This is a genomic window from Pseudomonas sp. NPDC099000 (genome assembly GCF_044759925.1).
In the GTDB taxonomy this organism is placed as follows: domain Bacteria; phylum Pseudomonadota; class Gammaproteobacteria; order Pseudomonadales; family Pseudomonadaceae; genus Aquipseudomonas.
Genome location: NZ_JBIWAF010000017.1, coordinates 1 through 57,671 on the forward strand (window position 1 = coordinate 1; position 57,671 = coordinate 57,671).

Below are 57,671 nucleotides of genomic sequence, written 5' to 3' on the forward strand. Positions count from 1 at the left end.
CCCGAACTCAGCAGTGAAACGATGCATCGCCGATGGTAGTGTGGGGTTTCCCCATGTGAGAGTAGGTCATCGTCAAGATTAAATTCCGAAACCCCTATCTGCGTATGCAGGTAGGGGTTTTGTTTTGTCCGCAGGAAAGTTCGTACAGCAACATCGGACGGCTCCCGGCTGTCACAGTCTCCCGACAATGCTAAGGTTCGGCCCTAGCTTTTGTATTTTTCCAAGGAAGCCTTTATGCCGGACGCGACGTCCCTCAGTGCTGGTTTTATGGTGGTTCACGGTAATCGCCTGGACGAATTACGCAGCCTGGTGGTCAGCTGGATGCGGCGCTACCCGCTGGCTCCCTTGGAAAATGAAATCGCCCTGGTACAGAGCAACGGCATCGCCCAGTGGCTGAAGCTGGCTCTGGCAGAGGACCCTGAAGAAGACGACATGGGCGGCTGCGGCATTGCAGCAGCCATCGACGTTCAACTCCCGGGCAGCTTTATGTGGCAGCTCTATCGCATGGTTTTGGGTCGTGATGAAATTCCGGTCAAATCCCTCCTCGATAAAGCTCCACTGACCTGGCGGCTGATGCGTCTGCTTCCGCAGTTGATCAATCAACCGCATTTCGAACCGCTGCAACGCTTCCTTACCAATGACTCCGATCTGCGCAAGCGCTACCAGTTGTCCGAGCGGCTGGCGGATCTGTTTGACCAATACCAGGTATACCGGGCCGACTGGCTCGAAGACTGGGCTGAAGGTCGTCATCAATTGCGAAACGGCAGAGGCGAAGCCAAGCCCCTGACCCCAGCCAACTGCTGGCAGGCAGAGTTGTGGCGGGCTCTGTTGCTGGATGTGGGTGAGCAAGGCATGGCGCAAAGCCGTGCCGGTGTCCATCAACGGTTCATCGAACGTATCAATAGCCTCGACGTGGCACCCAGTGGATTACCTTCTCGGGTGATCGTCTTCGGGATCTCCTCTCTCCCGGCACAAGCCCTCGAAGCACTTGCCGGACTGGCCCGGTTCAGCCAGGTTCTGCTCTGCGTACACAACCCGTGTCGTCACCATTGGGCAGACATCGTCGCCGATAAAGACCTGTTGCGGCATCAATACAAGCGTCAGGCTCGCAAGAGCGGCATGCCTGTTGTGCTCGATCCGCAAACCCTTCACCAACATGCTCACCCGCTATTGGCGGCATGGGGCAAGCAGGGACGGGACTACATCAATCTGCTCGACAGCTACGACGATCCCAACAGCTACCGCTCGGCATTCCGTGATGGGCGCATCGACTTGTTCAGCGACAGCCAGCCACAGAACGTGCTCAACCAGTTGCAGGACGACATCCTCGAGCTGCGCCCCCTGAACGAAACCCGCGCGCTCTGGCCGCCTGTCGATCTCAATCAGGACGAATCCATTCGTTTCCACATCGCCCATAGCGCCCAGCGCGAAGTGGAGATCCTCCACGATCAGTTGCTCGCACGCTTCAGTGCCGATCCCGACTTGAAGCCTCGCGACGTGATCGTGATGGTCCCGGACATCGACAGCTACGCTCCGCATATCCGTGCAGTATTCGGTCAACTTGATCGCTTCGATCCGCGCTTCATTCCCTTCACTCTGGCGGATCAAGGCCAGCGCGGTCGTGATCCGCTGCTGATTGCTGTCGAACATTTACTCAAGCTACCTGACAGCCGCTTCCCCGTGAGCGAGATCCTCGATTTGCTGGACGTTCCTGCACTGCGCGCTCGCTTCGGTGTAGAGGAGCGTGACCTGCCTACCCTGCATCGCTGGATAGAAGGCGCTGGTATTCGCTGGGGAATGAATGCCGAGCAGCGCGCGGGTCTGGGCTTGCCTCAAGAACTGGAGCAAAACAGTTGGCGTTTCGGCCTGCGTCGGATGCTGCTCGGTTATGCCGTCGGCAGCGCCGCCGCCTGCGAAGGCATTGAGCCTTACGACGAGATTGGCGGTCTGGATGCTGCGCTCATCGGTCCTTTGGTCTCGCTGCTGGACGCGTTGGAGATTGCCCACCAGGAGCTGACCCAACCCGCACCGCCCAAGCAATGGGGCGTCAGGATGCAGGCTTTGGTGCAGTTGTTCTTCCAGGCCAGCAATGAGCATGACGACTACTTGCTGGCCCAACTCGAAGAGCTGCGGGAAGCGTGGCTCGAGATCTGCGAGTCAGTGGGCTTGCATGATGAACTGCCTTTGACCGTGGTCCGTGAAGCCTGGCTGGCAGGCCTTGACCAGGGCCGCCTGTCCCAGCGCTTCCTGGCCGGGGCGGTCAATTTCTGCACCTTGATGCCGATGAGGGCGATCCCCTTCAAACTCGTTTGTCTGCTCGGGATGAATGACGGAGATTATCCGCGCGCACAACCGCCGCTGGACTTCGATCTCATGGGCAGCGACTACCGTCCGGGTGACCGTTCCCGGCGCGAGGATGATCGTTATCTCTTGTTGGAAGCCCTGTTGTCGGCACGTGACCAGCTCTATATCAGTTGGGTCGGCCGCAGCATTCGGGACAATAGTGAGCGCCCGGCCTCGGTACTGATTGGCCAACTGCGCGATCACCTCGCAGGCGGCTGGCGATTACAGGTCGACAGTGAAAAGCTGCTGGAAGCCTTGACTCAGGAACACCCACTGCAACCGTTCAGCGCCCGCTATTTTCATGAAGGTGATGACCTGTTCAGCTTCGCAAGCGAGTGGCAGGTGCTTCATCAAACCAGTGAACAGGGAACGGACATCAAGGCCCTTGATGCCTATGTTCAGGAAGAGCCGCTGAGCCTCGGTCAATTGCAGGACTTCCTGCGCAATCCCGTGCGACATTTTTTCAGTCAGCGACTCAAGGTGTTCTTCGAAGCGGCTGAAGCACCCCTGGCCGACGAAGAGCCATTTGTACTCGACGCTCTCCAACGCTATAGCCTCAGTGACAGTTTGCTCGAAGCGGCCCTCGGGCAACTGGATCACGCCGATCATGCGCTTGAGGCCCAGGCAAAACGTTTGCAAAACAGTGGGCTCTTGCCCATGGCCGGTTTCGGCGAATGCCTGCAGCGAGAGTTGATAGAGCCGCTGCCGGATCTGTTGCAACGTTATGAACAACTCCTTGCGTTGTGGCCGACACCGCTCACCAGTGCGTTGCCAGTCAACCTGGAGCTGGAAGGTCTGCGCCTTGAAGGCTGGCTCAGTGGCCTGCACCAACGTGCGGATGGCGGCCTGCTGTCGGTTACCACGATTCCCAACAGCATCGGTTCGATCAAGACCCGCAAGTGGCATCGTCTGACGCGACCTTGGGTCAATCACTTGGTCGCTTGCGCCAGCGGCATGTCCATGACCACCGCGTTGGTCGCCAGTGACGACAGTCTACTACTGGCCCCTTTGGAGCAGGACGCTGCACGTCATGCCCTGAGTAACCTGTTGCAAGCATGGCAAACCGGCATGCGCCAACCCCTCCCGATTGCCGTGAAAACCGCCTTCGCATGGCTCTCTCAAACTGACCCGGCCAAAGCCGATGCCGCCGCTCGCAAGGCCTATGAAGGCGACGGTCAAACCACCGACGGCGAACGCCGTGAAAGCCCGGCACTGGCCCGGCAGTTCGCCGACTACGACGCGCTGACCGCCGAGGAAACCTTTCCCGATTGGTGCAATGCTTTGTACAAACCGATGCTTGAAGCCCCCTGGCGTTCATTGACCAGTGAGGAGGCGCGCTCATGACCACGAAAACCCCGTTGGCCCTGGCGTTCCCCCTCAGCGGCAGCCAACTGATCGAAGCCAGCGCCGGTACCGGCAAGACCTTCACCATTTCTGCGCTGTACCTTCGTCTGGTCCTTGGCCACGGAGGTGAATCGAGTGGATTTGGGCGTGAACTGTTGCCGCCGCAAATCCTCGTTGTCACGTTCACCGATGCCGCAACCAAAGAGCTGCGTGAACGTATTCGCACCCGTCTCGCCGAAGCGGCGCGATACTTTCGTGATGAGACCCAAGCTCCCGATAGCCTCATCGCTGAACTGCGTGACGAGTACCTGCCCGAACAATGGTCCGGCTGTGCGAACCGTCTGGACATCGCTGCACAGTGGATGGATGAAGCCGCCGTCTCGACCATCCACAGTTGGTGCCAGCGCATGTTGCGCGAGCACGCGTTTGACAGTGGCAGCCTGTTTACCCAGACCCTGGAAACCGATCATAGCGATCTGCTGGGCGAGGTCCTGCGCGATTACTGGCGGCTGTTCTGTTATCCGATGCAAGGTGATGCGCTGAACTGGGTGCGGGGTAATTGGGGAGGGCCGGCGGCGTTATTGCCGCGAGTACGCAGTTTGTTCGCCAGTGAGCGTGACAGCGTTGAAGGCAAAGAGCCTGCCGAACTGATCGCCGAGTGCTTGCAGGAACGACGATTGGCCTTGCTCGAACTCAAGATGCCCTGGCGCCAATGGGCGGACGAGCTGCTTGCCATCTGTCACCAAGGTGTTGCGAGCAAAAGTGTCGACGGTCGAAAGATGCAGGCACGTTATTTCGAACCCTGGTTCGAAAAACTGAAAGCCTGGGCCGAAGATGAATCCCTTGAGCAACTGGATATCGGCACGGGCTTCACTCGGCTGACGCCTGAAGGCATGTCCGAAGCCTGGAAAGGCGACGCCCCCGGTCATCCAGCGCTGGACGCCATGCCCGGGCTCAAGGCCAGCCTCGACGGCTTGCCAACCCCCGACGCGGCCGTTCTGCAACATGCCGCGCAGTGGGTCGGGGCACGGTTCGAAGAAGAAAAACGTCGCCGTGCGGAGATGGGCTTCGACGACATGCTGCTGCGCCTCGATGCGGCGTTGCAATCCGAGGGTGGTGAACGCCTGGCGACCCTGATTCGCGAGCAGTTTCCGGTGGCGCTGATCGATGAGTTCCAGGACACCGACCCGGTGCAGTACCGGATTTTCGAAAGCATCTATCGCATCGAAGACAACAACCCTGAATGCGGCCTGTTTCTGATCGGCGACCCCAAGCAAGCGATCTACGCCTTTCGCGGCGCCGACATCTACACCTACCTGCGCGCCCGCCAGGCTACTGCTGGCCGTCTGCATACTCTGGGTACGAATTTCCGTTCCAGCCATGGCATGGTCAATGCGGTGAACCATGTGTTCGAGCGCGCGGAGTCTCGTGAGCTGGGGCGTGGTGCGTTTCTGTTTCGTGAAAAGAACGGTGAGAACCCGGTACCGTTTCTGCCCGTCGAATCCCAAGGGCGCAAAGAAGTTTTGCACATCGATGGCCAGCTCGTGCCGGCTCTGAACATCTGGCACCTGTCCGCCGATCAGCCGCTTGCCGGCGCGCAATACCGACAAAAGCTCGCCGCCGCATGCGCCAGTGAAATCACCGCGTTACTCAATGGTGGCCAGGAAGGTCGGGCAGGTTTCATAGAGCAGGACAAGGACTTCCGGGGCCTGTTGCCCGCGGACATCGCGATTCTGGTTCGCGACGGCAAAGAGGCCCAGGCCGTGCGCGGCGAACTGTCTGCACGCGGTGTGCGCAGCGTTTATCTGTCGGACAAGGATTCGGTGTTCGCCGCTCAAGAAGCCCACGACCTGCTGACCTGGCTCAAAGCCTGTGCCGAGCCGGACGTCGAGCGACCGCTGCGAGCCGCATTGGCCAGCATCACGCTGAACCTGTCCCTGGCGGAACTGGAGCGGCTGAATCAGGACGAACTGGCCTGGGAAGCGCGGGTCATGCAGTTCCGCGGTTATCGTGAGCTGTGGCGCAAGCAAGGCGTGCTGCCCATGTTGCGGCGCTTGTTGCATGACTTCCAGTTACCTCGCTCGTTGATCGCGCGCAGCGATGGTGAACGGGTACTGACTAACTTGCTGCACCTGTCCGAGCTGTTGCAACAGGCCGCTGCCGAACTCGATGGCGAGCAAGCGCTGATTCGTCATTTGTCCGAGCACCTGGCGTTGTCCGGTCAGGCCGGCGAAGAACAGATTCTGCGTCTGGAAAGCGACGAGCAACTGGTCAAGGTCGTGACCATTCACAAGTCCAAGGGGCTTGAGTATCCCTTGGTGTTTCTGCCGTTCATCTGCTCGGCAAAACCCGTGGATGGCAGCCGATTGCCGTTGCATTACCACGATGCAAACGGCAAGGCGCAGGTGACCTTGAAGCCGACTGCCGAGTTGATCGCTCTGGCTGATGATGAGCGTCTGGCCGAGGATCTGCGTTTGCTCTATGTCGCCCTGACCCGGGCGCAACATGCCTGTTGGCTTGGCGTGACCGATCTCAAGCGCGGCAATAACAACAGCTCGGTGCTGCACCTTTCTGCGTTGGGTTACTTGTTGGGCGGCGGGGCGCTATTGGCCGAATCCGCAGGCTTGAAACGCTGGCTCGAAGATCTACAACAGGACTGCCCGGCACTTCTGTACGGTGATATGCCGCATGCAACGGCCGAGCATTACCACCCCCCTCGCAATGACGCGACGTTGCTCGCGCCGCTGATACCCAAACGCAAAGCCAGTGAAAACTGGTGGATTGCTTCTTACAGTGCCTTGCGCATCGGCGACAGTCTGAGCGTGGGCAGTGACGAAGCCCCGGAGAACCCGCAGGCACAAAAGCTCTTTGACGATGAACGTCTCGATCCGCAGGCGCCACGAGAAGTGGCCGCTGGTGGTGCCGATATCCATCGATTCCCCCGCGGCCCAAACCCCGGCACCTTTCTCCATGGTTTGCTGGAATGGGCCGGTGATGAAGGTTTTTCTGCCGCACCACAAATAGTGGAAGACGCCATTGCCCGTCGCTGCAATCGCCGTGGCTGGGAAGGCTGGATCACTACGCTGAGCGATTGGTTGCAACACTTGCTCAAGTCTTCGTTGCACCTCGGCGGGGGACAGGATCCGGTCGTGTTCGAGCAGCTCACCCAATACCGTGTCGAGATGGAGTTCTGGTTCGCCAGCCATAAAGTCGATGTACTCAAGCTTGATGAACTGGTGCGCCAATACACCCACAACGGCGTTGCCCGGGTGGCCGCTGAACCGGTCTTGCTCAACGGCATGTTCAAGGGCTTCATCGACTTGACGTTCGAGCACGACGGCCGATATTACGTTGCCGACTACAAATCCAACTGGCTGGGGCCCGATGACGCGGCGTACACCGATCAGGCCATGGAGCAGTCGATTCTCGACAATCGATACGACCTGCAATACGTGTTGTACCTGTTGGCCCTGCATCGCCAGCTCAAGGCGCGGCTTGCCGACTACGATTACGACCGGCATGTCGGTGGCGCGCTGTACCTGTTCTTGCGCGGCACGCGGGCATCCACACAAGGCGTGTATTTCGCCCGTCCGCCCAGAGAGCTCATTGAGCGTCTGGATCGACTCTTCCAGGGCAAGTCAGAACCCAAGGCTGAACCCGCCTGGGAACAGGGAGTATTGCTATGAGTCGCACCTTCGCCGATTTGCTGCCCACGCCATTGGCAGCCGAAAGCCTGGCGGATCTGGCACCCCTGAGTCGCGCCGATGACTTGTTGCTTTTACTCTCGCGCTGGGTCGAACGCGGCTGGCTGCGGGCACTGGACAAGGCCTTTGTGGCCTTCCTCCACGAGCTTGCCCCCGACGACGATCCGTTGGTATTACTCGCCGCCGCATTGACCAGTCACCAGCTGGGTCACGGCCATGTCTGCCTGGACCTGTTCGAGACGCTCAAAGAGCCGGATTTTGCCCTGTCGCTGCCACCGGAAGGTGATCTGCAAAGTGGCGCTATGGTGTTGCCGTCGCAACTGCTTGAAGCGCTGGACGGTGCCCATTGGTGCAAGGTCCTGGCGTCCAGTCGTCTGGTGGCTCTGGCGGTCGATGGCCGTGAGGCTGCGCAATCCCGGCCCTTGGTGTTGTCGGGCAAGCGCCTGTACCTGCGTCGCTACTGGATTTACGAAAGGCGCATCGATAACGCCCTTCGCCTGCGCCTGGCTGAACACGAAACTACGCCGAATGACTTGCCCCAGCGACTCACTGGTTTATTCGGTCCAGCCAGACCCGGCGAAGTGATCGACTGGCAGAAACTCGCCTGTGCCCTGGCTACCCGCAGTGCGTTCAGTATCGTCACCGGCGGCCCGGGGACCGGTAAAACCACCACGGTCGTGCGGTTGCTGGCATTGCTCCAGGCGCCAGCCGTGGAGACAGGCAAACCGTTGCGCATACGTCTTGCTGCGCCCACCGGCAAAGCAGCGGCACGGCTGACAGAGTCCATCAGCCAGCAAGTCCGGACGCTGGAAGTCGATGAAAACGTAAGAAACAAGATCCCCTCTGATGTGACTACAGTGCACCGCTTGCTGGGCAGTCGCCCCGGTACCCGGCACTTTCGTCACCATGCCGGTAATCGCTTGCCGCTGGATGTGCTGGTAGTGGACGAAGCCTCGATGATTGACCTGGAGATGATGGCCAATCTGCTCGACGCGATGCCGGCCCATGCCCGGCTGGTGTTGCTCGGTGACAAGGACCAACTGGCATCGGTGGAGGCCGGCGCCGTGCTCGGTGATTTGTGCCGCGACGCCGAGGCCGGTTGGTACAGCCCGCAGACACGCCAGTGGCTGGAGACGGTCAGTGGTGAAAGTCTGGACGCCAGCGGTTTGCAGGAAGACGCTGACGCAACTCACCCCCTGGCCCAGCAAGTGGTCATGCTGCGACACTCACGCAGGTTCGGTGAGGGCAGCGGCATTGGCCAGTTGGCGCGTTGGGTCAACCAGCAAAAACCGGAGGAAGCCCGCACGTTGCTGGCTGCTCGAAGTCACGGCGACGTGTTTTCCCTGCCCCTCAAAGGTGAGCACGACCGGGCACTGGAGCGCTTGCTGCTCGAAGGCCATGGCGACGGACCGCAAGGTTATCGCCACTACTTGAGTCTGCTTCGCAGCCAGCGGCCACCACTCGATAGCCTGCTCGATGATTCACGCTGGACCGATTGGGCGCGTCAGGTGTTGCAAGCCTTCGACGCCTTCCAGTTGTTGTGCGCGGTACGCAAAGGGCCATGGGGCGTGGAGGGTTTGAATCAACGTGTGACTGCCGCCCTGCTCAAGGCTCGACTGATCGACAGCGACCAGCAGTGGTACGAAGGTCGCCCCGTATTGATGACGCGTAATGACTATGGCCTCGGTTTGATGAACGGCGACATCGGCATTGCCCTCAAACTGCCGGAACGTGATGGGCCTGAGGCTGGCAAGCACGTGCTACGTGTGGCGTTCCCGCGCAATGATGGCCAGGGTGGCGTGCGATTCGTTCTACCGAGTCGGCTCAACGATGTCGAAACGGTTTACGCCATGACCGTACACAAATCCCAGGGCTCGGAGTTTGCCCATACGGCGTTGATTCTGCCGGATGCCCTGAACCCAGTACTTACCAAGGAACTGATCTATACCGGGATCACCCGGGCCAAAAACTGGTTCACCCTGATCGAACCTCGTGCCGGAGTGTTTGAGGAGGCCGTACGGCGCAAGGTCAAGCGCTTGAGCGGGTTGATGCTGGAATTGGAAGATGGGATCGAGCCGAGCCATTGAAAGGGTGGCACTACGCCGGAAACTGTCCGAAGTGCCGTAGTGCACCGCCTCGCTGGGGGATAAACGCTATGCTATGGTTGCGGCATCATTTCGTAACATCGAAGAGAATCCCTGCATGAAGGTGGCTGTCTGGACGACAGGGCGCGTCGTTGGCCGCAAGCAAGTGCTGCTCGCGGGGTTTCTCTGTTGGATGACCGGTGTTGTGTTCGCTCAATCGGAAACCCCGGTGAGCATGGCCGACCAACGTGCCAGATCGGTCACTCAGGTTGTCCTCGGAATTCTCAGTTACGCGCGCTGGCCTGTTGAGCCTGCACAACTGCGCCTGTGTGTGGTCGGCCCCACCGAATACACCGACGACCTGGTCAAGGGCACGACCCAGGCCACCGGTCGGCCCGTCACCGTGCGCCGTTTGTTGGCCGACAACCCGTCGATTGTCGGTGAATGCGATGCGGTGTACATCGGCAAGTTGACCGACGCCGAGCGCCGCCAACTTTTTGATTCGCTGACAGGACGCCCGGTGTTGAGCATCAGCGAGAGCGATGATCAATGCACCGTCGGCAGTCTGTTTTGCCTCAGGGTCACTGATGATCAGGTGTCTTTCGAGGTCAACCTCGACTCCGTCGCCCGCAGCGGCGTGCGCATTCACCCCAGTGTGCTGCAACTGTCCCGCCGCAAGTCGGCGGCGCCATGAGTCTATTCAAACCGGGTAGTCGCCCAACCTTGCGCTCGGTCATCGGCCGCGGCCACTTGATCGTCGCCCTGGTGGCCGTGGCCATGGCCAGCCTCTCGCTGACACTGCTGGGTGTGTTGGCGTTGCGGGTGTATGCCGACCACAACTTGCACCTGATCGCGCGCTCGATCAATTACACCGTGGAAGCCGCGGTGGTGTTCAACGACAAGGCCGCGGCTACCGAGGCCCTGGCACTGATCGCTTCCACCGAGGAAGTCGCCGACGCCCAGGTGCTGGACCAAAAAGGCACGTTGCTCGCGCGTTGGCAGCGACCGGAAACCGGGCTGTTCTCCGAGCTCGAAATGCAGATTGCCAAGGCCTTCCTGGAAAAGCCCATCAATATGCCGATCGTCCATCAAGGCCGGGAAATCGGCAGCATCCAGCTCACGGGGCACGGCGGCAGCCTGATGCGCTTTCTGCTCAGCGGCTTGATGGGCATTATTCTGTGCACGGCCGTCAGCGCCTGGGTCGCACTCTACCTGGCGCGCCGACAACTTCGCGGGATCACGGGGCCACTGCGAAGCCTGGCCGCCGTAGCCCACGCCGTCCGCAGCGATCGAGCCTTCGACCGGCGCGTGCCACCCGCCGATATCGCCGAACTCGACAACCTGGGCAACGACTTCAATGCCTTGCTCGATGAACTCGAGTCCTGGCAGACCCACCTGCAAAGCGAAAACGAAACCCTGGCACACAAGGCTAGTCACGACAGCCTGACCGGGCTGCCGAACCGGGCGTTTTTCGAAGGTCGTCTGATTCGTGCACTGCGCAATGCCCACAAGCTCAATGAGCGTGTGGCCGTGCTGTTTCTCGACAGTGACCGGTTCAAGGAAATCAATGACAGCTTCGGCCATGCCGCCGGCGACGCCGTGCTGGTTGCAGTGGCCAGCAGGGTTCGGGCGCAGTTGCGCGAAGAGGATCTGGTGGCGCGTCTGGGCGGTGACGAATTTGCGGTGCTGCTGTCGCCGCTGCACAAAACCGAAGACGCCGAGCGGATTGCCGACAAGATCCTCGCCAGCATGGAAGTGCCAATCCCGTTACCGGGTCATACCCATGTCCTGACTTCACTCAGTATCGGTATTGCCGTGTACCCGGATCATGGCGCTACACCGGGTGCGTTGCTCAATGCCGCCGATGCGGCGATGTACCAGGCCAAGCGCCTTTCCCGAGGTGCACAGCACACGTCCGGGTCGGAGCACCCGGTCGCCCACGTTCAAACCAGGAGCTAATAGTTGTGTTCTCAATCACCCAGCGTTCCCTGCGATTTTTCGCGATCACCTTGTTCATGGCCGTGCTGGCATTGACCGGGTGCCAGACCGCACCACAAAAAGGTCTGACCCCGGCGCAAATCGCTGTACTCAAACAGCAAGGCTTCGAGCTGACCGATGAGGGCTGGGCGTTTGGTTTGTCCGGTAAAGTACTGTTTGGCAGTGACGATGACAGCCTGAATGCCGCCAGTACCGAGATCGTCCAGAAGATCGGCAAGGCATTGCTCGGTGTCGGCATCGAGCGAGTGCGGGTCGACGGTCACACCGATGCTTCGGGCAAAGAATCCTACAACGAACAACTCTCCCTGCGTCGCGCGAAAAGCGTCGGCAAGGTGCTGACCACGGTCGGCATGAAAGACGAAAACATCCAGCTGCGCGGTCTCGGCAGCAGTCAGCCGGTGACGTCGAACGACACCGCCACAGGCCGCACCGAAAACCGCCGGGTATCGATTGTGGTGAGCGCCGACTAGTCGGCGAACAGCATCTCCCGGCTTTCACCCATCAACAGGCCTTGATTCTGCTCGGTGACGGCGCGGATGTAATCCCACAACAGGGTAATCCGCTTGAGCTTCCTCAGGTCCTCGCGGCAGTACATCCAGAATTGCCGGGTGATGTTGATCTCTTCCGGCAACACCGGCAGCAAACGCGGGTCCTGAGCCGCGAGGAAGCACGGCAGAATCGCCAACGAGCGTCCTTGCTGTGCGGCCACGAATTGTGCGATCACACTGGTACTGCGCAGATTGGCGCTGGCGCCGGGCAACACATTCGCCAGATACAACAGCTCCGAGCTGAACGCCAGATCGTCGACATAACTGATGAATGAATGCTTGCCCAAGTCTGCCGGGCGGCGGATCGGTGGGTGCTTGTCCAGATAATCCTGCGTTGCGTAGAGCTGGAGTTTGTAGTCGCAGAGTTTGCAGCAGACGTACGGGCCGTGCTCCGGGCGCTCCAGGGCGATGACGATGTCCGCCTCGCGCTTGGACAGGCTGATGAAGTGCGGCAGCGGCAGGATGTCCACCGAGATCGCCGGGTAGGCGTCGACGAAATGGCTCAGCTGCGGGGTAATGAAAAAACTGCCGAAGCCTTCGGTGCATCCCATGCGGACATGCCCGGATAATGCCACCCCTGACCCCGAAACCTGTTCGCAGGCCATGTGCAGCGTGCTTTCAATCGATTCCGCGTAACCCAGCAAGCGCTGACCTTCGGCGGTCAGGACAAAACCGCTGGTCCGGGATTTCTCGAACAGCAGAGTACCCAATGCCGCTTCCAGCGAACTGATGCGCCGCGACACGGTGGTGTAGTCGACCGCCAGGCGCTTGGCCGCGGTGCTGGCCTTGCGGGTGCGGGCGACTTCGAGGAAAAACTTGAGGTCATCCCAGTTCAACGAGCCTAAGGACGTGATGTTTTTTTGCATGATGGACCGGCTTTTATGTGCGTTCTTATTAGAAGTTTGCACATCTATACTCCAAAAACAGTCCGACAACCAATTCGCGACACACGCCTCATCTCAAGGCGACTTATCCGCCTTGGCTCCCTGCATAACAATAAGTATTGGAGACCAACATGAACGCATCGCTCACGCCCAACGAAACCACTGTCCAGACCGTCAAGCTGTTGATCGACGGCGAGTGGGTCGAGTCCCAGACCACCGAGTGGCACGACATCGTCAACCCGGCGACCCAGCAAGTGCTGGCCAAGGTTCCGTTCGCCACCGCGCAGGAAGTGGACGCCGCGATCAGCGCCGCCCATCGCGCCTTCCAGACCTGGAAGCTGACGCCGATCGGCGCGCGGATGCGCATCATGCTCAAGCTCCAGGCGTTGATTCGCGAGCACTCCAAACGCATCGCCGTCGTGCTGAGCAACGAACAAGGCAAAACCATCGCCGACGCTGAAGGCGATATCTTCCGCGGCCTGGAAGTGGTCGAACACGCTTGCTCCATCGGCAGCCTGCAAATGGGTGAGTTTGCCGAGAACGTCGCCGGCGGCGTCGACACCTACACCTTGCGTCAGCCTATCGGCGTCTGCGCCGGCATCACCCCGTTCAACTTCCCGGCGATGATTCCGCTGTGGATGTTCCCGATGGCCATCGCCTGCGGCAACACCTTCGTGCTCAAGCCGTCCGAACAGGACCCGATGTCGACCATGCTGCTGGTGGAACTGGCGATCGAGGCCGGCGTTCCGGCGGGCGTGCTCAACGTGGTTCATGGCGGCAAGGACGTGGTGGACGCGCTCTGCACCCACAAGGACATCAAGGCTGTTTCCTTCGTCGGTTCGACCGCGGTCGGCACCCACGTCTACGATCTGGCCGGCAAACACGGCAAGCGCGTGCAATCGATGATGGGCGCGAAGAACCATGCGGTGGTGCTGCCGGATGCCAATCGCGTTCAAGCACTGAACGCGCTGGTCGGCGCCGGTTTCGGCGCAGCGGGTCAACGCTGCATGGCCACTTCGGTGGTGGTACTGGTGGGCGCGGCCAAGCAGTGGCTACCTGACCTGAAGGCGTTGGCGCAGAACCTCAAGGTGAATGCCGGCAGCGAACCGGGCACTGACGTTGGCCCGGTGATTTCCAAAAAAGCCAAACAGCGGATTCTCGATCTGATCGAAAGCGGCATCAAGGAAGGCGCCAAGCTTGAGCTCGATGGTCGCGACGTCACCGTTCCAGGCTTTGAGAAGGGCAACTTTGTAGGGCCGACCCTGTTCTCCGGAGTGACGCCCGAAATGCAAATCTACACCCAGGAAATCTTCGGCCCGGTGCTGGTGGTCCTGGAAGTCGACACCCTCGACGAGGCCATCGCGCTGGTCAACGCCAACCCGTTCGGTAACGGCACTGGCCTGTTCACTCAGAGCGGTGCAGCGGCGCGTAAATTCCAGACCGAAATCGACGTCGGCCAGGTCGGCATCAACATTCCGATTCCGGTGCCGGTCCCGTTTTTCAGCTTCACCGGTTCGCGCGGCTCCAAACTGGGCGACCTCGGTCCGTATGGCAAGCAAGTGGTGCAGTTCTACACTCAGACCAAGACGGTCACCAGTCGCTGGTTCGATGACGACAGCGTCAACGACGGTGTGAACACCACCATCAACTTGCGTTAAGGAGCGGGACATGAAAATCGCTTTTATCGGTCTCGGCAACATGGGCGCGCCGATGGCGCGCAACCTGATCAAGGCCGGCCACGCACTGAGCCTGGTGGACCTGAATAAAACCGTTCTGGCCGAGCTGGAACAACTGGGCGGCAGCATCAGCGCTTCGGCCCGAGAAGCGGCACAAGGTGCGGAACTGGTGATCACCATGTTGCCCGCCGCCGTGCATGTACGCAGCGTCTGGCTGGGTGAGGACGGCGTGCTCGCCGGCATCGGCAAGGGCGTGCCGGCCGTGGATTGCAGCACCATCGATCCGCAGACCGCGCGAGATGTGGCAGCCGCCGCGGCCAAGCAAGGCGTGGCCATGGCCGATGCGCCGGTCTCTGGCGGTACGGGCGGTGCAGCGGCCGGGACGCTGACCTTTATGGTCGGCGCCACCCCAGAACTGTTCGCCACCCTGCAACCGGTGCTGGCGCAGATGGGCCGCAACATCGTTCATTGCGGCGAAGTCGGCACCGGGCAGATCGCCAAGATCTGCAACAACCTGCTGCTGGCGATTTCCATGGTTGGCGTCAGTGAAGCCATGGCGCTGGGCGATGCACTCGGCATCGACACCACCGTGCTGGCCGGAATCATCAACAGTTCCACCGGGCGTTGCTGGAGTTCGGAGATGTACAACCCGTGGCCGGGCATCGTCGAAACGGCGCCGGCCTCGCGCGGGTATACCGGTGGTTTCGGTGCTGAGCTGATGCTCAAGGATCTGGGGCTGGCCACTGAGGCGGCACGTCAGGCACACCAACCGGTGGTGCTCGGCGCGGTGGCCCAGCAGTTGTATCAGGCGATGAGCCAGCGTGGGGAGGGTGGTAAAGACTTCTCGGCGATCATTAACAGCTATCGCAAACCGCAGTAAGGGTTTTTGTGGCGAGCGGCTGCCTGTGGGGAGGGTGATTGTCTGTGGCGAGGGGGCTTGCCCCCGTTGGAGTGCGTAGCGCTCCCCCCACATTCCTCAGTCACACCGCATTGGCAGGTTTTACGACGGCTTCGCCGCCGAACGGGGGCAAGCCCCCTCGCCACAGGGCCCGGTTTTTTGCATCAGGCAAACACGAAATACTTGCGCACGGTTTCAACCACTTCCCACGTGCCTTTCATCCCCGGCTCGATGACGAAAATATCACCGGCACGCAAATGGATCGGCTCTTTGCCTTCCGGGGTGATGATGCAATACCCCTCGCGGAAATCGCAGTATTCCCACTTCACGTATTCCACATACCACTTGCCCGGCGTGCAGATCCAGGTGCCCATGATCTTGCTGCCGTCTTCGCTGGTGTAGGCGTTGAGGTTGACGGTGTGCGGGTCGCCTTCGAGTTTTTCCCATTTGCAGGCATCGAGCACCGGCAGCGGGTGGGTGTCGCGAAGAACGGTAATGGGTGCGGTCATGTGGACTCCAGACAGTGGCAGAAGAACGGAAGACGCACCGTATAGCGCCCCGCACTCGGTCAGTTGTCTGTGCTCGACACTCAGTTACTCAGAAGCGCTGTGCCGGGTTTGCCCGGATGGGCTTGCGAACCATCAAGACGCATAAATTTACTGCGGCGCTGATATAGAGCAATGGTTATGAAGTTATAACTATTTTACTTGTCCGGTTTTTATTCTTTATACGTCCGTGCTATGAGCCGGAAGTTAATATTTTTGGGCCTCCCCCTATTTAGCCATCGATACAGTGCGTGCCCCACCATACGCAGCCTTTGTTAAGTAAATATGTCGATTGACGCGAGGCTTCGCACCAACCGAGTGCAGTTGTGCAGGCCCGTTCGGATGCCTGTCTCAAGTTGTTAAAAAACTTTAAAGAGTTCGTTGACTCTCCCCTTAAGGGCAGAGTTTAGATTTCCGCCGCGTGAGAAGTTGCTGTGGGAATAGTTACTTCTCACATACGGAATTTATGAATCAATCACGACATATAGGGAGATAGAGATGAACAATCCATTGGACTTGGAAAACGTCATTGCCAGCACCCGCGAGATCCTCGCGCAACTGTTGGTGATGAGCGCCGAGGATATCGATGAGAACAGCAGCATCGTCGAGGACCTCAGCGCCGATTCACTGGACATCGTCGACCTGAGCTTTCAACTGGGTCGTCAGTATGGCTGCACCTTGCCCAAAACCAGTGTGCTGGATCACGCCGTCGCTGTTTGCGGCGACGCCAGCGAGTTCCTGGCTAGCGGTCGCATCACCGAAAACGGCAAGGTCCTGCTCGAACAGAGCTTGAGCGCCTATTCCCCTGATCAACTCAAGGCCGGTATGCAACCGGTGCAGGTATTTGCCGCCACCACCGTGCGCAACTGGGCGCAACAGTGCCGCAACCTCTTCAACTACCTGCCGCAAAGCTGCCCCGATTGCGGCGCTCATCAAGCCGTGCTGAACGAACGCCAGCAAGTGGTCTGTGGCGCTTGCAGTGCGCGGCTGGTGCCGGCCGACGGTGACGAGGTTTCACGCCAACTGGTGGAGCAATTTGTGGCCACCCACGTCAAAGAGACGGTGTAGGAGTTCTCATGCGGACACGAGAAGTCTATGTGACCGGATTCGGTCTGGTGGCGCCCATGGCACTGGACGCCGCCACGTTGTTCGAGCGGATCTGCCAGAAGCAGTCCTGTGTTCGCGAACATCCACGGTTCAAGGCGCTGGGCTTCAACAACAGCGCGGCCGGGTTTATCGACGACGGCCAGTGGCAGCAGATCGCCGCAGGATTCGGCGGCAATGCCGCGCTGCATCCGCGGCAAAGCGTGCTGGCCGAATTTGTCGCCCGACAAGCCTTGCAGCACGCCGGCCTGACCCCGACAGCCTTTGCTCACACCCGCAGTGGATTGTTCCTGGGGGCCAACAAGTACTGCGCGGACAGCCATGATCTGCATCGCGCCAGTCGCTGCATGGATGAGGACGGGCGTGTCGATCTGGATCAACTGCTGGACAACCCGGCGCCGTCGCGCGCGGTTTTCGGGCGCCGGGTCGATCAGCAGACCTTGCACCTGGCCGAGACGCTCGGTATCCGCGATCACATTTCGACCCACTCCGATGCCTGCGCCGCCGGCACCATGGCGATCGGCAGCGCCTACCGGGCGATCGAGCGCGGCGAAATCGACCTGGCCATTTGCGGTGCCGTCGAACTGATGGCCAACGAGTTGCCGTATTACATGTTCAACAGCCTTGGCGCGCTGTGCCAGGCCGACCTGCCGGCGAGCGAGCAGAGTCGACCGTTTATGCCCGACCGCTGCGGCTTCGTGATCAGCGAAGGCGCGGCCATGGTCATTCTCGAATCCGCCGAGCATGCCCTACGTCGCAAAGCCACGCCGGTGGGGCGTGTGCTGGGTTACGCGAATGTGTGCGAGGCACAAAAAATGACCTCCAGCAGCCGGGATGGCAGCAAATACGAGGAATGCATGGAAGCCGCCATTGAAGACGCCGGGCTGCTCAGCAGCGCCGTGCAACACGTCAACACCCACGGCACGTCGACCCAGGCCAACGACAGTTGCGAAGCCCTGGCTTTGCAACGGGTGTTCGGCGAGTGCCAGGAACACGTGACGTTCACTGCCAACAAATCGGCCATCGGTCATTCCCTGGCGGGCAGCGGCGCGATTGAAGCGGTGCTGTCATTGATCAGCCTGCGGGACGGCGTGCTGTTGCCGACCTTGAATTACGATCACGACCGCGCCGAATACCCCTCACTGAAGTTTCTCAGCGAGCCGATGCGCCAGTCGATCAACGTGGTGATGTCCAACTCGTTCGGTTTCGGCGGCGTCAACAGCTCGCTGGTTCTGGGGAGGGCATGACATGAGCATTGCCGTTTACATCCATTCGGCGGCCGTATTGAACGCCGCCGGCAGCGAATGTGCCGACTTGCTCGGGACGCCACCCTCGTCACAACCCTTGGCATTCGACGCGACGCGACGGGCTTACCCGCTGACGACACCGCGCCTGGCCAGCGATCTGTTCGACCGCAAGATCCAGCGCAGCGTCGAACCACAAGGCCTGCGGCTATTGCATTGCGCGGCGCGCCTGGCCCCCGCGCTGGCGGCCCTGAATCTGCCGCCGGCACGGATCGCCCTGACGGCGGCCATTCCGGAGGTCGACGCGCCAAGTCCTTGCTGGGACGCGGTGCAAGCAATCGGCGAGCAACCGCAAAAGCCACTGACGCAACTGTTGGCCAACACACCACCGCTGCATGCCCTGACGCTGCTCAACAGCAGCGTGATGGCCTACGTGGCCGAAGCGTTGCAATGCCACGGGCCGATGGGTGGGTTCTGTTCCCAGGAAAACGCCGGGCTCGATGCCCTGATCGAAGCCTGCCAGCAGATTGTCGAGCAACGCGCCGACGCCGCGCTGGTGGTCAGCAGCAGCCCGAACCTGACGCCGGCCCTGTATCTGCGTGAACCCCATCAGGCCGGCGAGGCGATGTATGGCGAGGGTGCCGCGGCGCTGCTGCTCGGCTTGGCACCTGCGCCCGACACCCCGAACGCCTTGCGCATCGCCGGGTTCGCCCGGGGTTACAGCGCTGATCCGCAACGTGGCTCTGTGGTTGGCTGGCGGGTGATCGACCAGGCGCTGAGCCTGGAAAAACTGCGCCTCGGTGACGTCGGGCAGATCGTCGCCAATCCCGAGGATGCGCAGTTGATGAGCCTGATCGCCGACCACCCACGGGACGTTCGCAGCGCCCGGGCCATGACCGGCGACCTTGGCGCCAGTGCCTTGCTGACCGAGATCGCGCTGGCCTTGCACCACTCTCAAAATACCTCGGCGACACCGGGCTACACGCTGCTTGTCAGCCATAGCCGCGCCGGTCATTGGGGCGCCTTGCTCCTGGCCAGTGAAACCATGGAGAAGCACACATGAGTGCGACACGGATTGTGATCACCGGCATGGGCGCCGTGACCGGGTTCGGTTTCGAATGGCAAACCCTCTGGGAAAAAATGCTCGGCGCCGAACATTGTGTGCGCCCATGGCAACCCGACGGAGTGGAGGACGGCACGTTCCCGGTGCGCTACGCCGCAGCCGTGGACATGAGTCTGTTGCCCGAGGCCCTGCAGGACCATCCGGCCTGGACCGTTGCATTGGAAAAGCGCAGTCGCTTTGGCTGGGTGGCCGCCACCCAGGCGGTGAACGACAGCGGACTTGCGCCTGAGCAGCTGCGTGAAGCCGCCGTGCTCTGCGCTTCGGGTGCACCTCAACACATGCTGGCCGACATGCTGTTGACCCAGGCACCGGATGGCCGCGCTCCGGGCTGGCAACACCTGATGCCGCGTGCCGGGGAGGTCAATGACGACGGCTCGCTGCGCCAAGGCAATGACCGGCTAGCGCGGGTGATTGCCGACGGCTTTGGCTGCGAAGGCCCCGTGATCAATATCAGCAGCGCGTGCGCCGGAGCCTCCCAGGCCATCGGCAATGCCTTCCAGATGATTCGTCGCGGTGAAGTGAACGTGGCGATTGCCGGTGGCGCCGATTCGGTGCTGAACCTCGACACCATGGCCGCGCTGTACTTGCTCGGCGCGGCATCGAGCGAACAGCGCTGGGGCGTCGATCTGTGCCGGCCGTTTGACCGTGATCGCAGTGGCCTGATTGCCGGCGAGGGCGGTGGTTTCGTGGTGCTGGAAAGCCTTGAACATGCACTGGCGCGAGGGGCGACGCCGTATGCCGAAGTGCTTGGCTTCGGCAGCAGCCTGGACGCCTACAAAGTCACCGCCCCGCAACCCGAAGGCCGGGGCGCGGCGCTGGCGATGCAAGCCGCGCTGGACGACGCCGGCCTGCGTGCGCAACAGATCGATCTGATCAACGCCCACGGCACTTCGACGCCGCTCAATGACGTCGCCGAAACCCTGGCGATCAAAAGTGTGTTCGCCGAGCACAAGCACTACCGGTCCTTGGCCATCAGTGCCAACAAGTCCCAATTCGGGCACTTGATTGCCGCCGCCGGTGCGCCGGAATGCATGGTAACGGCCCTGGCATGCCTGAACGATCTGGTCACGCCGACCGTGAACCTGCATGAGGTCGATGAGCAGTGCGACCTGGACTATTGCGCCGGGCAGGCGGTCAGCCGCCGGGTGGATTTTGCCTTGAGCAACTCCTTCGGTTTTGGTGGCCTGAACACCTCGCTGGCCCTTGGCAAATATCGGGAGCACTCACAATGACGGGCGCTACTGTGCGTGTTGCGATCGCTGGCAGCGGTTGCGTATTACCCAGCGGCTGGGGCGTGCAACGCTTCTGGTCGGCGGCCAGTGAAGCCCGCAGCGGCATCGCCGTGCTGCAGTCGAAATTGTTCCACAGTGAGCGCGTGACGGCCTTCGGGCATGTCAGTGATGAAGACCATCAAACCAGTCGCCAGGACGTGGCCCAGAACCTCCAGCGCTACTGCCCGCCGGCCGTGATCTGGGGTGTCAGCGCGGTGCGTCAGGCCTTGGCCGAAGCCGGGCTTGAACCGGGCAATGACGGTCTGCGCTACGGCCTCTATTGCTGCCAGGGCGGTTATACCCATCCGTCGTTGGCGGCCTATGGTGAATTGCTTCACGAGTGCCGCGATGAGTCCGGTGCCGACATGCGGCGCCTCGCTCAGCGGGTGTTGCAAGAGCGTGCGCTCGACCCGTTCCTGGTGCTCAAAAGCCTGAGTAACGGGTTGCTCGGAATTGTCAGCCTGGCGCTGAAACTGGAGTGCGAGTGCAACGCTTACATGCAAGGCGTGGCCGGCAACCTGGCGGCGTTGCGCGAGGCGTGCGCAGCGTTGCAAAGCGGTCGTATCGATGCGGCGATTGTGGTCGGCGCCGGCAGTGAACTCGACCCGTTGGCGCTGGCCGCGCTGGCCGAGGCCGGCGTGATCAGCACCGACGGTTCCCAGACCCTGCGTGCATTCGATCGCCAGGGTACGGGCGGGATTGCCGGTGAAGGGGCGGCGGCGTTGATTCTGCGCCGGGCCGACGATCTGCCGGATGGCCCGCAGACCTGCCTGTCGGCACTCTTCGCCCATCCGCGGCTGGGGTCGTTGAACCTGCCGGACAAGCAGGTCGATTTGCTGGTCAGCAGCGCCAGCGGCGATCCGCAAAAAGACGCCGACCTGGCCCGCACGCTCGCCCGCGCCGGTGCCGCGCACATCACCAGTAGCGTGCCGGTGACCGGCATTCTCAGCGGCGCGCCGAGCCTGGTCGACCTGATCCTGGCCCGCAACGCACTGCAGGCCCAGCGTGTGCCGCCGATCATCGGGTTGCAGCAATCGGTGGATCCGCACCTGCCGTTTGTGCTCGGTGAGGGGCGGGACGCGGTGCTGCGTGACTGCCTGATTATCAACCGCGACGACAACGGTTTCAGCGCCTGTTACCAGCTCGATTATCAGGCGGCCGAGCAATGAATCGCCTCTACTTTTCTGATCAAGGGATATGACTGTTATGGATTACCGCGATTACGTTCGACCAAAATTTGTTGAACTGATGCAGGCCCTGGGCCTGGAATGCCAGTTCCACCGGGCGCTGGGCAGCAAACTGTTTTATCGCGACAAACAGGGCGCCGAGGTGACCGTCACCGACTTCCTCGGCGGTTACGGCGCTGCGTTGTTTGGCCACAATGACCCGCAGTTCGTCGATCAACTCTGCGGTCTGCTGCGCGCCGATGTGCCATTCAATGCGCAGATGTCCGTGCGCGGTGCGGCCGGTCTGTTGGGGCGCGAACTCAGCGAAGCGTTCAACCGTGAGCTGAACAACAGCGAGCGCTACATTTCGACCTTCTCAAACAGTGGCGCCGAGTCGGTGGAAATCGCCGTCAAGCACGCCGAATATCGCCGCCAGAAAACCTTGCAGAAGCAGTTCGACGAGCGGGATTTTGCCCTCGCCAACCTGACCGCAAGCGACAGGGCCTATGTCGAACTGGACGTCGACGACCTTGACCTGCCCGCCGGGTTGCTGCCGGAAAACCTGTCTTACGTGACCGTGCGCCAAGTGGTGGAAGCGGTGCGTCAACACAACCTTGCGCAGTTGCATGTCGAGCCTGTATTCGTCGCCCTGCGCGGCAGCTTCCACGGCAAACTGGTGAACACCGTCCAGCTGACCTACGGCAAACAGTACCGCCAGCCGTTCGCCCGTTTTGGTCTCAACGTCGAGTTCATCGATCCGCAGCAACCCCAGCAACTCCTGGATCTTCCGGCCCGTCATATGCGGCATTGGCTGAGCCTGGAGTGGAGCGGCGAGACCTTGCAGGTGCGCCGTGAAGCCTTCAGCGCGATCACGGCGGTGTTGCTGGAGCCGATCCAGGGCGAGGGCGGCATCAACGAGTTCGCCAGCGAGTTCTACCTGGCCCTGCGTCGCCTGTGCAACGAGCAGCAATGCCCGCTGATCATCGACGAAGTGCAATCGGGTTTCGGCCGCACTGGCACTTTGCTCGGCGCCAGCCATTTCAACTTGCAGGGCGATTACTACTGCCTGTCCAAAGCGCTGGGCGGTGGCCTGATGAAAATTGCCGCGACCGTCATCCGCGCCAGTCACTACGAAACCGATTTCAGCTACATCCACAGTTCGACCTTCGCCGAAGACGATGCCTCGTGCCATATCGCCCTGTCGGCCTTGCGCCGCTTGTTTGCGAACGACAGCGCGATGCTCAAGGACGTGAGCAAGAAAGGCGAATACCTCAAGTCGTCGTTGCTCGAACTCAAAGCCGCGTACCCGGATGTGATTGCCGATGTGCGTGGTCGCGGGTTGCTGCTGGGGTTCGAACTGCACGACCTGAGCGGCACCAGTTCGCTGGTCCAGGCATCGGCGCAGTACAACGATGCGCTGGGTTACATCATCGCCGGTTACCTGCTGCAATTCGAATCGCTACGGGTCGCGCCGTCGGGCAGCAACGCCAACGTGATTCGCCTCGAGCCACCGGTGTGCATCACTTTCGAAGAAATCGACGGCTTGATCGGCTCGTTGCAAAAGGTCTGCGACATGCTGCGTCGCCGCGATGCCTTCCCGCTGGCGGCCGGGGTGTGCGCCGACAGCATCCAAGAAGTACCGGCTCGCGAGGTGAGTTTCAGGGAACCTGAAAACCTCCCAAAGCCTGACGAGAGCGTTCGCGTGGTGGCGCGCGTGGCGTTCATCAATCACCTGATCGATTCGGACATGCTCAGTGATGTCGACCCGTCGCTGTCCACCCTCAGCGCCGAACAGAAACGCGAATTCATCAAGCGCATGGCGCCGGAGCGGCGTGCCGCGCCGATCGGCCCGGTGCTTATTCGTTCGAAACTCGGCACCGCCGTGGAGTTCACCTTGTACCCGTTGTGCATGGACTCCGATGCCATGGCCGCGTACATCGCCAGTGGCGACCTGGACACCATCCGCGACGAAGTCGGCAATCGCATCCGTGATGCCCGGGCCGATGGCTACAGCGTGGCCGGTCTCGGTATGTACACCTCGATCGTCACCAACAACTGTCAGGCATTGAAGATCCCCGACATGGCGCTGACTTCCGGCAACGCGCTGACCATCGGCATGGGCCTGGAAGCGATCGAGCAGGGCTGCAAACAGCAAGGCCTGGAACTGAGCGAACAGACGGCGGCGGTGGTCGGCGCGGCGGGCAACATTGCTTCGACTTACGCCTCGTTGTTGTCCACCAGTGTCGAGCACCTGATCCTGATCGGTAGCGGTCGCGACGGCTCCCTGCGCCGCCTGGAGAAGACCGCCCAGTTGATTTACGCCGAGGCCGCCCGCGCGATTCTCAAGGGTGTCGCCGAGCACGACCGCCTCGCCAACCGCTTGCAGAAACTCGACGGCATCGACGCGTTGTTGCAGGCCCACGGTGCTGGCGCCGACCTCGGTTTGCGCGTGCAACGCCTGGTCGAAGAACGCCTGGGCGCGAATGCGTTCATCACCGTCAGCAATGACCTTGATGTGCTGAAACAGGCGCGCATCGTGCTCTGTGCAGCGAACGCGCCTCAACCGTTTCTCGGTGCCGGACACTTCGCCGAAAACAGCGTGATCTGCGACATCGCGGTGCCGCTGAACGTCGATCAGAACCTCTCCAGCCAACGGTCCGACGTGCTCTACATGCACGGCGGAATTGTCCAGACCCCGCTGGGCGATGGCCTGATCCGCAACGTGCGCGCCTACCTCAAGGAAGGTCAGCTGTACGCCTGCATGGCGGAGTCGGTGTTGATGGGCTTGTCCGGGATGAAACAGCACTACTCCTACGGCGATATCAGCCGCGAGCAAGTGCAGCAGATTCGTGCCCTGGCCGCGACCCACGGCTTCAGCCTCGCGCAGTTCAAGACAGACAACTCACTTTAAGGAACGGTCATGCCGAACAAAGTAGCAGCGGTGACCGGTGGCAGTCGTGGCATCGGCCGGGCGATTGTCCTGGCCCTGGCCGGCGCGGGCTATCAGATCGCGTTCAGTTATGTGCGCGACGAAGTGGCCGCCATGTCGTTACGTGATGAGGTTAAGGCACTGGGCCTCGACTGTCTGGCGCTGCAATGCGATGTCAGCAGCGGTGACAGCATCAAGGGCTTTTTCGAACGGGTCGACCAGCATTTCCAGCGCGTCGATCTGCTGGTCAACAACGCTGGCATCACCCGTGACGGGTTGCTGGCGACGATGCCGAGTCGCGACATCATCGAGGTGATCCAGACCAACCTGATCGGCACCTTGCTCTGCTGTCAGCAGGTGGTTCCGTCCATGATGCGCCAGCGTAGCGGTTGCATCGTCAACATCAGTTCGGTGGCGGCGCAGAAACCGGGCAAGGGGCAAAGCAACTATGCCGCGGCCAAGGGCGGCGTCGAAGCGCTGACCCGTGCCCTGGCGGTGGAATTGGCGCCGCGCAACATCCGGGTGAATGCGGTGGCCCCCGGCATCGTCAACACCGAAATGAGTACGGCCCTGATTGGCAGTCAGGAACAGGAAATCCAGTCACGGTTGCTGATCAAGCGTTACGCCGAACCCCATGAAATTGCCGAGGCGGTGCTGTACATCGCCGATCGCGGCTTGTACCTGACGGGTGAGGTCCTGCCGGTCAACGGCGGGTTGAAAATGCCATGAGCCGGACCATTCTGATTACCGGTGCCGCCAAGGGCATCGGCCGGGCGGTCGCGGAGAATTTTGCCGCCGACGCCAGTCACCGCTTGATCCTGCTGGACCTGGATTTGCCGGAACTGCAACGCTGGGTCGACGAGCAACACGGGCAGATCAAGGCACGGGTCGAAACCCATGCGGCCAACATTGCCGACCTGCCGGGCATGGAAGCGTTCTTCAAAATGCTCGCCAGGCAAGTGGATTACGTCGACGTGCTGGTCAACAGCGCCGGCATCTGCAACGAGAATGAACCGGAAGATTTGCACAACTGGCACAAGGTGATTTCGGTCAACCTCAACGGCACGTTCTACGTCACCTCGTTGTGCCTGCCGTTGATGCCGGATCGCGGGCGGATCATCAACATGTCGTCGATCCTCGGCCGCGCCGGCAAGGTCCGCAACACCGCGTACTGCGCTTCCAAGCACGGCATCGTCGGCATGACCAAGGCCCTGGCGATGGACCTGGCGCCCCGGCTGATCACGGTGAATGCGATTCTCCCCGCGTGGATCGATACGCCGATGCTGCAAGGTGAACTGGCGGCGCAAGCGGCGATTGCCGGGCTGACCCAGGAACAGATCCTGCGCAACGCCAAGAAGAAACTGCCGATGCGCCGCTTCATTCAAAGCGAAGAAGTCGCGGCGATGGTGCGTTACCTGGCCAGCCCCGAAGCGGGCGGGGTAACCGCCCAGAGCCTGGTGATCGACGGCGGTGTCGGGTTGGGAATGTAGCCATGCAGGGATTACACATCAGCCGCACGGCGTGGGCGGTTTTGGCGTGCATGGCCGCGCAACCGGCGTTGGCTGAATTGACGGTCGAGGACTTCAAGCCGGATTACGCCGACGCCGAAGTCGGCGTGGCCACCGCGTTGCGCTTGCACGGTGACGACCAGGTCACCCAGAAGGCCGTGTATTTCAAGGCCAACCTGGAAGACAACTGGGACGGCGGTTACTACAAGGCCAAGGGCCGCGTGCGTTACGACGCCCGCTACGACGGCAACAATCCGTACAGCGAACGGGCTCGGGACAAATACCGTTTCGATGCCGACTGGCGGCATCTGTACTGGGGCCAGTCGGTGGGCGACGGCGAAGTGACTGTCGGCTGGCAGCAAGTGGTCTGGGGCCGTGCCGATGAGTTGCGGGTGCTCGATCAGATCAACCCGGTGGACTATCGCGATGGCCTGACTCCGCTACTGGAAGACAGCCGGATCGCAGTACCCATGGTGCGGTTTGCGCAACCGGTGGGCGAGTGGGAACTGGAGGCGCTGTGGGTCACCGATTTTGTGAAAAACCAGCCGCCGGTGGCAGGCAGCGAGTTCGACGCGCCGCTGTTTGCCGTGCCGGATCCGCAATACTTTCTGCTGGATTCCAAGCCCGGCTACGACGGTGACAAGGGCTTTTCCTATGGCTTGAGCGCCAACGGCCGGATCGGTTCGGTGGACACCAGTTTCGTCGCACTGAACGCCCGTCAACAGGACCCGGTGTACGCCGTCGAAGGCCTGGCCGATGACGGTCGAACTCGGCTGGAGCGCCAGTTTCCCCGTTACACCATGGGTGGCGCGGGGCTGGCGATCGATGCCGGTCACAGCATCGTGGTGCGCAGCGAAATTGCCTGGTTCGACAACTGGCGGGTGACCAATCCGACCCGTGCCTACGGCGCCGACAGCACGCCTATGGTCAAGTCGTTGCTGGGCGTCGATTACCTGCTGCGCGACTGGCTGATTTCCCTGCAATGGCAGCAGCAGCAATTGCTCGACTGGCAGGACGGCATGCTGCAAGACAAGCGCGAGCACCTGTTCACCCTGTCGGCCGAAGGCACTCATTGGCAGGACCGCCTCAAGAGCCGGCTGGTGGTCGCCGCCTCGCCACCGTTCAAAGACGATGCGCTGTTGCAAGGCATCTTCACCTACAAACCGGTGGACTGGATCAAGCTCGGGCTGGAAGTGGATGTGTTCTTCGGCAAGCCCGACAAACCCTTCGGCGAGTACGACAACCGCGACCAAGTGCGGCTGTCCGCCGGTTACCTGTTTTAACCCCATGACGCCTGCGTGCCCCTGGCGCTTTGGCTCGACCATATCCATCTGACGAAAAGGGAAGTTCCCATGTTGCCGCTATTCAAAAGTCTGACCGCTGCCGCACTGATCCTGAGCGGCGCTTGCGCCACCGCCGCCGACGGCCAGAATGCCGATGAAATCATCCGCCAGGTGCGGGATCGCAACGACGGCAAAAGCTTCATGTCCCAGGTGTCGCTGATCCTCCACGACAAGAAGGGCAATACCCGGGTTCGCGAGTTCACCTACTTGCAAAAGGATTACCCGGACAGCGATAAATTCAGCATGTATTTCTCCGCGCCCACCGACGTGCGCGACGTGGCCTTTCATATCGAAAACCCCCACGAAACCCTGGGCCAGGAAGACAGCCAGTGGATGTACTTGCCGGTCAGCCGTCAGACGCGGCGGATCTCCACTACCGACAAACGCGGTTCGTTCATGGGCAGCGAGTACTCCTACGCCGACCTCGACAAGATCCGGGTCAAGGATTACACCCAGACGCTGGTCGGCGAAGAGCAGGTCAAGGGCCGCGACTGCTACGTGATCGAGCGTGAGCCGGCCTCGCCTGAGGTGCTGGCCAAGACCGGCTACAACAAACTGAAAGTGTGGATCGACAAGCAGAATTTCCTGGTCATGCGTCAGGACTTTTTCGACGTCAAAGGCGTGCTGGTCAAGCAGATGCGCACGCAAAAAGTCGACACCATCGACTCGATCGACAGCATCGTGTTGAGCGAAACCGAACACTTCATCGACGGCACGCGTTCAGAGATGCGCTTCAACCACCTGCAATACAACGTGCAACTGGAAGACCGTTTGTTCACCCAGACCGCCATCAAGCGCGGGCTGAAAACCGGCGACGTGCCGGACTTTGCCGTGTCTGCCCGCTAAGCGCCGACCCCGACGACCCTGGAACGCATGCTCATGGAAAGATACCTGAACTTCGTCGAGCGCTATGCGCGGGCGATCGTTTTCCTGCTGGTGGCTGTCACGGCGTATTTCACCTATACGCTGGGTGCGCTGATCTCCGACACCAACCCTTATCTGCTCAAGGAAACCCATCCGGCGCGCAAGACCATCATTGATCTGCAAAGCGAGTTCACCGGTACGTTCGACTCGGTGATGGTGGCAATCAACAACCCGCAGACGGTGTTCAACAAACAGACCCTCAATGCACTGTTTTCGATGTCGCAATCGGTGCGCAAGATGATCCTGGCCAACGACGCCGACAAGGAGCAGTTGACGCAAATCGTCGCCAGGTATCCGGACGACAGCCGTGCGCAGTTGTTGGCGCGGGACATTCTGGAGAACGGTTTTTCCCAGAACGACTACGCCCAGGCCAAGGCCCTGCGTGATTACGCCCAGAGCCAGAACTGGGATGCCCATGATCAGCTGTTCCTGACTTTTCTCGCCGAGCGAATCAACCCGATTCGCGAAATGGCGTCCATGGGTGACCTGGAAAACATCGTGCTGACCGACGATGGCGAGTTGCTGATCCACAAGACCCTCAACGCCTACGACATGGACCCGGCGCTGGTCGAGTCGCAGATCATGGGCAATGAGCTGATGGTCGACGGGGTGGTCTCCAAGGACAAGAAAGTCGCGATGTTGGTGGCCGAACTGGGCACCAAGCAAGACGACGCCCAGGCGCAACTGCGCGCCTACCAGATTGTGCGCGGCATCGTCGCGGACTATCAGGCGGCGCACCCCGAGTTCAAGGACGAGATCTTCATTGCCGGGATGCCGATCTTCATCGCGGCCCAGCAGGAGATCATCGACCATGACCTGGCGGTGCTGTTTCCGATCGTCTTCTTGCTGATCACCCTGCTGTTGATTTTCTTCTTCCGCAAACCGTTGGGCGTGCTGTTGCCGCTGTTCAATATTCTGTTCTGCACCATCTGGACACTGGGCCTGATGGCCTTGTTGCGGGTGCCGTTCGACTTGCTGACCAGCGTCCTGCCGGTGTTTCTGTTCACCATTTGCTGCTCGGATGCGATCCATGTGATGGCCGAGTATTACGAGCAGAAAAACGCCGGTAAAAGTAATCGCGAAGCCAATCGCCAGACGCAACGGCTGATGGTGGTGCCGGTGGTGTTGACGACGGTGACCACCATCGCCACTTTCATGATTTCCACCACCAACAACATTGTCAGCATCCGCAATTTCGGCGTGTTCATGTCCATCGGCCTGACGGCGGCGCTGATCATTTCGCTGTTGCTGATTCCGGCCTGGATCTCGATCTGGGGCAAGGATCAGACTCCGAAAACCCTTGCTTCCGTGCACAAGGAGTCGATCATTTCGCGTTATCTGGTGGCGTTCTGCGCGCGGTTGATCCAGTGGCGCAAACCGATCTTGATCGTGACACTGCCGCTGCTGGTCTTGATGACGGTGTTCACCTTTCGCGTCGATATCGAAGACTCGGGCATCGCCTACTTCAAGCCCGAGAGCCATATTCGCGTTTCGGACGAGTTCATCAACAAGGCCGGTGTCGCGGGCACGGCACCGGGCTGGATCGCCATCGACAGCAAAGAGCCGCGTGGGGTGCTGACCACGGAGGTGGTGCAATTCATCGACAAGCTCGACCACTTCATCAAGCAGCAACCGCATGTCAGTTACGGCTATTCCCTGGCGACTTACGTCAAGCGCATGAACCTGGTGCTCAACGACATGAATCCCGACTACTTGCGCGTGCCCCAGGCGCTGGAGCAGGTCACGTCGATCAATGACGAGGGACAGGTCGAGCGGTTCGAGGTGCCGGGCAATTCGCTGATCGAGCAGCATGTGATGCTGTTCGAGAACGGCGGTGGCTCGGACCTCAATAACGTGCTCAACGCCGACTATTCCAAGGCGCTGACGCTTTACACCATGACCTCGTCAGTGGCCAGCGACTACCAGGACATGCTGGATCGGCTCGATGCCTGGTTGCTGGTGAACAAACCGGCCAACCTCGAAGTGACGCACGCCGGCACGCCGCTGATCTGGACTGGCGTGCTACAGGAAATCACCCAGGGCCAGGTCCTGAGTTTTTCCCTGGCGTTGCTGGTGGTCACGCTGATGATGATGTATTGGCTCAAGTCGGTACGGTTGGGCGTTCTCGGCATGCTGACCCTGCTGACCACCTCGGTGACGGTCTACGGTTTCATGTTCCTGTTCGGCATCGAACTGAACATCGGCACGACACTGGTGACGTTCCTGGTGGTCGGCGTGGTCGATTACGCGGTGCACCTGCTGTCACGGATCAAATTGCTGGTGGAGCAAGGGATTCATATCGATGCGGCCATTTTGCAGGCGATGCACAGCGTCGGCCGTTCGACGGTGGTCAACGTGGTGATTTTCTCCGTGGGCTTCATGGCTTTGCTGTTTTCCGACTTCAAACCGATTGTCGATCTGGGCGCACTGGTGGCGATGGCGCTGTTTTCCAGCGGTGTCATGACCATTCTGCTGGTGACGCTGGTGTCGCCGTGGTTCTTCGCGGCGATTGTTCCGGTGGCGCCGCTGCCGGAAAAAGATCGAGCAGTGGGGAAGCCTGCCTTGAGCTGACCTGATGACCGGCACCGCAGGCACCTTAGTGGCCTGCGAGCCGGTTAATCCAGCGCAGCAGGGTCTTCAGTTCAGCGTATTGCTCGGGTTTTTTTCGCCATAGCGGGCGATACGCTCGAACTGACATTCCTCTCGGGCATCGTTGAGGTTGCTTTCGAATTCTTGGAGGCCGTTGTGCAATTGCTGTAGAGCGCCGATCTGGGAGACCAGCTCGGCCTTTTTTTCGGCGATCGCTTTTTGCGCCATGTCCCACGGAAATTCGTCACCGCGGTAGTTGTTCAACATCACCTGCAGCTCTTTGAGCTTGAAACCCAGTTGCTGGGCGCACTTGATGAACGTCAACACCTCGACACTCTGCTGGCTGTAGATGCGGTATTTGCCTTCACGCTTGGGCTCGGGCAACAGGCCGATTTCTTCGTAATGGCGAATGCTTTTGACTGTGGTGCCCGACAGCTGGGCGGCTTTGCCGATATACATAGATCCGTCTCGATGATCAAACAGGGCGTAGCGCGACCAGGCCTCATGCCTGATCGGAGCGAATAATATAGTGAATAACATTCAAAGGTTGCAGCGGCGTGTAAATGACGCGCACAACCGACAAACGACCGCTTGAGGGGGACGTGGGAAGGGGCTGACGGCGAGTGCGTGCCGTCAGCAAACAGCGAGGGGGCGCGTCAGCGGCTGGCGGTGACGCGGGCCTGTTCCAGCCAGGCGTCGCGCTGGCTCGACTTGGAGCCCAGGATCGGCCCGAAAGTCAGGGTCTTCAATGGCTTGATGCCGCAGAACTCCAGCGTCGTCTTGCGCATCTGGTGCAGGCCGGGCATGCGATAGACCCATTTGTAATACCAGGGCGGCGTGTCCATGGTCACCAGCAGATGCGCGGTCCGGCCCTTGAGCAGTTTGTCGGGGAAGGCCTTGCCTTCACGGTATTTGAAGGCAAAGCCGGGCAGGAAAATGCGGTCGACAAAGCCCTTCATCAACGCCGGTATCCCGCCCCACCAGATCGGATAAACGAACGTCAGGTGTTCGGCCCAGGTGATATCGGCCTGAGCTTGCAACAGGTCTGGCTCCAGGGGCTGGATCGTGTGATAGCCCTCGTGCAGGACCGGGTCGAAGTCCAGCGCATCCAGCCGCAGCAGGCGCACATCATGCCCGGCATCCTTGGCGGCCTGGACGTAAGTTTCGCTCAGCGCCCCGCAGAAACTGTCGGTGGAGGGGTGCCCCAGAATCACGAGCATTCGTTTGCTCATTGCGTGTACTCCTGAAATGAAGCCCGCAGCATAGAGTCTGCCCCTAACGGTAGAGTCAAGGCGTTCCCGGCGTCAGCGCCTCCAGCAAGGCCCGGGCGTAACCGGGCAGGCTGTCGACGTCGCGGGCACAGATTTTCAGTGTGCGGTTGGCCCAGTCTTCGGGAAGAGACCGGATCGTGACCGCTTGTGCCTTCGGCCAGCGTTCGATGGTCATCCTCGGCACGATGGCCAGCCCTGCACCGCGCGCGACCATGCGAATGGCCCCGTCGAAGCCGTCAGCGCGAATGCGGATCGGCATGCGCTGGCCAATGTGCAAAGCCTGTTCTTCCAGGTGGATGGCCAAGGCACTGCTGGCGCCCAGGGCCACGTAGTCATGGCTCAAGGTGTCGGCGAAGGTCAGTGACGGTTGTTCGTTCAGGGGGTGGTCAGGAGGCAAGATCAACACCAGCGGGTCATCGCGAAACGGCCGGGTGTGCAGGTCTTCGGTGTCCACCGCGTCGGACACGATGCCGAGGTCCGCTGTGCCCTGACGCAGCGCATGGGTGATGCGGGCGCTGGGCAACTCTTGAAGATCGATATCGAGGTTCGGATGTTCGCGCAGAAAATCGGCGAGCAACTCCGGCAGGTATTCGGTGATCGCAGTGGTGTTGCTCAGCAATCGCACCTGACCTTTGACCCCCTTGGCGTATTCGGCCAGGTCTTGTTGCAGGTGTTCAGCTTGTTGCAGCAGGGCTCGGGCGTGTTTTGCCAGGGCTTTGCCGGCCGGTGTCGGAGTGACACCGCGACGACCACGGTCCAGGAAGTCGATGCCGATTGACGATTCCATCGAACGGATACGCGCGCTCGCTGCTGCCAGGGATAAATGGCTGCGGGCGGCGCCGGCGGTGATGTTGCCGCTGTCGAGGATGTTCAGGTAGAGGCGCAGGTCGGTCAGGTCGAAGTGCATACAGTGTCCCGAAGATCGTTCCCATGCTCTGCGTGGGAATGCCTCGATGGACGCTCCGCGTCCGCTTCGGCATGTGACGCGGAGCGTCAAGGGCTGCATTCCCATGCAGAGCGTGGGAACGATCATGCCTCTTGCTTGGCAAGAGGCTGCCTCAGTATATGGCAGATTTCCAATCCGCCAATCCGGGCTCAGGATAGCGCCATGAATACACTCGCCGCGTTCTATCAAAACCTCGGTCTGGCCCTTTCATTGATGGTCATCGCTACTTTTCTGCTGGCTGGCATGATCAAGGGCGTGATCGGCCTCGGTCTGCCGACCATCGCCATGGGCCTGCTCGGTCTGGCTATGGCCCCATCGCAGGCTGCCGCGCTGCTGATCATCCCTGCAACCCTGACCAACGTCTGGCAACTGGCATTCGGCGGGCACTTGCTCGGCTTGATCAAACGGTTGTGGCCAATGCTCCTGGGGATCTTTATCGGCACCGGGGCGGGCACGTTGTGTATCGGCATGGCCGGTGGTCATTGGGTGGTGCGGGCGTTGGGCGCGGCGTTGTTGCTTTACGCGCTGAGCGGTTTATTCCTGCCGACCTTGCGCGTCGAGGGGCGAACCGAGCACTGGCTCGGCCCGCTGTGCGGAGTGGTGACGGGCGTTATCACCTCGGCCACCGGCGTCTTCGTGATTCCGGCCGTGCCCTATCTGCAAGCATTGGGTTTGAGCAAGGATGAACTGGTGCAGGCGCTGGGCCTGTCGTTCACCGTCTCGACCCTCGCCCTGGCCGCCGGCCTGTTATGGCGCGGCGCCCTCGGCGGTGGCGAGTTAAGTGCGTCATTGCTGGCGCTGATTCCGGCAGTGCTCGGCATGTTGCTCGGCCAATGGTTTCGTCAGCGGATCAGCGCCGTGCTGTTCAAGCGCGTGTTCTTCATCGGCCTCGGCCTGCTCGGCGGCCATTTGCTGATCAGCGGGTAGCGGAAGACGGGCTGAGCATCTCGATGGCGCGGATATCAAAATCCCGTTCCAGGTATTCCATGCGCATGTCGCGGAACTGCTGCATGTGCGGCAGGTTCGAGTGCACGTCGAGGTGCGCCTGGGACTGCCAGATCTCATAGAAGATAAACAGCGTCGGGTCCTGTTTGTCGCGCAGCATGTGGTACTCGATGCAGCCGGGCTCGGCGCGACTCGCTTCTACGTGGCCGCTGAAAAACGCTTCGAAGGCGTCGGATTTTTCCGGGCGGGTCTTGGCGTGCAGGATGAAGCCTTGAATTTCACTCATCAGAAATCTCCTCAAGTTCAGAATCGGCGCAAGTTTATGGCAACAATCGCCTGTCGATTCGTGCGTATTGGTCAAATGAATTTTGCGAATTCAGCGCTTATTCCGCGCGAGGCAGATCGTTACTCTGCCGCCATTGAATTCCCAACCTTCCGAGATTTCTCATGAAAAAAGTCCTGTTGCTCAATGGCGGCAAAAAGTTCGCCCACTCCGACGGCCGCTACAACACCACCCTGCATGAAGCCGCGCTGAGCGTGCTGGATCGCGGCGGCTTGGACGTAAAAGCCACCTTCATCGACGAGGGTTACGACGTCGCCGAAGAGGTCGCCAAATTCCTCTGGGCCGACGTGATCATTTATCAAATGCCCGGCTGGTGGATGGGCGCGCCGTGGACCGTGAAGAAGTACATCGACGAAGTTTTCACCGAAGGTCACGGCAGCCTCTACGCCAGCGACGGCCGCACCCGTTCCGATGCCTCGCAAAAGTACGGCAGCGGTGGATTGGTGCACGGCAAGCAATACATGTTGTCGCTGACCTGGAATGCGCCTCAGCAAGCCTTCGACGACCCGACCGATTTCTTCGAAGGCAAGGGCGTGGACGCGGTGTACTTCCCGTTTCACAAGGCCAACGAATTTCTCGGCATGAGTGGTTTGCCGACCTTCCTGGCGGTCGATGTGATGAAACGCCCGAGTATCGAGGGTGACGTGGAGCGCTATGAACAGCATTTGACCGAGGTGTTTGGCCTCAAGGCTTAAGGCTCGACTACTATCGATTGCTGACCATGCACGAACCTGTGGCGAGGGCGCTTTTGTGGCGAGGGGGCTTGCCCCCGTTCGGCGGCGAAGCCGTCGTCAAACCAGTCGACGCGGACTGCATGAGCCACCGCGTTGGCTGGTTTTGGGTCCGCTTCGCGCACCAACGGGGGCAAGCCCCCTCGCCACAAGGGATTTCCTCTGTACAGTAGAGCGGTGCTGAATATCGATAAGGGACACACGTGAAAGCCAGATCCGATGAGTTGCAGATTTTCGTCTGCGTAATTGAATGCGGGTCGATTTCCGCTGCGGCCGAACAGGTCGGGCAAACGCCTTCGGCGGTCAGTCGCACGCTGTCGCGGCTGGAGGCCAAGCTCGATACCACGCTGATCAACCGCACCACGCGGCGCATGGACCTGACGGAGGAGGGGAAGTATTTCTTCGAACATGCCAAGCTGATTCTCGATCAGATGGACGAACTCGAAGAACGCCTGACCTCACGCCAGCAAACCCCGTCCGGGCGTCTGCGGATCAACGCTGCGTCGCCGTTCATGCTGCACGCCATCGTGCCGTACATCGACGAGTTCCGTCGCCTCTACCCCGACATCCAGCTTGAACTCAACAGCAACGACCTGATCATCGACTTGCTCGAACAAAGCACCGACATCGCCATCCGCATCGGCACACTGGTCGATTCGACGTTGCACGCGCGCTCGCTGGGTTGCAGCCCGCTGCACATCGTCGCCAGCCCCGCGTACCTTGAGCAACACGGCACGCCGACGGCGGTTGCGGACCTGACCGGGCATGCGTTACTGGGCTTTACCCAGAACGAGGGCCTCAACCAGTGGCCGCTGCGCTACGTACACGGTGATCGCTGGCCGATTCAGGCGTCGATCAGCGCCTCCAGCGGCGAGACGATCCGGCACCTGGCGCTGGAAGGCCAAGGCATTGCCTGTCTGTCGCACTTCATGACGATCGACGATATTCGAGCGGGTCGATTACAGGTGCTGCTGGCGGATTTCAACAGCGGTTATCGCCAGCCGATCAACGCGGTGTACTACCGCAACTCGCAACTGGCCCTGCGCATTCAGTGCTTCCTGGACTTCATCCAGGGCAAGTTGGCCGCGTATGCGAATGCGGACTTCACAGGCTGATTCGTGACTCCTGCGCAAGAGTGATTTGGGTCAGCGGGTCTGTTTCACCACGGGACGGTCCTCGATACTCAATACATCACTTATTCACGCAGGGAGTTTCTCCATGAACGTATTCATTACCGGCGCCGCTGGTTTTATCGGCGGCTCCATCGCCACCGGTCTCGTCCGGGCGGGCCATCAGGTCACCGGCCTGGTTCGCAACGCCGAACAGGCCACTGAACTGAGCGCAATCGGCATCACCCCAGTGGTCGGCACTCTTGACGACAGCGCGCTACTGGCCGAACAGGCCCGCGCGGCCGATGCCGTGATCAACGCCGCCAGCAGCGACCATCGCGGCGCGGTGGAAGCCTTGCTCGACGCCTTGCGCGGCTCCCACAAAGTGTTCTTGCACACCAGCGGTTCGAGCATCGTCGGCGATGCATCGGGCGGCAAATCCAGCGACGTCATCTACTTCGAAGACAACCTGCCGGAACCGACCGTCGACAAGGCCGCCCGGGTGGCCATCGACAACCTGATCCTCGCCGCGGCGAAAGACGGCGTGAACTCGGCCGTGATCTGCAACACCCTGATTTACGGCCACAGCCTGGGCGTCAATCGCGACAGCGTGCAATTGCCACGCTTGCTGAAACAGGCGCGTAAAAGCGGCGTGGTTCGCCATGTCGGCACGGGTCAGAACATCTGGTCCAACGTGCACATCGAAGACGTGGTGTCCCTGTATCTGCTGGCGCTGACCAAAAACGTACCGGGCACGTTCTACTTCGTCGAAAGCGGTGAGGCGTCCTTCATCGACATGACCACGGCCATGGCTGAAGCTCTGAAACTGGGCAACGCGCAAGACTGGCCGTTGAAAGACGCCGAAGCCGAATGGGGCTATGAAATGGCCAACTATGGTTTGGGTTCCAACAGCCGGGTTCGCGGCAAGCAAGCGCGTGAACTGCTGGGCTGGGTGCCGAAGCGGACGTCGGTGGTTGAGTGGATTCGGGACGAGATGGTGTGAGTTCGCGTTAGACCGCGTCATCGTTCTTCGCGGGCAAGCCCGCTCCCACAGGTTCTGTGTTGTTCGCCAATTTCGTGAACGACACAATACCTGTGGGAGCGGGCTTGCCCGCGATTGCGTTTTCAGCTGCGCCGCAACTGGCTGGGCCGTGCTCAATTCCGTACCATCCGCTCCCTCTCTCCCTGTCGTGTTTAATCCTCCATGAAACCCAAACGTCTGCGCGCCGATGTCCTGGCCGGACTCACCACTTCTTTCGCCCTGCTCCCCGAATGCATTGCCTTTGCGCTGGTGGCCCACCTCAATCCGCTGATGGGGCTTTATGGCGCGTTCATCATTTGCACCCTGACCGCGCTCTTCGGCGGGCGGCCGGGGATGGTGTCCGGTGCGGCGGGTTCGATGGCGGTGGTGATCGTCGCGCTGGTGGTGCAGCACGGCGTGCAGTATCTGCTCGCCACCGTGTTGCTCGGTGGCCTGATCATGCTGGCGTTCGGGCTGCTGAGGCTGGGCAAACTGGTGCGGATGGTGCCGCACCCGGTGATGCTCGGTTTCGTCAACGGCCTGGCAATCATCATTGCGCTGGCGCAACTCGAACACTTCAAGGATGGCGAGAACTGGCTCAGCGGCACGCCGTTGTACCTGATGACCGGGTTGGTGGTGTTGACGATGGCGATCGTTTACCTGCTGCCGCGCCTGACGCGTGCGGTGCCGCCGGCTCTGGTGGCGATCCTGAGTGTCGGGCTGGCGGTTTACCTGCTCGGTCTGCCGACGCGCACCTTGGGCGACATGGCGCACATCGCCGGCGGCTTGCCGACGTTCGCACTGCCAGACATTCCCTGGAGCCTGGAGATCCTGCGCATCATCGCTCCCTACGCGATCTTGATGGCGCTGGTCGGCCTGCTGGAAACCTTGCTGACCCTGAACCTCACCGACGAGATCACCGAGAGCCGTGGTTTTCCGGATCGCGAATGCGTGGCGTTGGGCGCGGCCAACATGGTCTCCGGCGTATTTGGCGGCATGGGCGGTTGCGCGATGATTGGTCAGACAGTGATCAACCTCAGTTCCGGTGGTCGTGGCCGGCTGTCCGGGGTGGTGGCCGGGGTGCTGATTCTGCTGTTCATTCTGTTTCTGTCGCCGCTGATCGAACGCATCCCCTTGGCCGCGCTGGTCGGTGTGATGTTTGTGGTGTCGCAGCAGACGTTCGCCTGGGCTTCATTGCGGGTGGTGAACAAGGTGCCGCTGAACGATGTATTGGTGATCGTCGCGGTCACGGTCATCACGGTGTTCACCGATCTGGCCACCGCCGTGCTGTGCGGGATCATCATCGCGGCGCTCAACTTTGCCTGGCAGCAGGCCCGCGAACTGTATGCCGACGCCCATGTCGAGGCTGATGGCAGCAAGTTGTACCACCTGCATGGCACGCTGTTCTTTGCCTCGACCACGCCGTTTCTCAATCAATTCGATCCCGCCAACGACCCGCCTGTGGTGACGATCGATTGTCGCCATCTGAGCTTTGTCGACTATTCGGCCATCGCGGCGCTGAAGACTTTGCGCGAGCGCTACGCCAAGGCCGGCAAGCATTTGCGCGTGCTGCATTTGTCCGAGCGCTGCAAGAAACTGCTCAAACGCGCTCGCGTGAATCACGACTGAATGTCCTCCCGCCGATCGTTCCCATGCAGAGCGCGGGAACGATCATCAACGCAGGCTCGATGTAAATGCGCCTGCCTGATTTTCATATCCACCGACCTCGCATGCCTCTGCGCGACATCCCTTATCTCTGCACGAAAATAACTTTCACCTCGTTTGAAAATTACGCATCGAAATGATTTAAGAGTTTCACAATCCATTCGACGTGACCCTTTCGAGGAGTACCGCATGACCCTGTCCTTCGGCTATTGGCTGCTGGTGTATGCCGCCATTGCCATCATTGCCCTGATCATTCTGATCGCCCGTTACCGACTCAATCCGTTCATTGTCATCACTCTCGTTTCCATCGGCCTCGCGCTGCTGGCGGGCATGCCGCCGTCTGGCGTAGTCGGCGCTTACGAAGCGGGGGTCGGCAAGACCCTGGGGCATATCGCGCTGGTGGTGGCGCTGGGCACCATGCTCGGCAAGATGATGGCCGAGTCCGGCGGCGCCGAGCAGGTGGCGCGGACCTTGATCGACCGGTTCGGCGAGAAGAACGCGCACTGGGCGATGGTCTGCATCGCTTTTCTGGTCGGGCTGCCGCTGTTCTTCGAGGTCGGTTTTGTGTTGCTGGTGCCGATTGCCTTCACCGTTGCGCGGCGCGTTGGCGTGTCGATCTTGATGGTCGGTTTGCCGATGGTCGCCGGCCTCTCGGTGGTGCATGCGCTGGTGCCGCCGCACCCGGCGGCGATGCTCGCGGTGCAGGTGTATGGGGCGTCGGTGGGGCAGACCTTGCTCTACGCGATTCTGATCGGCATACCGACGGCGATCATCGCCGGTCCGCTGTACGCCAAATTCATTGTGCCGCGCATTCAACTGCCGGCGGAAAACCCGCTGGAACGGCAGTTCCTCGACCGCGAACCGCGCGACAGCCTGCCGGGGTTCGGCATCACCATGGCGACCATTCTGTTGCCGGTGGTCTTGATGCTGATCGGTGGCTGGGCCAACCTGATTTCCACGCCAGGCAGCGGCTTCAACCAGTTCCTGCTGTTCATCGGCAACTCGGTGATTGCGCTGCTGCTGGCAACTTTGCTGAGCTTCTGGACCCTCGGCATCGCCCAGGGCTTCAACCGCGAATCGATCCTCAAGTTCACCAACGAATGCCTGGCGCCGACGGCCAGCATCACCTTGCTGGTGGGCGCCGGCGGTGGCTTGAACCGGATTCTGGTGGACGCCGGGGTGACCAACCAGATCGTCAGCCTGGCCGACGAATTTCACCTGTCGCCGCTGATCATGGGTTGGCTGTTTGCGGCGTTGATGAGGATCGCCACCGGCTCCGCCACCGTGGCCATGACCACCGCTTCGGGCATCGTCGCGCCGGTGGCCATTGGTCTGGGTTATCCGCATCCGGAGTTGCTGGTGCTGGCGACCGGCGCCGGGTCGGTTATCTTTTCCCACGTCAACGACGGCGGCTTCTGGTTGATCAAGGAATACTTCAACATGACCGTTGCCCAGACCTTCAAGACCTGGACCGTGCTCGAAACCATCATTTCGGTGGTGGCTTTCGCGCTGACCGTGGGTCTTTCCTACCTGATCTAACCGGAGCCGCCTGCCATGGACATCCTCTACCAGATCCGCGCCCGCCAGGATTCTTTCAGCGCCGGTGAAGGACGCATCGCGCGGTTGATGCTCGACGACGTCGGATTTGCCTCCGCCGCCAGCCTCGATGAGCTGGCGCAGAGGGCGGAAGTCAGCACTGCCACGTTGTCTCGCTTTGCCCGTACGGTGGGCTGTCGCGACTTGCGCGATCTGCGTCTGCAACTGGCCCAGGCCAGCGGCGTCGGCAGCCGTTTTCTCGACCCGGCGGGGACACCGGATCAGTCGGCGTTCTACGGGCAGATCGTCGGCGACATCGAGTCGACCCTGCGTCAGCACCTGTCGGCGTTCGACGAGTCGCGTTTCGCCGATGCGGTGAAACTGCTGGGCCAGGCGCGGATGATTCATGCGTTCGGCCTGGGCGGTTGCTCGACTTTGTGCAGCGATGAACTGCAAGTGCGGCTGGTGCGATTCGGCTATCCGATTGCGGCGTGCCACGACCCGGTGATGATGCGCGTCACCGCCGCCAGCCTCGATGCCGAACGCGCGGTCATTGCCTGCTCGCTGACCGGCATCACCCCCGAGCTCATCGAAGCCGTCGAACTGGCCCGCAACTACGGTGCACGGATTATCGCCATCACCCGCGCCGATTCGCCGCTGGCGCAATTGGCCGATGTGCTGCTGCCGCTGCAAGGCGTCGAGACCTCGTTCATCTACAAACCCACGGCGGCGCGCTACGGCATGCTGTTGGCCATCGACGTGCTTGCCACCGAGCTGGCGCTGGCCAATCCTGAAGACAATCAAGAACGTCTACGGCGGATCAAACTCGCCCTCGACGATTACCGCGGCGGCGACGATCACTTGCCGCTGGGAGACTGACATGATGTACGACACGCTGATTCGCAACGCCCAGATCATCGACGGCAGCAACCGCCCGGGTTACTCCGCCGATGTAGCGATTCTGAATGGCCGCATCGCGCGCATCGGCGACTTGCACGAGGCCTCCGCCCACGAAGAAATCGACGCCGCCGGCCGCGTGCTGGCGCCCGGTTTTATCGACGTGCACACCCACGACGACACGGTGGTGATCCGCCAGCCGCAGATGCTGCCCAAGCTCAGCCAGGGCGTGACCACGGTGATTGTCGGCAACTGCGGGATCAGCGCGTCACCGGTGAGTTTGCGTGGCGATCCGCCCGATCCGATGAACCTGCTCGGCACTTCGGCAGCCTTTGTCTATCCGACGTTCAGTGATTACCGCGCAGCGGTCGAAGCGGCGAACACCACGCTGAATGTCGCCGCGCTGGTGGGCCATACCGCGCTGCGTAGCAATCATCTCGACGACCTGTTTCGCACCGCCACGGCGGATGAAATCAGCGCGATGCGCGAGCAACTGCGTGAAAGTCTTGAGGCCGGCGCCTTGGGTTTATCCACCGGTCTGGCCTACGCCAGTGCGTTCTCGGCATCCACCGATGAAGTGATGCAACTGACTGAAGAACTGACGGCATTCGGCGCGGTGTACACCACTCATTTGCGCAGCGAATTCGAACCGGTGCTGGAGGCCATGGACGAGGCATTCCAGATCGGCCGGCATGCGAAATCCCCGGTGATCATTTCCCATCTCAAATGCGCGGGGGCCGGCAACTGGGGGCGTAGTCCGCAACTGCTGGCCTCGCTTGAGGAAGCGGCAAAAACTCATCCAGTGGGCTGCGATTGTTATCCCTATGCGGCGAGTTCTTCGACCCTGGACCTCAAGCAAGTCACCGATGCCCATCGCATCACCATCACCTGGTCCACGCCGCACCCGGAGCTGGGCGGCCGCGACCTGATGGACATCGCCGCCGAATGGAACGTGCCTCTGCTCGAAGCTGCCCGCCGCCTGCAACCGGCCGGTGCGGTGTACTACGGAATGGACGAGGCCGATGTACGAAGAATCCTCGCTCATCCATTGTCGATGGTGGGGTCTGACGGATTGCCGGAAGACCCGTTCCCGCATCCGCGCTTGTGGGGCGCTTTCCCACGGGTGCTTGGGCATTTCAGTCGCGACGTCGGCCTGTTTCCGCTGCACACCGCCGTACACAAAATGACCGGACTGTCGGCGGCGCGCTTTGGCTTGAGGGAACGGGGTGAGATTCGTGAAGGCCATTGGGCGGACCTGGTGTTGTTCGATCCGCTGACCATTCGCGACGTGGCGGACTTCAGTGACCCGCAACGGGCAGCCGAGGGGATTGACGGGGTATGGGTCAACGGCGTGTTGAGTTACAGCGAGGGTCAGGCGAACGGGAAACGGGAAGGGCGGTTTCTGGCGCGGGAAGGGGATTTGCGTGACGGGTTTCAGTAAAGATTCCGAGGAGTCCGTCACAGTAGTGGCACATTGCAATTAAAGAAAACCATCACCAAGCCGAAGCGCTGACATCCAGCCCAACTACAATGGGTGTCTTTTCAGTCAGGGAGCAACCCAATGAGTTTCGGCAAAACCACCCCGATCCTGCGGATTTTCGACGAGACCAAGGCATTGGAGTTCTACGTCGACTTCCTGGGGTTCACAGTCGACTGGCAGCATCGCTTCGAGCCGAATTTCCCGCTGTACCTGCAAATCTCCCGTGGCGAATGCGTGCTGCACCTGTCCGAACACCATGGCGACAGCACGCCGGGTTCGGCCCTGCGGATCGAGACCGACGAACTCGAGGTGTTCCAGCAGCAACTGCTGGCCAAGGAATACAAGTTTTCGCATCCACAGATCCAGGCCATGCCCTGGGGTAGCCAGGACATGACCATCAGTGATCCGTTCGGCAACCGGCTGGTGTTTACCAACGCGATCTGCCTGTAAAACAGCAGCGGCTTACGGGTTGGCGGCGGGTTGGTAGTGGGTTCTGGATGACCGCATCGATTGCACATGCGCGGCGTAGTCAATGGGCTCCAAACGGCCGGTGGGGATGTTGATGTCCCTCGGGATCAAGGCGTTGCAGTTCATGCAGGTGGGGAAGTCGGTGGCTTGCCGGGGATCGGAAACGCCCTTGAGCCGTTGAGCCATCACAAATATGGTTTCAGGCCGGGCGCTTGCACTCAATGGACTGTGGAGCAACGCGTTCCTGCTCCGCACTTCTGCATGACGCCCGGGGGTGCCTGACTGAATGGGGAATACATGTCCGGCATGACCCAAATGGTCGCTGATGTCCCTGGCCAGCGCCGGGTGGAGCGATACGTCATTGCTATTGGTGTAATCGCGTTCGACTTGAGCCATGTAGGCCTCTGGTCGGGTGATTTCAAAGATGCCCAAGTCCCCCGGCTCGCTTGATGAGGGGAAGGGATTGCGATGGATGGTGACCCCGGGATAGGGCCGGTCCCCCAGCTGTTCAGGGAAGTTGAAATGTTCCCAGGACGAAAAGCTTCCGTCTGCCGTTGTGACCGCCGCGTGTGCGGTGTACTCGTTGAGTTTCTTTTTCGTATAGGCCTTGAACGCGGGGTGCGTGGCTTCGACCCCGGCGATTTCCTTGGATGTCAGGGGATTCGTCCGCTTGGGAAATTGAGCTTTCAGCGCGGCCAGTTTCTCGTCCTTTGCTTCTGCCAATAGCCTTGGGGCGTCTGTCATCGAAACGGTTTTCAGGGAAAACCGGTCGTAGTAGTCGAGCACTATGGGGACGTTGACCAGATCATCGCGCACCAGCCCATGCGAATCGGCAAATCGCACCGGGTTGTTTCCGACCATGCAATACAGGTTCAACCCGTCAGCCGTGCCCGCCGGGTCCGGGCTGATCCATCGTTGCAACCAGGGCGCGTAATACCGCTGGCCGTAGTAATACAGCCCGCTGGCGTCACGCTCCTTGCCTGAGTAACGGATGGTTCGGTATTTCGCTTCCTGCACGTTACGCGCCGCTCTCCACGCCGTGCCGCCAAAGGGGTAATAACCTTCCTCGCTGATCAACTGGCCTTCGGCATCCAGCTCAATTGTGTTGGAACCCAAGTGATCATCGAAACTGAAGCGCAACGCGTTGTTGGTGATGGCTGAAGGGGGGGCGACGCTCCAGTGCAGGCACCGAACGTTGCAGTTTCCTGCCTGAACAGTGATGACCTCGAGCTTTTCCGACGTGCTTTCCCGGATCTCCAGACCGGGTAAATACAAGACGTCGCGGCAACGGGTGAGTGCGTGGGCCTTTTGGGTTTGCCGTTTGCGCACGCGCTGGCCGCTGCCGTCGTAGAGGTAACTTTCCGTATCCGCCTCCTGCGCCGCGCGCTCCACCAGGGCCACGCTTTGCAATTGGTTGCGCGCGTTCCACAGCAACGGTTGCCAGGTTTGCAGGGCTTGCAGATTGCCGTTGGCATCGAAGCCGGTTGCAAAGTCGGGTGGTGGATCACCTGTTTTCCATGACAACCCACGATTGCTGTCGGGGGCGATGCGCAGCTCGCGGGTGTAGTTGTTGCCTTCGCGCTGATGCTGCAATTTGGTCAGGTTGGCGCGTTCATCATAGGTGTAATGCTGAGTGAAATTGAGCAGTCGGCTGCGGTCCGTCGGGGTTGATAACCATTCGGGAAGCGCCGTGCGGATGCTGGCTGCCTGTTCTTCCCGGCCCGTCGCTTTGACCAGTTGATACAGGCTGTCGTAGGCATAAGTGCTGCTCGGCCTTACGCGTTGATTGGCGGTGTGTTGCTCGGGTTTGCTGTGGTCTTCGACACTCAACACATTGCCGACCGCGTCGTAGGCGTACTGCAGTTTCTGAAGAACCTGGGTGTTTGCGCGCGAAATGCTCCGCTGGAGCATGCGGCCGTTTTCAGGCGCGTAAACCGCCGCGCTGGTGATCTTGCCTCCCAGCACCTGCGATTCGATCTGACCCTGTGCGTTATAGCGGACTTGATCGAGAATCAGCCTCTGTTGAGTCGTGCCGCTGAGTTGCAGGGTGACGTTGCCCAGCTGACCGACGACATCGAACCCGAAGCGTTGCGTATGCCCTTTGGCGTCTGTTTGCTCGAGGAGTTCGCCGGTCGGCGCGTAGCGCCAAGTGGTGGTATGGCCGGCGCCGCTTTCGAGCAGACCCTTGCGCTCATCGAGATCTTGCGGCCAATGCGCGGCGTGCTGATCGTTCAACAGATGGCGCGTTTGGCCGAGCAGTTTTTCCGTCAGGTCATACCCGGAAAAAAACACGCTGCCTGCCGGATCATCGTGGCGAATCAGCCGTCCACACCGGTTGTTTTTCGCATCGTCGGTTGAGCAGGCGGCATAGGTAAAACGCTCGATGACCCGACGGGATTGTCCGGCGGACTCTTCGTGGATCGCCAGTGGGCGGAGCTGGTTGTCATAGTCGGTTTGCCAATGGCTACCGCGCGAGTCCCACGTGTCCAGCGCCTGGCCGGCCTCGCCCAAAAACGTCAGGCGCCGACCAGCATCGAGGCTGTCGACCAGCAGCGTGGCCCCCGACAGGCTGCTGACTTGCCTTGAGTCTGCGGTGCTCAAGCCGACCGGGGCTGCCGGGGAGTAGTGCTCAACGGTCTGGCCGCTGATGTCATGCCGATAACGGGTGACACGGGCTTCTGGCGTGGTGATCGATTCATTGCACAAATAGCGGACTTCGCGCAGCGCAAGTCCACGGCCGTCGACGACGTTCAGGGTCGGGGTGTGGCGATGAATATTGACGCTCATTGGGCACCTTCTTGAGCCGGCAGGTCAGGCTGGGTGTCGTTTTCGTCTTCGGTGATGGAGTACCAGGGGTGCCAGGCGTGACGGCGTTCGTCACCCTTGGCATTGATGACGCGAATGAGTCGACCCAAGGGGTCATGGAAATACTGATCGCAGAGACCCGATTTACGCAGGGACTCATCGTTGATGTAGCGATGCCGGTCACTGAAGTACGGCCGATAGGTACGCGCCACCAGGCCTTTGTTGTCGTATTCGATGCGCTCGCTGACACGCCAGCGAAGGTTGACTTGGTGTTCCTGCGGTTTGTCGTCTGCCCACTTCAATGTGCCGTCTTCGTTGACCGCTAAAGCTGTTCCTTGCCCGGCTTTCTGTTTGCTTTGCAACGACCGGCCAAAGCCATCCCGACTAGCGACAACGATGCGGATTTGCGTGTTTTCAGAGTCGTCGGGGTATCGATCCGCCTGCAATGTGGCGCAGTGAACCGGTTCACGCTGTGCGCTGTCGATCTTCGTCTGGAGTGCTTGTTCATAAGGTGTTTTTTTGATGCCGCGACGGGCCAGACGCGCACGGGTACTCGAACGGATATGCCCACCGGGCAGCAGATCACCTTTGGCGACGGCCGCTTCGCACTCATCCCGTTCCTGCTGGGTTGAGAGTGCAATCTGTCCCATCCAGCTGAACGCATCATAGAAATAAGTGCTGGCGACTTGCTGTAAGGCCTGCTCCGGGTTTTCGATAGCGAGGTCAGGCCGGCCTTGAGAGCGGCGGATATAACTTGAGAGCGGCGCGAACCCGATGCTGCCATCGGCGTTGCTTTTGAAATGGCTGATGGCGTGAACCTGTCCGAACGCATCGAGCGACGCTTCCTGAACCACGTCGTTTGAGTCGGTGATCTGAGTGGGTTGGAGCAGTCGGTAGTCAATATTGGAGGCTGTGGTCGTGCAGTTGTCCGGCAGCTTGAGGCCAGTGGTCAGGCAGAAATAAGGGTCATGGGTAAAGGTGGTTGGCCCCTGTTGCGAGCTCTGTTTAAAACTCAGTGATTTGAAAAAACCCTCCAGTTTTTTATACGTCACGAAGTCGCGTCGTACCGACCACAGTTTGTCCTGCTTATCCCTTTCCGCGTCGCCGGGTAAGGCGATGGGCATTTTTTTGTAGCCTGCGAGTTCCAGGCGTCGAGTCAAATCAAAGGACGCATCCTGCGATTTGAGTAAGTCGTAAACGTCCAACGCCAACTCATTGAGTTCGGCCGTTTCTGAGTGATCGACCAACGCTTCGACACTGGCCTGCCCATCCGCAAAGGGACCGCTGGCATCAGGTTTTCTATAACGCTGTAAAGACAGGCCGGTCATGACCTGCCGGGCTTTCCATGCTGGCGAAGCGCTCAGGATCAGCAGTGCCTCATGGTTGATGGTAGAAGGCGACAGGCCTTCGGCCACCGGTGCTTTCGGTCGTTTCAACGCATTTGTCCGTTGCAGGTAAGGCAGGCCCAGCCGCCTTTTCTGCGGGGTGTTGATGTGAATGAATTGGGCTTTATGTTCGGTCACGTAATAGAACTGCTGGGCCTCGTCATGGGCATCGCCCCACCATTTTTTGTTCCAGGAATCGGTGAAGGGACAGGCATCGTCCGCTGTTGTGCGCCGGGCATAGCTGATCTCCAGATGGTGAGTCAGGTAACCGTAGGCGTCCCAGTTCAGATTGACCGTGTGGGTACAGCGCGGGTCTTGCGGGAAACGCTCGTACTGATAGTGAATCGACTCCGCCAGCACCGGGTGCAGGATCGAATAAGGGCTGTGCCTGCCCATGCCCTTGAGTTCGTTGACCTTGTAGCGATGGTGTTGCACCGAATACGGAAGCTTTGATAGGGCGCCCTGATCCTGGCCATAAACTTCCACCCGCAAGACACGTCCGTTCAGGGCCCGGGCGATTTCGCGCCGACGGGCTCTGGATGAGGTGTTGGCCGGAACATGCTGGTCGCTGCGTGGTGTCCAGCTTTCGCCCAGGTTCTGCAGGGTTTCTTTGAGCTGCACTGCTTTTTCGTCGCTGTAATCTCGATCATGGATAACGAGATCAACTTCGTTGCCGACGTGGAACCAGGTTTTGGTCAGTGTCGGTGCGGTCTGCCGATTGCTCTCTTTATCACCACCCATGTCGGTTTGCACGATCAGGCCGAAGCCCCGGAATTCGCGTTCGGTTCCATCGTAGAAACCGCGCCGGTACTTGAATTTCTGGATCAATCGATTCCCGGTGATTTCGTCGAGCCGAGTCTGCTGCTTGACCAGAAACAGCGGAAACGGCAAGCGTGAAACCGCCGATTTTTTGTTTTTGAGAACCTGCTTTTTTTCGTCCAGCCACTCTTGTGCAGAACTGCGATAGTTGAGGCTGCCGCCGGCGCCCATGTTGTTGTTGGTCGATTGCAGCAAATAGGGTTTGGTGCTGACGAAATCGCATCGCCAATGCCGTGGCGTTTCCCCGGGGGCGCTAAAAACCAGGCTGGAACAGCCGAGTCCTTGCAGGTCGGTGGCGCTGACCTGGCAGAAACGGTCGTAGCGCAGCCCCGTGGGCCATGGCACGTCGATCGCCGGGCTCAGGCCATTGCCGCACAGATTCATGAAAATGCGCGCGCAGTGGGGTTCCAGATAAATAAAGTCTGCGCTTCCAGAGCCGTCCAGATCGGCCAGCAGAAGACGTGATGCGTCGAATGCTTCCAATGAGAGTTCTGGTGTGTCGATCACCCGACCTTTGCCGAAGCGTCCGCGACCGAGGTTGGGCCAGCATTTCACTTCATTACGGCGGATACGGACCAGTTGCTGTTGCCCGCTACCCAGAAGGTCGCTGAAGGCCACCAGTTCACTGGATGAGTTGCCGGGCAGTGGCAGGTCATCCTCATCAGCCGCGCGATCGACTTCGGTTGCGCTAGCGAAGCCCGCACCCTTCTGATTGGCGTACAGACGAACACTGCGCGGGCCAAGCATCACCAGGTCGTTGAGCCCGGCGCCCATCAGATTGGCCAGTTGCCCATGAGGATGGAAGAACTCGGTCGGAACGGCGTCAAGCGGGGTGAAATTCGACCAGGTGCCGTTGGGTTTCAGCGTGAAGAAACCACTGAGCCCCGGTTGTGCCAGGATCCAGTCCGGGCGACCGTTTGCATTGAGGTTGCCGAGGCACTGTCGGGTGGGTTGGCGGCTGTCGGCTGACGGGATTTGCGGCAGCTCGCTCAACGCCTTGTACGTGACTCGATCTCCGCCGTTGTCATCGCGCACCGGTTGGCTATACCGCCAGCTTTTGTCGGTACGGTGCAGCACGCCGGGCAGTCCTTCGCCCAGTAGGTCGACGAACTGGAAGCGCTGTTGATGATTGAGCCCGGACAGCGCCTCGAACGGTTTGAAGCGCTCAACGCCAGGTTCTAGCGAGAAGTCGGTGTAGCTGAATTCGAGGGGCGGATGGCGTTCATCGGTGCTTTTGCCGTAAGCCTGGTCCAGTGCTGCGCTCAGGCAGCTATAGGAATGGGGGCGGGTCTGATACTCGATCACGGTGCGGCGAACCAGCACCGGTTCGGACCCCATGGAGGGTTCATCGGGGAAGTGATGAAACATCAGGATCTGTTGGCATAAACGTCGGGTGCTCAGCTCAAACCCATAGGAGAAATCCGAAAACGGATCGCTACGGACCGGCGATGTTTTTGTTGCCTGATACGCCGGTTTTTCATCCAGTACGGTGCTTCGTTCGCCGTAGTCGAAAAGCAACTCGAAGTGCCAACGTACATCCTTGAGTCCGCCGACTATGCATAGGTACAACTGAGCCTCAGCTTCAAAATTGCCGTAGCTCACTCGCTCAAGGTAACGCTGGGCAGGGCTGTCGGCTGGTTCCGGCGTCGAGGCCGGGTCGGTGTTGTACTCATACACAATATGCTCGCCATGAGGGTTCACGCTTTCTTCAAGCAACCACTCGCCCACATGCGTGGGGGCGTCGGGATCCGCACGGCGTGCCGATGGCGTTTTACCAAACAGATGCTGGCTGCCGTCAGCGTTATGTATCAACCAGAAACCCGGATCGTCTTTTGCGCTGGACCAATGCTCGATCAGATTGAAAGCGGATTCGATACGGGGGCGATAGCGCACGATCGTGTGCTCCACCTGCTGTGTGCCATCGCTGCAAAGCTTTTGACGGGTTTGGATTGCGCCGGTGGTCCGGTTCCGCTCAGGCATAAGGACCTCGCCGTCGGGGCTGATGAATAAATCATCACGGGTATAGGCCGGAACACCCAGCTGAGTGCGTCGTGAGACGAGCGGCAGCGTGAGTTTCCACCCGAGGCCGAAAACCCCGTTGCCTTGAGCACTGCTGTAGCGCAGGGCAAGGGCCGGGGCGTATCCGCGACCGAATGAAACGGGTAGCGGAATCTCGCAGGAAGCGGTCCCGCTGGAGCCGATAGCGCCCAGACCGTTGCCGATGCCTTGGATCGCTCCCCCGCCCTTGGGCAAGGCCGGAGGAGTGACAGGGAGGGCGGCGTGTTCGCTCATTGCGCACCTCCATGTGCCACGGCCGTGTACTGCACGTGCACGATGATATCGGTCAGGGATTCGAGCATGCTTTTCTGAGCGGAATGATTGGGGAATGACAGCCGCCACTTGGATATCGCGCCGGTGTATTCAAAAGGCAGGTAGCGTTCGTCCTGAAAATTCAAGGTGAACAGACCGCTGTCGTCGATGCCCGTCGACAGGGCAACTTGCTGATTGGCCCGCAGGCTTTTCATCACCGTCTTCTCGGCACCGGGCATGACCACTTCGCTGTCGGTCTGGGTCAGCGTGGCGCGGATATCGTCATACGGGCCGAGGATGGCCGGCAGGGAAATGCTGATGCGCTTGATCCGGCGCAAGCAATGCCCCGGGTAGTCGTTTTCAAACAGGGTTGGTGTCAATTCAAACTCGCATGAGCCCGTCTCCAGCAGGATGGCCTTCATTCCTTTGATGAGCGTATTGTCGGCTGCAAGCGCACCGTTCCAGGGTTTGTTGATTGATTGCGCAGGCGGAACCATGATGGTTTCCTTCGCGTGGAGCTGGCTTAACGACACGGTCTTGCGAATTTCAAGCTCGCGCTCGTTACCCAGCAACCAGGCATTCTTCATCCTCATCAGGGCCAGCTTCATGCGCTCGCCAGGACCGAGCCCACGGTAGGTGCTGTTCCAGCTCTGGTTCTGGAAGAACGGTTGGGTGGTGACGTCGGCCGTCTCGTAACGCCAACTCCGCTCGGTGAACTGGCACAGGGAGAAAGTCGAGTCATACACCTGGTAGTAGAAGCTGGAGAGTTGGTGGGTGAACCACTGGTACAACTGTGAGTTGGTGAAGCGCTGGCTAAGAAAATCGTAGGAGGCCCGGGCTTGAGCCAGAGACGTCTGAGTCTGTTGCAACAACAGGCGTGAAGCCGTCTCTCGTTCAATCTCCACGGCAAGCTGCGCATCAATCTGGGCGATTTCGAGTGTTGCCTGGTCGCGGGCGAGGGTCCAATCCTGATGGCGGCGTCGATACTGTGCGGCACGTTCCAGGGCTTCACCCGCGCCATAGGCTGCGGTTGCAACCCCTTGTTGCATGGCCATCATGGCGAGCGCGCCGCCCTCCAGACGAGACCCACCGGTCGCCAGGCCAAATATGTTGGGAACCACTTTCAAGCCCTGACCGCCAGCATGAGCCAAATGGGCGCCTGCCTCAGCGATACGCCCCTCCAGATGGAACGCGGCGGCCGTCACTTCTTCCAGATTGACGACCTCATTGACCCGCTGACTGTAGTAATCACGGCGGTTTTCGACGATGGCTTTACTGGCCAGTAACGCTTCCCGGGTTTTCTGATCGATCTTCAGGGCCTGGGTCTGCAAGTCGACCGCCACGGTAGCGATATCCCAGATGTGCTGTTGCTGAAGTTCCTGGTAGCTGGCTTGTTCGCTGCGTTCGATGAACGACATCAGCGTTTCGCCGAACTGAATCACGGTGTCTACCGCACTCATGGCGTGGGCATGCAGGGCACTGAAACGGTAAGGCGGGATCTCGGTGCCCAGACGCTGGGCCAGGCCAGGCTCCGCAGCGCGAGAAGGATTGGCGCCGAGCTGTTTACTCGCAGCAGCGGGAGCCGCGAAGAGCGCAAGCCTCAGGGGGCGACCCACAATGTCGAGGTTATGCCGCAGGTTGTGCAGGCGGCTTTCGAGCTTTTCCCAGCGTGGCAGCAACACGGGGTTGAAGGGCAAACGTGAATGCGGTGCGTCGATCGCGTGGGCAGAATGTGAGTGGACGTAAGGGCGAACACACGCTTGAGGCGCCAACTTAGGGTCAGTCGGTACATGCTTGCCGTCTTCACCCAGTTTTTTCTCGAACGCACGCAGTTTTGCATTGGGCTCCTCGCTGAATGCTTTCAACGTCAGTGTTGCCCACAGATCGGTTTGCCTGATATCCGGTCGCGGGCCCAACAAATCCTGGGCGCGCAGATACCAGAGCTTCGCGTCAGTCAGGCTGTCGGGAGTCAACTGGCGGTAAGCGGTGTCGCCGCGATTGAGCAGAATATCGAGGTAGAGCATGTACAGGGCTTTGCGAAAGTGCACGGGATGACTCAGTGCAATCTGGTGCGGATCCTGTGGTCCCTGGAGGGCGTAGCTGGGTTGGCCGGGCTTGGGTGTGCCGGTGATCAGTGGCACCGCGTTCCAGTAGTCATGATCGCCGCCACCGACGGCTTTTCGGGCGGGATTGAACAGGTACTGCAACCAGCGTTCAGCTTCGCCGTACTGGCGCTCCTGGTTAAAACGGTGTGCCACCAGCCAGGGCAGGTAGAGGAACAACTCGACGAAGTAGCGACCGTAGGCGCCGTAGAAGTCCAGTTGCTCAGACGATTTGCCGCTCTCGAAGGGAGGCTCTTTCAGGTGCTGGGAGGACCAGCTCAGCAAGGTGTCCATGCTGTCTTCTGCGCGCTCGATCAGGTGCCTGGCGAAGGTGATGTTCATTCGGATGGGTTGGCGAGGCGGGGCTTTCTGGACCTCGCTGTTTTTTATTTCGGACTTTGAAAAGTCGATGAATTCTGTTGTACCTAAAGCTTTGTCCAGACGGGATTCGATACTGGGAGCTGTCGGTGAACCTGATAGGTAACTGAACTGAAGCATTTTTCCCTTGGAATAAGGCCAACACTCGAAAAACTTGATCAGGGTGCTGTCTTGCTCGATGTCCAATTTACTGCGTGGAATGACTTTTGACGTGATCAAGGCATCCTTATCGATAACGACCGACATGCAGAAATCAACAAATGGAAGACTCAAATTCTCGCGTTCAAACTCACCGAGATGTAACGCAATGCAGAGTGAGGAAGACGATTGATCGATGGCGGTAACGGTTCGTGTGTACTCTTTCAGTCTCTCCAGGTTCATGCCTTCAATCGAGTCGTCCGAACAGTAACCCTCCACACACGTCTGCGGCGTACTCCAGCTCCCGTCATATTTTTTGAAACACATATTCAGGCGAAACAAGGGGAAAGTTTTGTTCTTGTTATCTTCTTTGCTCGCCTGATCCTGATAGATGCATTCAGCCCAGATCACATACAAGCGCTTGTTGAACATGACCGGGCGAATGGTGTGTTCAATGGCGCTGTCTGAAACCGGCAGATTGATGCAGTGCCAGTCGGACCACGCTTGCGGTTCCGGAGCATCATATCTGGCAGTCCGGGAGCCGGGCACGAAGGGGCGACAGGCCATGTCCAGCGAACGCCAATACCACGTGTTGGCAGCACGGGATTTGGCAATGAAGTAATAAGTACTGTTGGTGAAATCGCTGCCATCGATGTAGCCGTTGATGATTTGCAGGTTGGCCACTTCTTCCAGCCTGGTCAGATAAGCCAGCACCGCCGTTTGCACGGACTCGGCCGTGAGCTGGTTGCGGTTGAGGTCATTTTCCAGTTGCTCGAAGCTTGCGGTTCGGGTCTTGCGCAACGTCGGATCAAGGTAGGCCGCCGGGAAATAGTAAAGACGCTGATTGGCCGCCCACGCCTGGTAGTGATGCATGACGGTGCGCCAGGTGTCGACTTGCTCAGTTGGAATCTGCGCGGTGTGATAACCCGGCTCCATGTTGGCCAGAATGCTGTTGATGTATTGCTGAAGGCTGGCAATGGCACAGGCCACCGGGCTGGTCGGTACGTCCTGGCTGACCAGTACATCGAGCAACCAATAGTGGTAAAGGTCATCGGCCGTCTTGAGATGATTTTCGATCTTCAAGGCTTTCAGCGTCTGGTCTTGCGGAACAATCGCAGCCAGATAAAGCCCCAGCTGCGCATCCCGCAGGCTTTCGTTAAGTTGTTTTTCAATAGCAACAGACATGTTCGTTCCTTGAGCATGTATTGGGTTTAGTGACTGGCCGCCATGATGGCTTCACCGACTGTCTTCCATTGGGCTGGCGAGCTGTTGTTGTCGAGTGCCGCAGCACCGAGCAGCGCGGTCGTGCCAAGCCCGGTGGCTTTGCAGGCGCTGTGACAGCGCATGACCCAATCGATGTCCTTTATTGTCTGGGCCTTCTTGAACTGCCACTGCGAGGTGAGCACCGTGACTTCAACCGTTGTCCAGTTCAGTAACTGGGCCAGGCGTTCGTTGACCACGTCTGCCTCGCGATCATAGAAATTGGCGAATTCGAGATAGCTCAACAGGTTTTCTTCCGGCTGCTGATACGTGCTCATGAAGTGGTTGAAGCGATCGAACAGGTACAAGGTTTTGAACGACAACCTGAGCTGACCATCCGGTGTGTCCAGCCAGCGGGCAGTGCTCAGCAGTGCCCGCAATGCCTTGTTGCTCAACTGCAACCGGACAGCCGCTTCGGTGTGGCGCAGAAGTGGATGCAATGTGCGCGCAAGCTGATGCGAGTCTTTTGAGTCCAGGGCTGCGGTGAGAATCTGATGGACTGAGGTGTTCGCCCATATCACCACGTCTTTGGCGCAGTTCATGGGCAGGAGGAAAGTTTCCTGCAGAAACGCTTCGATCAGATGCTGCTGACGATCATGGGCCAGCAAGAGAAGCTTCTTGAGTTTCTGTTTGCACTCGTCTTTGAGCTTCCGGTTGTTTTCGGGATCCTCGTCCAGTTTGAGGGTGGCGTCATCGACTACTTGATTCAGTGCGGCGGTCAACTTCCGCGGTACATCGTCTTTGATCGTGGGGGCGAAATTTTTGACCAGCCCTTTGTCATCAAGCAGGGTTCTGGCCAGCTTCTCCCGCCAATCAACCTGTCTCGGCAGTGCCAGCGCCGCCCACTCTTGTGCGGTGACCGCGCGCTCGGGTGTGTCGGCCCTGAGTTTGGTGAGGTACTGCTGCAAATCCCCCAACGGATAATCGGTGCTGGATTGCAATTCAAGGACACGTTGCAACATGGGGATGTCGTAGGCGGACTCTTTGATCCAGCCGGTTATCCAGTCCAGTTGCATCAGGAGGTCCAGGAAGTTGAATGCAGATACTCCCTGAGGGGCTTCATGACTCAGGGCGATTTCATCTATGTCACCAGACCAAGAGCCCATCGAAGTCAGGAACTTTTCAGATTGAAATGATTGCAATGTCAGACTGGAAGTTTGCCGGAGGGTAAGTTTATCGAAACCAGCGCCATTCCATTTGATGTTCTGGCCCTCCATTGAAATGACACACGTCGAGCCAATGGTTGGAATCTGGTCGATGTAGATCCATGGCTCATCCATTTCGTCTGGCTCTTTGGTAAATCTCAGATCAAGTCTTTTGTCGGACGCGGCTTCGGCGAACCATGATGTATTAGTCTGCAGGCTCGAGCCGGCAAGCAAGGTGGCTTCGCCCGGGCCATCTCGTTCGGGAAGCTGAAAATGTGCGACAAACTCGAAATACTGATCTCTCTTTTGGCCCCTTATCCGAAGTATCCGTCTGCCGGTGTCACCGGTTGCCAGGCACCTGGAAATGCTTTCCCCTCCCAACAAGTTCGCCAACGTCGAACTTTCGCTGATCGACACGCCGAACATTCGAGCGATGCGTGCCTGGCGATAAATGGATGACAGCGTGCGCAAATCACACTTCAGTGAACCCAGGTGTTTCTGCGTGTTTTTGACGACCAGCAACAGCGACTCATCTGTCAGAGGCAAGCCAAGGCTGATGCTCAAGTGTTGGAGAATGGTGTGAGAGGCGGGGTCCGAATTGTCCGCCTGAAAGGCGCGGCCATCGAGCTTCAGCGGTGTGTCGAAAACCCGGGACTGATTGAACACCTTGTCGAGCAGGGCGGTGTTATCACCGTTCGCGCAGGGGGTTAGCTGGTGCAGCAAGGCGGCGAACTCTTCAGCCGTGATCGAGTACTTGCGATTCAGGTAACCATAAACACCGAGGGCCTGGATGGCATGGCAGTCAAGTTGCATCTGGGCATTGCGTGGCCGTTTCGATTCAAATGCGCTGCACAGCAGGCTGTCCAGATCAGTGAAAGGCATGTCGAGCCAACGCTGGAGACGAATCATGCGATGCAGGCGTTCTAGCTGGTCCTCGGTCGCATTGGTGATTTCCGCCGGGCTTTTCTCTATGCCCAGTGACATGCTTTTTTCAGTGGTCGCGAGCGGACCGTTTACGTAACGGGCGCCATAGGGCTGAGAGTAGGGCGCCGACAATAAGTAATGCGCAGAGGTGTGGGGTGCGTGTTTGCCTTGCGCCAGCAATGCCTCCAGTTGCTCGGCTTTAAGTTCGGTTCGCTCTAGGAAGGATTGTATTTTTTTCAGGTCGGAAACTGATGCCGTGCCGTAGATCTTTTCCCAGTAATTGTCTTTTTGCGTGCGCTGTTCTTCGAGGGGGAGTCTGGCGAGCGCCGCGTCTGCCAGGAGCTTTTGGGTCCATGGCAGTTCTGTCAGCAGCGCTTGCTGATTCGGGCTCAATCCGGACATCAGCCTCTGAGCCTGATCAGAGGAAGAGTTCTGCACCTTGCCAAATAGGAGTCCGTAGTTTTGCGTGAGCGGGAGGTATTCACTGACGAGGTAATTCAGTTCTCCGAGCATCGGTTTGTTCGCGCCCAATCCCAGCAGGCACTGATGATGGAAAAACTCGTAAGGAAGGGCAAAGGGGTAATACCGCTGCGCCAGAACGTCATAGGTCGATTTGTCTTTGTCGTCGGTGGTTTTCAGTGCGTCCTGAATATTCTGGTCCAGGATCGCATTGACGATGCCGAGCATCGGTTGCGCGGTGAAGGTGCTTTGCTGATCAATCGACAGATCAGCGAGATCCGGTCGGCGTTTTCCCAGCGTGATCCGGTT

At 59.9% G+C, this 57,671-nt stretch carries 38 protein-coding genes (1 of these 38 running past the window's edge); 28 read left to right on the forward strand and 10 right to left on the reverse strand.

Features of this window, described 5'->3' with window-relative positions; genetic code table 11:
* Positions 1–234 precede the first annotated feature (234 nt).
* The 6 genes from recC (at position 235) to ACIQV9_RS19225 (ending at position 11,943) form a co-directional block, all read left to right on the forward strand.
* Entirely contained in the window at positions 235–3,687 is a 3,453-nt protein-coding gene (gene recC / locus ACIQV9_RS19200) for an exodeoxyribonuclease V subunit gamma (RefSeq protein WP_403104510.1), read from the forward strand.
* On the forward strand, positions 3,684–7,373 hold the full coding sequence (gene recB, locus ACIQV9_RS19205; RefSeq protein ID WP_403104512.1) for an exodeoxyribonuclease V subunit beta: 3,690 nt from the start codon (positions 3,684–3,686) through the stop codon (positions 7,371–7,373). Before recC ends, recB begins: the two co-directional genes overlap by 4 nt.
* A complete protein-coding gene (gene recD / locus ACIQV9_RS19210) occupies positions 7,370–9,478 on the forward strand; it encodes an exodeoxyribonuclease V subunit alpha (RefSeq protein ID WP_403104514.1) in 2,109 nt (702 codons plus the stop codon). Before recB ends, recD begins: the two co-directional genes overlap by 4 nt.
* A gap of 115 nt (positions 9,479–9,593) precedes the next feature.
* Positions 9,594–10,169: a YfiR family protein gene (locus tag ACIQV9_RS19215; RefSeq protein WP_403104516.1), complete on the forward strand. Its 576-nt coding sequence runs from the start codon at positions 9,594–9,596 to the stop codon at positions 10,167–10,169.
* A complete protein-coding gene (locus ACIQV9_RS19220; protein WP_403104518.1) occupies positions 10,166–11,434 on the forward strand; it encodes a diguanylate cyclase domain-containing protein in 1,269 nt (422 codons plus the stop codon). Before ACIQV9_RS19215 ends, ACIQV9_RS19220 begins: the two co-directional genes overlap by 4 nt.
* 5 nt (positions 11,435–11,439) lie before the next feature.
* Positions 11,440–11,943: an OmpA family protein gene (locus tag ACIQV9_RS19225; RefSeq protein WP_403104520.1), complete on the forward strand. Its 504-nt coding sequence runs from the start codon at positions 11,440–11,442 to the stop codon at positions 11,941–11,943.
* Here ACIQV9_RS19225 and ACIQV9_RS19230 read toward each other — a convergent pair.
* Positions 11,940–12,887, reverse strand: coding sequence for a LysR family transcriptional regulator (locus ACIQV9_RS19230; protein WP_109627838.1), 948 nt, complete (start codon positions 12,885–12,887; stop codon positions 11,940–11,942). The two genes, ACIQV9_RS19225 and ACIQV9_RS19230, sit on opposite strands and share 4 nt — an antisense overlap.
* Positions 12,888–13,036: 149 nt before the next feature.
* Here ACIQV9_RS19230 and ACIQV9_RS19235 point away from each other — a divergent pair, with 149 nt between their 5' ends.
* Both ACIQV9_RS19235 and mmsB read left to right on the forward strand, forming a co-directional pair.
* Complete coding sequence (locus ACIQV9_RS19235) at positions 13,037–14,563, forward strand: CoA-acylating methylmalonate-semialdehyde dehydrogenase (RefSeq protein ID WP_403104522.1); 1,527 nt, start codon at positions 13,037–13,039, stop codon at positions 14,561–14,563.
* A 10-nt stretch (positions 14,564–14,573) separates the two neighbouring features.
* Positions 14,574–15,461 (forward strand): 3-hydroxyisobutyrate dehydrogenase, encoded by an 888-nt coding sequence (gene mmsB, locus ACIQV9_RS19240; protein ID WP_077747330.1) that lies wholly within the window; start codon positions 14,574–14,576, stop codon positions 15,459–15,461.
* 182 nt (positions 15,462–15,643) lie between these two features.
* Here the strand turns inward: mmsB and ACIQV9_RS19245 are convergent, their stop codons facing one another.
* Positions 15,644–15,988, reverse strand: a complete 345-nt coding sequence (locus ACIQV9_RS19245) for a cupin domain-containing protein (RefSeq protein WP_007946320.1) — start codon at positions 15,986–15,988, stop codon at positions 15,644–15,646.
* Between the two features lie 534 nt (positions 15,989–16,522).
* On the opposite strand from ACIQV9_RS19245, the gene ACIQV9_RS19250 reads away from it, so the two are divergent.
* From ACIQV9_RS19250 to ACIQV9_RS19300, 11 genes are all read left to right on the forward strand, one after another.
* Positions 16,523–17,092: an acyl carrier protein gene (locus tag ACIQV9_RS19250; RefSeq protein ID WP_403104524.1), complete on the forward strand. Its 570-nt coding sequence runs from the start codon at positions 16,523–16,525 to the stop codon at positions 17,090–17,092.
* Between the two features lie 8 nt (positions 17,093–17,100).
* Positions 17,101–18,375: a beta-ketoacyl-[acyl-carrier-protein] synthase family protein gene (locus tag ACIQV9_RS19255; RefSeq protein ID WP_403104526.1), complete on the forward strand. Its 1,275-nt coding sequence runs from the start codon at positions 17,101–17,103 to the stop codon at positions 18,373–18,375.
* A gap of 1 nt (position 18,376) precedes the next feature.
* Positions 18,377–19,435, forward strand: coding sequence for a beta-ketoacyl synthase (locus tag ACIQV9_RS19260; RefSeq protein WP_403104528.1), 1,059 nt, complete (start codon positions 18,377–18,379; stop codon positions 19,433–19,435).
* Positions 19,432–20,727: a beta-ketoacyl-[acyl-carrier-protein] synthase family protein gene (locus ACIQV9_RS19265; RefSeq protein ID WP_403104530.1), complete on the forward strand. Its 1,296-nt coding sequence runs from the start codon at positions 19,432–19,434 to the stop codon at positions 20,725–20,727. Before ACIQV9_RS19260 ends, ACIQV9_RS19265 begins: the two co-directional genes overlap by 4 nt.
* On the forward strand, positions 20,724–21,935 hold the full coding sequence (locus tag ACIQV9_RS19270) for a beta-ketoacyl synthase N-terminal-like domain-containing protein (protein ID WP_403104532.1): 1,212 nt from the start codon (positions 20,724–20,726) through the stop codon (positions 21,933–21,935). Before ACIQV9_RS19265 ends, ACIQV9_RS19270 begins: the two co-directional genes overlap by 4 nt.
* Positions 21,936–21,972: 37 nt before the next feature.
* Entirely contained in the window at positions 21,973–24,843 is a 2,871-nt protein-coding gene (locus tag ACIQV9_RS19275) for an aminotransferase class III-fold pyridoxal phosphate-dependent enzyme (protein ID WP_403104660.1), read from the forward strand.
* A 9-nt stretch (positions 24,844–24,852) separates the two neighbouring features.
* Positions 24,853–25,590, forward strand: a complete 738-nt coding sequence (locus ACIQV9_RS19280; protein ID WP_403104534.1) for a 3-oxoacyl-ACP reductase family protein — start codon at positions 24,853–24,855, stop codon at positions 25,588–25,590.
* Positions 25,587–26,351 (forward strand): SDR family NAD(P)-dependent oxidoreductase, encoded by a 765-nt coding sequence (locus ACIQV9_RS19285; RefSeq protein ID WP_403104536.1) that lies wholly within the window; start codon positions 25,587–25,589, stop codon positions 26,349–26,351. Before ACIQV9_RS19280 ends, ACIQV9_RS19285 begins: the two co-directional genes overlap by 4 nt.
* A gap of 2 nt (positions 26,352–26,353) precedes the next feature.
* Complete coding sequence (locus ACIQV9_RS19290; RefSeq protein ID WP_403104538.1) at positions 26,354–27,652, forward strand: hypothetical protein; 1,299 nt, start codon at positions 26,354–26,356, stop codon at positions 27,650–27,652.
* 69 nt (positions 27,653–27,721) lie between these two features.
* On the forward strand, positions 27,722–28,558 hold the full coding sequence (locus tag ACIQV9_RS19295; RefSeq protein ID WP_140895556.1) for an outer membrane lipoprotein-sorting protein: 837 nt from the start codon (positions 27,722–27,724) through the stop codon (positions 28,556–28,558).
* A gap of 33 nt (positions 28,559–28,591) precedes the next feature.
* Positions 28,592–31,207: an RND family transporter gene (locus ACIQV9_RS19300; RefSeq protein ID WP_403104540.1), complete on the forward strand. Its 2,616-nt coding sequence runs from the start codon at positions 28,592–28,594 to the stop codon at positions 31,205–31,207.
* 66 nt (positions 31,208–31,273) lie between these two features.
* On the opposite strand, the gene ACIQV9_RS19305 is transcribed toward ACIQV9_RS19300, so the two are convergent.
* From ACIQV9_RS19305 to ACIQV9_RS19315, 3 genes are all read right to left on the reverse strand, one after another.
* Positions 31,274–31,684, reverse strand: coding sequence for a MerR family transcriptional regulator (locus ACIQV9_RS19305; protein ID WP_403104542.1), 411 nt, complete (start codon positions 31,682–31,684; stop codon positions 31,274–31,276).
* A gap of 197 nt (positions 31,685–31,881) precedes the next feature.
* Positions 31,882–32,457: an NAD(P)H-dependent oxidoreductase gene (locus tag ACIQV9_RS19310; protein ID WP_094469238.1), complete on the reverse strand. Its 576-nt coding sequence runs from the start codon at positions 32,455–32,457 to the stop codon at positions 31,882–31,884.
* A 55-nt stretch (positions 32,458–32,512) separates the two neighbouring features.
* On the reverse strand, positions 32,513–33,403 hold the full coding sequence (locus ACIQV9_RS19315) for a LysR substrate-binding domain-containing protein (RefSeq protein WP_403104545.1): 891 nt from the start codon (positions 33,401–33,403) through the stop codon (positions 32,513–32,515).
* A 201-nt stretch (positions 33,404–33,604) separates the two neighbouring features.
* Between ACIQV9_RS19315 and ACIQV9_RS19320 the strand changes: the two genes are divergently transcribed.
* Complete coding sequence (locus tag ACIQV9_RS19320; RefSeq protein WP_403104547.1) at positions 33,605–34,369, forward strand: sulfite exporter TauE/SafE family protein; 765 nt, start codon at positions 33,605–33,607, stop codon at positions 34,367–34,369.
* Here the strand turns inward: ACIQV9_RS19320 and ACIQV9_RS19325 are convergent.
* The gene (locus tag ACIQV9_RS19325) at positions 34,359–34,673 is read right to left on the reverse strand and encodes a putative quinol monooxygenase (protein WP_109627854.1); all 315 of its coding nucleotides are present in this window, start codon (positions 34,671–34,673) and stop codon (positions 34,359–34,361) included. The two genes, ACIQV9_RS19320 and ACIQV9_RS19325, sit on opposite strands and share 11 nt — an antisense overlap.
* A gap of 161 nt (positions 34,674–34,834) precedes the next feature.
* Between ACIQV9_RS19325 and ACIQV9_RS19330 the strand changes: the two genes are divergently transcribed.
* From ACIQV9_RS19330 to ACIQV9_RS19365, 8 genes are all read left to right on the forward strand, one after another.
* Positions 34,835–35,425 carry an NAD(P)H-dependent oxidoreductase gene (locus ACIQV9_RS19330; RefSeq protein ID WP_403104549.1) on the forward strand — a complete coding sequence of 197 codons (591 nt, stop codon included), beginning with the start codon at positions 34,835–34,837 and terminating at the stop codon, positions 35,423–35,425.
* A gap of 239 nt (positions 35,426–35,664) precedes the next feature.
* Entirely contained in the window at positions 35,665–36,576 is a 912-nt protein-coding gene (locus ACIQV9_RS19335; protein WP_403104551.1) for a LysR substrate-binding domain-containing protein, read from the forward strand.
* Positions 36,577–36,679: 103 nt separating this feature from the next.
* Complete coding sequence (locus ACIQV9_RS19340) at positions 36,680–37,573, forward strand: NAD-dependent epimerase/dehydratase family protein (RefSeq protein ID WP_403104553.1); 894 nt, start codon at positions 36,680–36,682, stop codon at positions 37,571–37,573.
* A gap of 201 nt (positions 37,574–37,774) precedes the next feature.
* Positions 37,775–39,220, forward strand: coding sequence for a SulP family inorganic anion transporter (locus ACIQV9_RS19345; protein WP_403104555.1), 1,446 nt, complete (start codon positions 37,775–37,777; stop codon positions 39,218–39,220).
* A gap of 225 nt (positions 39,221–39,445) precedes the next feature.
* Positions 39,446–40,795: a gluconate:H+ symporter gene (locus ACIQV9_RS19350; RefSeq protein ID WP_403104148.1), complete on the forward strand. Its 1,350-nt coding sequence runs from the start codon at positions 39,446–39,448 to the stop codon at positions 40,793–40,795.
* A gap of 15 nt (positions 40,796–40,810) precedes the next feature.
* The gene (locus tag ACIQV9_RS19355) at positions 40,811–41,671 is read left to right on the forward strand and encodes a MurR/RpiR family transcriptional regulator (protein WP_403104557.1); all 861 of its coding nucleotides are present in this window, start codon (positions 40,811–40,813) and stop codon (positions 41,669–41,671) included.
* A gap of 1 nt (position 41,672) precedes the next feature.
* Positions 41,673–43,130: an amidohydrolase family protein gene (locus tag ACIQV9_RS19360; protein ID WP_403104559.1), complete on the forward strand. Its 1,458-nt coding sequence runs from the start codon at positions 41,673–41,675 to the stop codon at positions 43,128–43,130.
* 120 nt (positions 43,131–43,250) lie between these two features.
* Positions 43,251–43,619, forward strand: a complete 369-nt coding sequence (locus ACIQV9_RS19365) for a glyoxalase superfamily protein (protein WP_403104561.1) — start codon at positions 43,251–43,253, stop codon at positions 43,617–43,619.
* Between the two features lie 12 nt (positions 43,620–43,631).
* Here ACIQV9_RS19365 and ACIQV9_RS19370 read toward each other — a convergent pair whose 3' ends face one another.
* The 4 genes in view from ACIQV9_RS19370 to ACIQV9_RS19385 are tightly spaced (at most 26 nt apart) and all read right to left on the reverse strand, a layout consistent with a single transcriptional unit that may run on beyond the window.
* Positions 43,632–46,424, reverse strand: coding sequence for an RHS repeat-associated core domain-containing protein (locus tag ACIQV9_RS19370; protein ID WP_403104563.1), 2,793 nt, complete (start codon positions 46,422–46,424; stop codon positions 43,632–43,634).
* Positions 46,421–50,938 (reverse strand): SpvB/TcaC N-terminal domain-containing protein, encoded by a 4,518-nt coding sequence (locus tag ACIQV9_RS19375; protein ID WP_403104565.1) that lies wholly within the window; start codon positions 50,936–50,938, stop codon positions 46,421–46,423. Before ACIQV9_RS19375 ends, ACIQV9_RS19370 begins: the two co-directional genes overlap by 4 nt.
* Positions 50,935–54,759 (reverse strand): neuraminidase-like domain-containing protein, encoded by a 3,825-nt coding sequence (locus ACIQV9_RS19380; RefSeq protein ID WP_403104567.1) that lies wholly within the window; start codon positions 54,757–54,759, stop codon positions 50,935–50,937. The genes ACIQV9_RS19375 and ACIQV9_RS19380 overlap by 4 nt, the downstream gene beginning before the upstream one ends.
* A 26-nt stretch (positions 54,760–54,785) precedes the next feature.
* Positions 54,786–57,671, reverse strand: partial view of a Tc toxin subunit A gene (locus ACIQV9_RS19385; protein ID WP_403104569.1) — the 3' portion only. Its footprint extends 534 nt past the window's final position; the window shows 2,886 of its 3,420 coding nt (coding positions 535–3,420); its start codon lies off the right edge, out of view; it ends in the stop codon at positions 54,786–54,788.

What these genes read in the sequence shown, in the direction of transcription:
- recC (WP_403104510.1), top strand. Translation starts at nt 235, where the DNA reads ATGCCGGACGCGACGTCCCTCAGTGCTGGTTTTATGGTGGTTCACGGT.
- recB (WP_403104512.1), top strand. Translation starts at nt 3,684, where the DNA reads ATGACCACGAAAACCCCGTTGGCCCTGGCGTTCCCCCTCAGCGGCAGC.
- recD (WP_403104514.1), top strand. Translation starts at nt 7,370, where the DNA reads ATGAGTCGCACCTTCGCCGATTTGCTGCCCACGCCATTGGCAGCCGAA.
- ACIQV9_RS19215 (WP_403104516.1), top strand. Translation starts at nt 9,594, where the DNA reads ATGAAGGTGGCTGTCTGGACGACAGGGCGCGTCGTTGGCCGCAAGCAA.
- ACIQV9_RS19220 (WP_403104518.1), top strand. Translation starts at nt 10,166, where the DNA reads ATGAGTCTATTCAAACCGGGTAGTCGCCCAACCTTGCGCTCGGTCATC.
- ACIQV9_RS19230 (WP_109627838.1), bottom strand. Translation starts at nt 12,887, where the DNA reads ATGCAAAAAAACATCACGTCCTTAGGCTCGTTGAACTGGGATGACCTC.
- ACIQV9_RS19235 (WP_403104522.1), top strand. Translation starts at nt 13,037, where the DNA reads ATGAACGCATCGCTCACGCCCAACGAAACCACTGTCCAGACCGTCAAG.
- mmsB (WP_077747330.1), top strand. Translation starts at nt 14,574, where the DNA reads ATGAAAATCGCTTTTATCGGTCTCGGCAACATGGGCGCGCCGATGGCG.
- ACIQV9_RS19245 (WP_007946320.1), bottom strand. Translation starts at nt 15,988, where the DNA reads ATGACCGCACCCATTACCGTTCTTCGCGACACCCACCCGCTGCCGGTG.
- ACIQV9_RS19250 (WP_403104524.1), top strand. Translation starts at nt 16,523, where the DNA reads ATGAACAATCCATTGGACTTGGAAAACGTCATTGCCAGCACCCGCGAG.
- ACIQV9_RS19255 (WP_403104526.1), top strand. Translation starts at nt 17,101, where the DNA reads ATGCGGACACGAGAAGTCTATGTGACCGGATTCGGTCTGGTGGCGCCC.
- ACIQV9_RS19260 (WP_403104528.1), top strand. Translation starts at nt 18,377, where the DNA reads ATGAGCATTGCCGTTTACATCCATTCGGCGGCCGTATTGAACGCCGCC.
- ACIQV9_RS19265 (WP_403104530.1), top strand. Translation starts at nt 19,432, where the DNA reads ATGAGTGCGACACGGATTGTGATCACCGGCATGGGCGCCGTGACCGGG.
- ACIQV9_RS19270 (WP_403104532.1), top strand. Translation starts at nt 20,724, where the DNA reads ATGACGGGCGCTACTGTGCGTGTTGCGATCGCTGGCAGCGGTTGCGTA.
- ACIQV9_RS19275 (WP_403104660.1), top strand. Translation starts at nt 21,973, where the DNA reads ATGGATTACCGCGATTACGTTCGACCAAAATTTGTTGAACTGATGCAG.
- ACIQV9_RS19280 (WP_403104534.1), top strand. Translation starts at nt 24,853, where the DNA reads ATGCCGAACAAAGTAGCAGCGGTGACCGGTGGCAGTCGTGGCATCGGC.
- ACIQV9_RS19285 (WP_403104536.1), top strand. Translation starts at nt 25,587, where the DNA reads ATGAGCCGGACCATTCTGATTACCGGTGCCGCCAAGGGCATCGGCCGG.
- ACIQV9_RS19290 (WP_403104538.1), top strand. Translation starts at nt 26,354, where the DNA reads ATGCAGGGATTACACATCAGCCGCACGGCGTGGGCGGTTTTGGCGTGC.
- ACIQV9_RS19295 (WP_140895556.1), top strand. Translation starts at nt 27,722, where the DNA reads ATGTTGCCGCTATTCAAAAGTCTGACCGCTGCCGCACTGATCCTGAGC.
- ACIQV9_RS19300 (WP_403104540.1), top strand. Translation starts at nt 28,592, where the DNA reads ATGGAAAGATACCTGAACTTCGTCGAGCGCTATGCGCGGGCGATCGTT.
- ACIQV9_RS19305 (WP_403104542.1), bottom strand. Translation starts at nt 31,684, where the DNA reads ATGTATATCGGCAAAGCCGCCCAGCTGTCGGGCACCACAGTCAAAAGC.
- ACIQV9_RS19310 (WP_094469238.1), bottom strand. Translation starts at nt 32,457, where the DNA reads ATGAGCAAACGAATGCTCGTGATTCTGGGGCACCCCTCCACCGACAGT.
- ACIQV9_RS19315 (WP_403104545.1), bottom strand. Translation starts at nt 33,403, where the DNA reads ATGCACTTCGACCTGACCGACCTGCGCCTCTACCTGAACATCCTCGAC.
- ACIQV9_RS19320 (WP_403104547.1), top strand. Translation starts at nt 33,605, where the DNA reads ATGAATACACTCGCCGCGTTCTATCAAAACCTCGGTCTGGCCCTTTCA.
- ACIQV9_RS19325 (WP_109627854.1), bottom strand. Translation starts at nt 34,673, where the DNA reads ATGAGTGAAATTCAAGGCTTCATCCTGCACGCCAAGACCCGCCCGGAA.
- ACIQV9_RS19330 (WP_403104549.1), top strand. Translation starts at nt 34,835, where the DNA reads ATGAAAAAAGTCCTGTTGCTCAATGGCGGCAAAAAGTTCGCCCACTCC.
- ACIQV9_RS19340 (WP_403104553.1), top strand. Translation starts at nt 36,680, where the DNA reads ATGAACGTATTCATTACCGGCGCCGCTGGTTTTATCGGCGGCTCCATC.
- ACIQV9_RS19345 (WP_403104555.1), top strand. Translation starts at nt 37,775, where the DNA reads ATGAAACCCAAACGTCTGCGCGCCGATGTCCTGGCCGGACTCACCACT.
- ACIQV9_RS19350 (WP_403104148.1), top strand. Translation starts at nt 39,446, where the DNA reads ATGACCCTGTCCTTCGGCTATTGGCTGCTGGTGTATGCCGCCATTGCC.
- ACIQV9_RS19355 (WP_403104557.1), top strand. Translation starts at nt 40,811, where the DNA reads ATGGACATCCTCTACCAGATCCGCGCCCGCCAGGATTCTTTCAGCGCC.
- ACIQV9_RS19360 (WP_403104559.1), top strand. Translation starts at nt 41,673, where the DNA reads ATGATGTACGACACGCTGATTCGCAACGCCCAGATCATCGACGGCAGC.
- ACIQV9_RS19365 (WP_403104561.1), top strand. Translation starts at nt 43,251, where the DNA reads ATGAGTTTCGGCAAAACCACCCCGATCCTGCGGATTTTCGACGAGACC.
- ACIQV9_RS19370 (WP_403104563.1), bottom strand. Translation starts at nt 46,424, where the DNA reads ATGAGCGTCAATATTCATCGCCACACCCCGACCCTGAACGTCGTCGAC.
- ACIQV9_RS19375 (WP_403104565.1), bottom strand. Translation starts at nt 50,938, where the DNA reads ATGAGCGAACACGCCGCCCTCCCTGTCACTCCTCCGGCCTTGCCCAAG.
- ACIQV9_RS19380 (WP_403104567.1), bottom strand. Translation starts at nt 54,759, where the DNA reads ATGTCTGTTGCTATTGAAAAACAACTTAACGAAAGCCTGCGGGATGCG.